Origin of the sequence: Bradyrhizobium sp. WD16, assembly GCF_024181725.1 — a bacterium.
Taxonomy (GTDB): Bacteria; Pseudomonadota; Alphaproteobacteria; order Rhizobiales; family Xanthobacteraceae; genus Bradyrhizobium_A.
Map to the genome: position 1 here is coordinate 3054898 of NZ_CP028908.1, position 56691 is coordinate 3111588.

Genomic DNA, 56691 nt, shown 5'->3' on the forward strand with positions numbered 1-56691 from the left:
GCGGATCGGCGTCGCCTGCGCAACGCCGCCGCTCGCGTCCAGGGTCAGCCGCTCGGCGCCGCAGCCGACGATGCCGCGCCAGATCACCCCCAGGGCCGGGGCGCCGACGATGCCGAGCAGGGGGCGGCCGGCGCGGATCAGGGCCAGATTGACCGTGTATTCGTCCCTCCCGGCGACGAATTCCTTGGTGCCGTCGAGCGGATCGACCAGGACATGACACGCGGTGCCGGTGGCGCCAGCGGTGCAACGTTCCTCGGACACCACCGTGACCCCGGGGGCGAGGCGCGCCAACCCGTCCAGCAGCACCCGGTCGGCGGCGAGATCGGCGGCGGTCACCGGCGAGCCGTCGCTCTTGCCGGTCACCTCGAGCGCATCACGGGCGATGGCGAGGATTGCGAGCCCGGCCTCGGCCACGAGCTCCGTGAATGCCGGCAGCAGCCGTAAGGCTTCGTCGCACTCGATGATTCGTCCTGTCACGGCTGATCGGCCTCCCTAGTGTCCCGTCTCCGAATGACCGCTTCGTTTGCCTCACCCTAGCACGGTCATTCGGAGACATCGGGACACTAGCAAAATCAAAAAGCTAGTGTGGCTTATGTCTCGCAATTGCCTACAGGGGCTTGCCGCGAAGGGCATAGGCAATTGCGAGACGCCACACTAGTGCGGTGGATCTGACGCTCGTATCAGTATTGCAGCGAACTCTTCATACGAGCGTCAGATCCAAAACCGCACTAGAATCATCGTGATGCTAGTGTCCCTTTGGTTCTAACGTTCGTAGAAGTGCGCGCTGCGAGGGAATACGAACGTTAGAACCGGGACACTGGCTGAAACTGTGTAGTATAGCGCCCGGCGCCGCTCTACCCCATTTGGCGCCTTTTGCGCAGGCCGGGGCGGTGGCCGCCGGCGGGGGTCTTCGTGTATCAAGCCGTCCAGCGACCTGATTCGGTCACCGCCTGCCGCCGCGGCGCAAGCTTGCGGGCAACGAAATCCGAGGAACGACATCCATGTCCGGCACCCCCGCCAGCGGTCCTGCTCCCGACGCCCTCGAACTTGCCGCGCTGCTGTGTTCGCGGGTGTGTCACGACCTCATCAGCCCCGTGGGTGCGATCGTCAACGGCCTCGAAGTGCTGGATGACAATCCCAAGGAAGACGACCGCGAGTTCGCTCTCGACTTGATCCGCAAGAGCGCGCGCACCGCCTCGGCGAGGCTGCAGTTCTGCCGGCTCGCCTTCGGCGCGGCCGGCTCGGCCGGCGCGCAGATCGACCTCGGCGATGCCCAGAACATGGCCCGCGGCCACATGGAAGACGACAAGACCAAGCTGACCTGGAATCTGCCGCGGCTGCTGCTGCCGAAGAATCGGGTGAAGCTCCTGCTCAACATGCTGGTGATCGCCCAGCACACCATTCCGCGCGGCGGCATGATCACCGTCGAGCCTGTGGGCGAGGGCGAGACCATGAGCTTTGTGCTCCGGTCCACCGGATTGAACGCGCGTGTCCCGCAGAACATCGCCGACATTCTCGCCGCCGAGACGCCGGGGACCGTCGACGCCCACGCGGTGCAGCCCTATTACACCCGCCTTCTGGCGCAGGCCTGCGGGCTCAAGGTGACGCTGGCGCTCGAGGGCGACGGCGTGACCGTAACGGCAGCCTGACACCTTTCGCGCCGGCAGCTCGTTAATGAAGGGTTGAAACCGGTTTGCGCGCCTGCGCGCACACCGGTTCGCCGGTCGTTTGTTGCCGGTGTTTCCCTTTCACTCAACCAAAATTAAACGCTTTGCCGCCAAGCTGCGCCAAGTTGGGAGGCGCGCCAGTCGTCGTGCGCCCCGTGTGAGGCGTATTTCATGGACGATCTTCTTCGTGAATTTCTGACGGAGACCAACGAGAGTCTCGATGTCGTCGACAATCAGCTGGTGAAATTCGAGCAGGAGCCGAACAACGCCAAGATCCTCGACAACATTTTCCGCCTCGTTCACACCATCAAGGGCACCTGCGGCTTCCTCGGCCTGCCGCGCCTGGAAGCGCTGGCCCACGCCGCCGAGACCCTGATGGGCAAGTTTCGCGACGGCCTGCCGGTAACCGGCGAGGCTGTGACGCTGATCCTCACCACCATCGACCGCATCAAGGATATTCTCGCCCAGCTCGAAGCCACCGAGGCCGAGCCCGACGGCGACGACCACGATCTGATCGACGAACTGCATCGCATGGCTGAAAGCGGCGCCGCCGCTGCCGCGGCCGAAGTCGCCGAGATGGCGTCGCCGCCGACCGCGCCGGAAGCCGCCACCAGCGGCGCGATGCCCTACCAGATCCTGGAGCGGCCGCTGCGTCCCGGCGAGGTCTCGCTCGATGAACTCGAGCGGGCGTTCCGCGAGACCGCGGTCGAGGCGCCGGTCCCGGCGCCGGCCGCCACACCCGCCGCGCCGGCGGCTGAAGCGGCGAAGGCGAAAGAGGCCGCCAAGGATGGCGTCAAGCCGGCCAAGCCCGCCGTCAAGCGCGGTGCCGGCGAGGAGGTCGCCGCCGAAGGCGACAAGGTTTCCAACCAGTCGATCCGCGTCAACGTCGACACCCTCGAGCACCTGATGACCATGGTCTCCGAGCTGGTGCTGACCCGCAACCAGCTGCTCGAGATCAGCCGGCGCAACGAAGACAGCGAATTCAAGGTGCCGCTGCAGCGGCTCTCCAGCGTCACCGCCGAACTGCAGGAAGGCGTCATGAAGACGCGGATGCAGCCGATCGGCAACGCCTGGCAGAAGCTGCCGCGCATCGTCCGCGACCTCTCGGGCGAACTCGGCAAGCATATCGAGCTCGAGATGCACGGCGCCGATACCGAACTCGATCGCCAGGTGCTCGACCTGATCAAGGATCCGCTCACCCACATGGTGCGCAACTCCGCCGACCATGGCCTCGAGACGACCGCCGAGCGCATCAAGGCCGGCAAGCCCGAGCAGGGCACCATTCGCCTGTCCGCCTATCACGAGGGCGGCCACATCATCATCTGCATCGCCGACAACGGCCGCGGCCTCAACACCGAGAAGATCAAGGCCAAGGCGCTCGCCAACGGCATCGTCTCCGAGGCCGATCTCGAGAAGATGTCCGAGGCGCAGATCCACAAATACATCTTCGCGCCTGGCTTCTCGACCGCCGCCCAGGTCACCAGCGTGTCCGGCCGCGGCGTCGGCATGGACGTGGTGCGCACCAATATCGATCAGATCGGCGGCACCATCGACATCAAGTCGGTGTGGGGCGAGGGCACCAGCATCACCATCAAGATCCCGCTGACGCTCGCCATCGTCTCGGCATTGATCGTCGAGGCGGCCGGCGACCGTTTCGCGATCCCGCAGCTCGCGGTGGTCGAACTGGTGCGTGCCCGCGCCAATTCGGAACATCGCATCGAGCGCATCAAGAATACGCCGGTGCTGCGTCTGCGCAACAAGCTGTTGCCGCTGATCCACCTCAAGCGCCTGCTCAAGCTCGACAACAGCGAGGCGGTCGACGAGGAGAACGGCTTCATCGTCGTCACCCAGGTCGGCGGCCAGACTTTCGGTATCGTCGTCGACGGTGTGTTCCACACCGAGGAAATCGTGGTCAAGCCGATGTCGACCATGCTGCGTCACATCGGCATGTTCTCCGGCAACACCATTCTCGGTGACGGCGCGGTGATCATGATCGTCGATCCCAATGGCATCGCCCAGGCATTCGGCACCGCGATCGACGCCCATCACCAGATCGCCGAGGAGCACGCGGCGTCGCGGGCCTCGGCCGCCGAACCGCTGACATCGATGCTGGTGTTCCGCGCCGGCACCGAGCAGCACAAGGCGGTTCCGCTCGCGCTGGTCACCCGTCTCGAGGAACTGCCGACCGACAAGATCGAGCTGTCCAACGGCCGCTACATGGTCCAGTACCGCGATCAGCTGATGCCGCTGGTGCAGATCGAGGGAGTCGAGATCCGCACCTCCGGGGTGCAGCCGATCCTGGTGTTCGCCGACGACGGGCGCGCGATGGGTCTCGTGGTCGACGAGATCATCGACATCGTCGAGGAGCGTCTCGTCATCGAGGTGGCGAGCGGCCGCGACGGCGTGCTCGGTTCGGCGGTGATCAAGGGGCAGGCGACCGAGGTGATCGACGTCGGCTATTACCTGCCGATGGCCTTCGCCGACTGGTTCACCCGCAAGGAGATGAGGGCTTCGACTTCGGCGCAGGCAGTGCTGCTGGTCGACGACTCCGCCTTCTTCCGCAACATGCTGGCGCCGGTGCTCAAGGCCGCCGGCTACAGGGTCTCGCTGGCGACCAACGGCCAGGAAGGGCTCGGCGTGCTGCGCGCCGGCCAGAGGTTCGATGCCATCCTGACCGACATCGAGATGCCGGACATGAACGGGTTCGAATTCGCCGAGGCGATCCGGGCCGACCGCAAGCTCAGCACCACGCCGATCATCGGGCTGTCTTCGCTGATTTCGCCGGCGGCGATCGAGCGCGGCCGCCAGGCCGGTTTCCACGACTACGTCGCCAAGTTCGACCGGCCCGGCCTGATCGCCGCGCTGAAGGAACAGACTTCGGCGGCGGAACTGCATCAGGCGGCGTGAGAGTATGTCGATGACGACCAAGAGCGACGAAGTCCAGAGCGGCCTCACCGAATACGTGACCACAATGATCGGCGGCCAGCTGTTCGGCTTGCCGATCTCGCGCGTCCAGGATGTCTTCATGCCCGAGCGATTGACCCGTGTGCCGCTGGCCTCGGCCGACGTCGCCGGCGTGCTCAACCTGCGCGGCCGCATCGTCACGGCGATCGACATGCGCTCGCGTCTCGGTCTGCCGAAGAAGGAAGACGGCCGGCCGGCCATGGCTGTGGGTGTCGAATTCCGCGGCGAATCCTACGGTCTGCTCATCGACACGATCGGCGAGGTGCTCAAGCTGGCCAACGATACCCGCGAGGTCAACCCGGTCAATCTCGACCCCCGGATGGCCAAGCTGGCGGGCGGCGTCCACCGGCTGGATGGCCAGCTCATGGTGGTGCTCGACGTCGACCGCGTGCTGGAGATTTCCGCCGAGAAGCTGGCAGCCTAATAAACGCCCCGAAGGGGCTCAAAGGACCGAGGTCGCTATGAAAACGTGTCTGGTGGTCGATGACTCCAGCGTCATTCGCAAGGTGGCGCGGCGTATTCTCGAAGGTCTGGATTTCCAGATCACCGAGGCGGAGGACGGCGAAAAGGCGCTCGACATCTGCAAGCGCGGTCTGCCCGATGCCGTTCTGCTCGACTGGAACATGCCGATCATGGACGGCTACGAGTTCCTGCGGAATCTGCGGATAATGCCGGGCGGCGACCGTCCCAAAGTGGTGTTCTGCACCACCGAGAACGACGTCGCGCATATCGCCCGCGCCCTCCATGCTGGCGCCAACGAATACATCATGAAGCCGTTCGACAAGGATATCGTCACGGCCAAGTTTCATGAAGTCGGGCTGATCTGAACAGCCGGGCTGCGGCGTTCTGTTTTTGAGTTGTGTCCAGTTTGGTGAGTGATGAGTTTTGCCGCAGCGACTGCCCGTGCGTCAGTGGCGACGCCTTCGGGTCCGATCCGTGTCATGGTTGTCGACGACTCCGTCGTCATTCGCGGCATGATCTCGCGCTGGATCGACGCCGAGCCTGATCTCAGGGTCGCTGCTTCGGTGCGCACCGGCCTCGAGGCGGTGCAGACGCTCGAGCGCGCCAATCCCGATGTGGTGGTGCTGGACATCGAGATGCCCGATCTCGACGGCATCTCGGCATTGCCGCAACTGCTCGCCAAGAAGCGCGACCTCGTCGTCATCATGGCCTCGACGCTGACGCGGCGCAACGCGGAGATCAGCTTCAAGGCGCTGTCGCTCGGTGCGGCCGATTACGTGCCCAAGCCCGAGAGCACCCGCGAGGCCGGCGCCGCCGACACCTTCAAGCGCGATCTTTTGTTCAAGATCCGGCAGTTCGGCGCCCGGCTGCGCCGGCCGGTCCATGCGCCGTCGATCGTGCCTGCGCCGGCGCCGGAGAAGGCGCGGGTGGTGCCGCCGCCGGCGGCTCACGCGCCGATCTCGCTGCGGCCCTTCGGCCTCACGGCGCCGCGCGTCCTGCTGATCGGCTCGTCGACCGGCGGCCCGCAGGCGCTGCTGACGCTCGTCGCCGAAATCGGACCGGTGATCGACCGCGTCCCGGTGCTGATCACGCAACACATGCCGCCGACCTTCACCACCATCCTCGCCGAGCACCTGGGCCGCGCCAGCGGGCGGCCGGCGCATGAAGGGGTCGACGGCGAGGCGATCGTGCCCGGCCGCATCTACCTCGCTCCCGGCGGCCGGCACATGCGCATCATGCGCAAGGGCGCCGGCGCGGCGATCGCGCTCGACGACGGTCCGCAGATCAATTTCTGCAAGCCGGCGGTCGACCCTATGTTCGCGTCGGCGATCGAGGTCTGGCAGAGCGGTGTACTCGCGGTCGTGCTGACAGGCATGGGATCCGACGGCATGCGCGGCGGCAAGGCGATCGTGGAGGCCGGCGGCAGCGTCATCGCCCAGGATGAGGCCACAAGCGTGGTCTGGGGCATGCCCGGTGCGGCGGCCCAGGCCGGTATTTGCGCCGCGGTGCTGCCGCTCGACCAGATCGGACCGAAAGTCGTCCGCATGTTCTCCGGGGGCCGCGCATGACGCCGCACGATTACGAGTATCTGCGCAAGCTCCTCAAGGACCGGTCCGGCCTCGTGCTGTCGTCGGACAAGCAGTATCTGGTCGAAAGCCGGTTGTTACCGCTCGCCCGCAAGGCGGGCCTGCCGGGCATCTCCGAACTCGTGCAGAAGATCAAGGCGGGGTCCGAGCGGGTGACGGTGGATGTCGTCGAGGCGATGACCACCAACGAGACGTTCTTCTTCCGCGACAAGGTGCCTTTCGACCACTTCCGCAACACCGTGATTCCCAAGCTCCTGCAGGCGCGCGTTGCCCGCAAGGCGCTGCGGATCTGGTGCGCGGCGGGTTCGACCGGCCAGGAGCCCTATTCGCTGGCGATGTCGATCAAGGAGATGGGCTCGCAACTCGCCGGATGGCGCATCGAGATCATCGCGACCGATCTGTCGCAGGAGGTGCTGGAGAAATCGAAGGCCGGCATCTACAGCCAGTTCGAGGTCCAGCGTGGCCTGCCGATCCAGCTCCTCGTGAAGTATTTCAAGCAGGTCGGCGACATGTGGCAGGTCAACGCCGACATTCGCGCGATGGTGCAGCAGCGTCAGCTCAATCTGCTGCACGACTTCTCCGCTCTCGGCACCTTCGATGTGATCTTCTGCCGAAACGTGCTGATCTATTTCGATCAGGAGACCAAGATCGCGATCTTCAACCGGCTTGCCCGCGTGCTCGAGCCGGACGGCTTCCTGGCGCTGGGCGCGGCGGAAACGGTGGTCGGCCTCACCGATGCCTTCAAGCCCTATCCCGACTGCCGCGGCCTGTATCATCCGAACCCGCAGCGCGCCGCCCAGGTGACTTCACCGACGCTGGCGCCGGCGATGACGGCGCCGCGCGCCGCGCTCAGGGTCAGCTGATGGCCGCCCGCCCGCGACATCAGAGAAGAAAAATGCCGGCGCCGGCGTTTTCCGTCGGGCGACGGCCGTTCCTTCGCCCAAACAAAAACCCCGCCATTGGCGGCGGGGTCAGTCGGGAGGAAGGGCTTTGACGGGCCCTCGGCTCGCCGTATCCGTCAGGCGGGGATCCGCTCGTCTTCCTCGTGCGGCTCGCGCAGCACGTAGCCGCGGCCCCACACCGTCTCGATGAAGTTGCGGCCGTCGGAGGCGTTCGCTAGCTTCTTGCGCAGCTTGCAGATGAAGACGTCGATGATCTTCAGCTCCGGCTCGTCCATGCCGCCATAGAGGTGATTGAGGAACATTTCCTTGGTGAGGGTGGTGCCCTTGCGGAGCGAAAGCAGCTCCAGCATCTGGTACTCCTTGCCGGTCAGGTGGACGCGCTGGCCGCCGACTTCCACCGTCTTGGTATCGAGATTGACCACCAGGTCGCCGGTCTGGATGACCGACTGGGCATGCCCCTTGGAGCGGCGGACGATGGCGTGGATGCGGGCGATCAGCTCGTCCTTGTGGAACGGCTTGGTCATGTAGTCGTCGGCGCCGACGCCGAGGCCCTTGACCTTGTCTTCAATGCCGGCGAGTCCGGACAGGATCAGGATTGGCGTCTTGATCTTGGAGACGCGCAGCTGCTTGAGAACGTCGTAACCGGACATGTCCGGGAGGTTCAGATCAAGCAGGATGATGTCGTAGTCATAAAGCTTGCCGAGGTCGACGCCCTCTTCGCCGAGATCCGTCGTGTAGACGTTGAAGCTCTCGGACTTCAGCATGAGTTCGATCGACTGCGCGACGGCGCTGTCATCTTCTATCAGCAATACGCGCATGCCAGTCCCCTATAATCGCCGCTCCGGGCGTCAGGTCGAGCCGCCAATCGGGCGACACTGGAAAACGCCTTTGAACAACTGATTCGGTCCCTGACCAGATATCGTTAACAAAACCTGATTCCAGTGCGCAAGCTCTCTCGGTGCAAATTTTGCCGAATCGCCGTAAGATATTGCGCAAAGCCAGTTTTTTGTTTTCGTTCTCGCTCAAGTACCACTTTAAGAGACGGCGTTAACCGACTCTCGTGACTCAGACCTTCATCCTGACGGTCGAGCGCACCAGTCCCAAAGACAGTGACGCAATGATTAACGATGCGGGTAAACACGAAGTTAAGGGGCTGGCAGAGCCCTCCGGAAACTTAAGGTTTTCGCAATGAAAGCGCTGGCCGAACAGATCGCCGACATCGACGGCGTCAATATTTATGGCCGTGTTGTGGGCGTGCGTGGCCTGATGGTCGAGATCGCCGGGCCGATCCACGTGATGTCGGTGGGCGCGCGAATTGTCGTCGAGACCGGACAGGATCGGACCATCCCCTGCGAAGTGATCGGTTTTTCCGGCAGCAATGCGGTGGTCATGCCTTTCGCCGGGCTGGAGGGGGTGCGCCGGGGCTGCCGCGCCGTCATCGCCACGTCGGCCGGCCAGGTCCGACCGTCGCCGGCCTGGCTCGGCCGCGTCATCAATGCCATGGCGGAGCCGATCGACGGCAAGGGGCCGCTGCAGCTCGGCCCCTCGCCGGTCCCTTATCGCAATGCGCCGCCGCCGGCCCATTCGCGCCGGCGGGTGGGGGCGCCGCTCGATCTCGGGGTCCGGGCCCTCAACACCTTCCTGACCTGCTGCCGTGGCCAGCGCATGGGCATTTTCGCCGGCTCCGGTGTCGGCAAGTCGGTGCTGCTGTCGATGCTGGCGCGCAACGTCGATGCCGACATCTCGGTGATCGGCCTGATCGGCGAACGCGGCCGCGAGGTGCAGGAGTTCCTCCAGGACGATCTCGGCGACGAGGGCCTGGCGCGCTCCGTCGTGGTGGTGGCGACCTCGGACGAACCGGCGCTGATGCGCCGCCAGGCCGCCTATCTGACGCTGGCGATCGCCGAGCACTTCCGCGACGAGAACAAGGATGTGCTGTGCCTGATGGATTCGGTGACTCGCTTTGCCATGGCGCAGCGCGAGATCGGACTGTCCGCCGGCGAGCCGCCGACCGCCAAGGGCTATACGCCCACCGTCTTCACCGAACTGCCCAAGCTGCTGGAACGCGCCGGCCCCGGCACCGGCGATGGCACCATCACCGGGATCTTCACCGTGCTGGTCGACGGTGACGATCACAACGAACCGGTCGCCGATGCCGTGCGCGGCATTCTCGACGGCCACATCGTCATGGAACGCGCGATCGCCGAGCGCGGGCGCTATCCGGCCATCAACGTCCTCAAGTCGGTGTCGCGCACCATGCCGCGATCGGCCGACCCGGAGTTCCTGCCGGTGATCAAGCGAGGCCGCCAGGTGATGGCGACTTACGCCGATATGGAGGAACTGATCCGGCTGGGCGCCTACCGGGCAGGATCCAGCGAGGAGGTCGACGAGGCCATCCGCCTGCACGGGCCGCTGGAGGATTTCCTGCGTCAGGCCAAGGAGGAGTCCACCCACATCCTGGACGGGTACCAGAGGCTCGCTCAAATTGTCGGACGGTCGGAAACGGAACGCTAACTTTGTCCAGTCATCATGCCCTCCGCTTTGACATCAATGCCGGCGAGGCCCTTGACGGGAGCCGGCAGCGTCCCTCGTGCAGGAAGGGACTTCTGGGGAGTACGAGTCGATGAAGTCACGAGAAACGCTGATCCGCCTGAAGAAATTCCAGGTTGACGAGAAGCGCCGTCGAGTCGCCCAGATTGAGGGCATGATCGCTGATTTCCAGCGGATGGCGGCTGAACTCGAGCGGGAAATCCAGCATGAGCAGGAGCGCGCCGGCATCAACGACCCGACGCATTTCGCCTATCCGACCTATGCCAAGGCGGCGATCCAGCGCCGCGAGAACCTGACACGCTCCACCGACGAACTGCGCGCCCAGCTCGAAGACGCCAAGACCGCGCTCGGCGAAGCCTTCGAGGAGCTCAAGAAGGTCGAATTGCTCGATGAGCGCGACCAGGCCCGGGAACGGGCCGAGGAAAGCGCCCGCGAGCAGGCGGATATGGACAGCATCGGCCTGATGCGCGCCCGTCTCGGCGCGCTCGCCTGACAAATTCTGCGATACGGCAGAGCCCCGGAGCTGCGCTCCGGGGCTTTTGCGTTCGCGACCGGCCGATAACCCCTTGCCAGTGGCCGCCTGCGGCGCATAACTCCGCGGCAAGGATGGCCTCGACGGCCTCGTCGAGGGCTCGGCCGCGACCGGCCGTGGCCTCAACTCTTCACTTTACCGGAGCACCCCTCATGCTGCGCGACGATATCAATACCGCGGTCAAGGAGGCCATGAAGGCCAAGGACGAGCGCAAGCTGTCGACGCTGCGCATGGTCAACTCCACGATCAAGAATGCCGACATCGAGGCGCGCGGCCAGGGCAAGCCGCCGCTCGCCGACGAAGACCTGCTCGGTCTCCTGCAGAAGATGATCAAGCAGCGCCAGGAAGCGGTGGAGCTCTACGAGAAGGGCGGCCGCGCCGAACTCGCCGCCCAGGAGCGCGCCGAGATCGTCGTGATCAGCGCCTATCTGCCCCAGCAGTTGTCCGAGGACGAGGTCAAGGCGGCGATCGCGGCGCTGATCGCAGAGACCGGCGCCGCCGGCATCAAGGACATGGGCAAGGTGATCGGCGGCCTCAAGGCGAAATATGCCGGCAAGATGGACTTCGCCAAGGCGAGTGCGCTGGTCAAGGCCGCGCTCGCCGGCTGAGCCTGCGGTGGGTGAGGGTGAAGGCGGGTGAGGATGAAGATTGCCCCTCACCCGGATCGCTGACGCGATCCGACCTCTCCCCGCCTTGCGGCTATCGTATTCACACATCACACATCTGGTCCGCAGCCGAGAAGGCGGCCATTCTTCAGCCTTTCCATCGTCATGCCCGGCCTTGTGCCGGGCATCCACGACTTCACGACGCTGCAGCAAGCAAGTCGTGGATGGCATAGCGATCCGGCTCCTGCCGGATCGCGTTCATTTCTCATGCCGGAAGTCGGAAACATCCGACTTCCGGCGACAAGTCCGGCCATGACGAAAATGAGTTGCTGTCAGGGCGCCTCTGTCGCCACCCGAATGTGTGAATCTGAGAGCCGCCTTGCGGGGAGAGGTCGGCGCGAAGCGCCGGGTGAGGGGTGTTCAGTGCCGTTGCGGCGATCGCGCCGGCGGGTCTACTCTTGCGGTCTGACGAAGCTGCGGCCCGGGACGCCATGCTGACGCCAACCGACGATTACGAGCGTCTCTATGCCGAGTTTCGCTGGGAAATTCCGGCGCGCTTCAACATCGCGCAGGTGTGCTGCGATCGCCATGTCGGCGCGGGCCGCCTCGCGCTGATCGACGTCGACGAGCGAGGCGCGGCGCGGCATGTCGGTTTCGACGAGATCGCCGACTTCTCGCGGCGCTTCGCCAATGTGCTCGGCGCGGCCGGTCTTGTCCGTGGCGACCGTGTCGCGGTGTTCCTGTCGCAGTCGCTCGAGCTGCCGGTGGCGCATCTCGCCGCCTTTCGTGCCGGCCTCGTTTCGGTGCCGCTGTTCACGCTGTTCGGCGAGGACGCGCTGGCCTTCCGCCTCGACAACAGCGGCGCGCGCGCGGTGGTCACCGACGCTGCCGGCTTCGCCAAGCTCGCGCCGTTGTTGCCGGGCCTGCCGCAGCTCGAACATGTCTATGTGATCGGCGACGGCGCGCCGCCTGCCGGCGCTTCGTCCTTCTGGCTGGCGATCGGCGAGGCTTCGCCCGGCTACCTCAATGCCGACACCGGTCCTGACGATCCGGCCATCATCATCTTCACCTCGGGCACCACCGGCAATCCCAAGGGCGCGCTGCACGGCCATCGCGTGTTGCTCGGCCATCTGCCCTGCGTCGAAATGGTGCACGACTTCTTCCCCAAGCCCGCAGACGTCTACTGGACGCCGGCGGACTGGGCCTGGATCGGCGGGCTGTTCGACGCGCTGTTTCCCGCCTGGTATCACGGCGTGCCGATCGTCGCGCACCGGGCCCGCAAATTCGAGCCGCAGGCGGCGATGCAGCTGATGGCCGATCACGGCGTCCGCAACGTCTTCCTGCCGCCGACCGCGCTCAAGCTGATGCGCCAGGCCGATGTTCGTCATGACGGCGTCAAGCTGCGCAGCATCCTGACCGGCGGGGAATCGCTCGGCGCCGAACTGCTCGGCTGGGTGCGGGCGACCTTCGGCATCGACGCCCACGAGATCTACGGCCAGACCGAATGCAATCTCGTCGTCGGCAACAATGCCCGGCTGTTTCCGATCCGCCCCGGGTCGATGGGCAGGCCGATTCCCGGCTTCGACGTCCGCATCGTCGACGAGGCTGGCCGCGAACTGCCGCAAGGCGAGCGTGGCGTCATCGCGGTGCGGGCACCGAACCCGTGCATGATGCTTGAATACTGGCGCAATCCGGAAGCGACCGCGAAGAAATATGCCGGCGGTTTCCTGCTTACCGGCGATCTCGGGGTCTGCGATGCCGACGGCTACTTCTGGTATGTGAGCCGCGAGGACGACGTCATCACCAGCGCCGGTTATCGGATCGGCCCGTCGGAGATCGAGAACACGCTGCTCAAGCACCCTGCGGTCGCGCTGGCCGCCGTCGTCGGGGTGCCCGACCCGATCCGCACCGAAGCGATCAAGGCCTGGATCGTGCTGCGGCCCGGCTTCGCCCCGAGCGAGCAGCTTGCCCGGGACATCCAGGAGTTCGTCAAGGTCCAGCTCTCCGCCCACGAATATCCACGTCACGTCGCCTTTACCGACACCCTGCCGATGACCGCGACCGGCAAGGTGCTGCGGCGCGAATTGCGCAACCGCGGCTGAACCATTCAGCGCTGACAGGAGCCCGCTTATGTCCCTCGAGGTCTATCTCGCCTATGTCGCCGCCTGCATCGCGCTCGCACTGCTGCCGGGCCCGGTGGTGACGCTGGTCATCGCCACCGGCCTGCGCCACGGCACCCGCGCCGCGCTGGTGAATGTCGCCGGCGCCCAGGTCGGGCTCGCCGCGGTGATCGCGATCGTCGCGGTCGGCCTGACTTCGCTGATGGCGACCATGGGCCTATGGTTCGAATGGGTGCGGCTGCTCGGCGCCGCCTATTTGATCTGGCTCGGCATCGGCCTGATCCGCTCGCCAAGCCTTTTGCCCGCGGTCGAGGCGCCGCCGCCGCCGCGCGGCGGCTTCTTCCTGCAGGGACTGGTGGTGCTGCTCAGCAATCCCAAGGTGCTGGTGTTCTTCGGCGCCTTCATTCCGCAGTTCATCGATCCGGCGCGGCCGCAGCTGCCTCAGGTCGTCATCCTCGGCCTGACCTTCATGGTCGCGGCGGCGTGCTCCGACGGCGTCTATGCGCTGCTCGCCGGCCGCGCCCGCTCGATCCTCTCGGCGCGGCGCGCGCGGCTGCTGTCGCGCGTCTCCGGCGGTTTCATGATCGGCGGCGGCATCTGGCTGGCGCTGTCGCGGGCACGATGAGCCAACCTCGGCTCAAACGGTGATGGTGCCGGCGATGCCGACGACGACATCGCCGCCGACCCAGATGTCGTCGCCGGCCTTCGCCACATGGACGCGTCCGGCACGGCCGAGCGCGGCGCCCTGGGCGGCGACATAGCTCGGCGGCGCGAGACCGGCGCCGATCAACCATTGCGCCAGTCCGGCATTGAGGCTGCCGGTGACCGGATCCTCGATGCCACGGCGGCCGACGAAGGCGCGCACCTCGAACTGGGCCTCATCGCCGTCGCGGGCCTTGTCCCACGGCGCCACCAGGCCGAGCTTTGTATCGGGCAGAAGCGAGGGATCGAAGCGGACAGCGAGGAGTTCGGTGCGCGAGCCGAGCATCGCCGCCACCCAGCCGGGGCCGTTGTCGGTCCATTGCGCCGCCTTGACGGCATCGGCGCCGAGGCCGATCGAACGGGCGATCTGCGCCACCAGATCCGGCGCCACCTCGCCGCTCCGCCGCAGCGGCGGTGCGGCGAAGGCGAGCCGGGTGCCGTCGCGCCTGACCCGCACCAGGCCGACGCCGCATTCCTGGATCACTTCCGCGCCCTTCGGCCGATGGCCGAGCGCCAGCCAGACATGACACGAGCCGAGGGTCGGGTGACCGGCGAACGGCAGTTCGCTCTCGGGGGTGAAGATGCGCACCCGGTAATCGGCCGCCGGATCGGCCGGCCGCGACAGGAACGTCGTCTCGCTCAAGTTCGTCCAGTTGGCGATCGCCTGCATTTGCGCGTCCGACAGGCCGTCGGCATCGGCGACCACCGCGAGCGGGTTGCCCTTGTAGGGCACTGCGGAGAAGACATCGACCTGGTGGAAGGGGAGCTGGGGCATCGGATGTTCTCTGTCGTTGCTGAAAATCATGCCCGCCAGAACGGCTTGCCGCTCTCGCGCCGGACGAGTTCGGCATCGAGCCCGACGTCGTGCATCTGCCGGGCGTCGAGTTCGGCGAGGTTGCGGCGAGTGCTCATCCGCTGCAGCCAGGTCCGCGGCCAGTGCAGCAGGGCGCTGACGATCGTGCCGGCCGGCGTCGCGGCGCGGCGTGGCGCAAGGGACTGGGGTAGGGATGGGGCGAGGGGCTTTGCCATGACGGGAGCCTCGGTTTCGGACAGCCTCTTGGTGGCTTGTTCAGGGGCGCTTTCGGCAGCATCGGCCGTTGCGCTCCCAGCATTGTCTCAGTACAAGTTGCGGAGCAATCGAAACATTGCACCCGGTGCAATCATGGCCGCTCCTCATTACACCGTCCTGGTCGACGAACTCGCCGCCGATATCGCCGCCGGCCGGCGCCGGCCTGGCGAGCGGCTGCCGCCGCAGCGCGTCTTCGCCTATGAGAAAGGGATCGCGGCCTCGACCGCCGCGCGGGTCTATGCCGAGCTCTTGCGCCGTGGCCTCGTGGTCGGCGAGGTCGGCCGCGGCACTTTCATCGCGGGTCACCGCCCTCCCGGGCTGCCGCTGCGGCTCCACACCGAGTCCCACGACGAACGGGTCGACCTCGAGTTCAATTTTCCCACCGTCCCGACCCAGTCGGCTTTGATCGCCGAGTCGCTCGCGGCCTGGCAGCATCCGGAGGAGCTCGGCGCCGTGCTGGCGCCGATCACCGCGCGCCGCCTGCATGCGGGAGCGAGCGTCGCGGCCGAATTCATGACCACGGCCGGCTGGCGACCGCGACCGGAGGCTTTCGTCTTCGCCGGCAGCGGCCGGCAATCGCTGGCGGCGGCGGTCTCCACCCTGGTGCCGCTCGGCGGCCGCCTCGCCGTGGAGGCGGTGACCTATCCCATGATCAAGGGCATTGCCGCGCGGCTCGGCATCACCCTGGTGCCGATCGCGCTGGATGGCGAAGGGCTGCGCCCGGATGCCATCGTCAAGGCGCATCGCGCCGGCGAGCTGTCGGCGGTCTATCTGCAGCCGGTGATGCAGAACCCCCTCGGCATCACCATGACCGCGGCGCGGCGTACCGAGATCATCCGTATCGCGCGCAAGCTCGATCTCATCATCATCGAGGACCTGGTCTATGGATTCTTGACCGATGTGCCGCCGCTGGCGGCGGAGGCCGAGGAGCGCTCGATCGTCATCGACAGCCTGTCGAAACGTCTCGCCCCCGGCATCGCCGTCGGCTTTCTCCACGCGCCGCCCGCGCTGCGCGAGCGCGTCGCCACGGTCGTTCGCACCGGTGCCTGGTCGGTGACGCCGCTGGCGCTTGCCGGCGGCCTGCGCCTGATGGCGGACGGCACCGCGGCGGAGATCACCCGGCGCAAGCGCGCGGATGCACAGGCGCGTCAGGCCATCGTCGCCGAATGTCTCGCCGGCCTCACCATCGAGGCGGATCCGCGGTCCTACCATGCCTGGCTGCATCTGCCCGACGGCTGGCGTGCGGAAACGGCCGCGGCGGCGGCCGCGCGCGCCGGCATCGCCGTCACCCCGGCGAGCGCCTTCGCGGTCTCGCCGGGCCATTCGCCCAACGCCGTGCGGCTGGCGCTCGGCCTTCCGACCCACGATCAATTGCGCTGGGCGTTGACGTGGCTGGCGGCGCTGCTCGCGGCCGGGCCGCATGATGCCGATGTGACGGAGTAGGCTGCGGCGAAGCGCGTCTCAGGTCTTCTCGACGTGCGGCAGATGCAGGCCGAGCTCCGGTTCGATCTCGGCGAGAATGCGCGCCAGCCGCTCCGCCCATTGCCGCTGGCCGCAGTCGTCCTCGATCAGATCGTGGCGGATCTCGATGCCGCAATTGACGAGCTCTTCGGCTTCGCCATGCACGGGAATGGTGTAGTCGCTGGTGTCGCTCACCGCGTAGGGCTCGTTGTCGCCGACAACGAGATCGCCTTCGGCCCGCAGATGCCGCAACAGCAGCGGCGGCAGCCGGCGATCGCGATGATAGAGCGCGCCGACATGCCAGGGCCGGCTGATGCCGGCATAGACCGGCGTGAAAGAATGCAGGGCGATCAGAACGGTCGGCCGCCGGGCGCTGCGCCGTTGTTCGATCACCTGGCCGATGCGGCCGTGATAGGGCGTAAAGACCAGGCGGCGGCGGTCCTCGGCATCCTGCCGCGTCAGGCCCTCGTTGCCCGGCACCAGGGTGGCTTCGCTGATCATCGGAATTGAAGAAGGCGATCCGGGCGGGCGATTGCAGTCGATCACCAGGCGCGAATAGGCCTGGGCAATGAGATGGGCGCCGAGCAGGTCCGACAGCCTGTCGGCGACCGCCGCGACACCGATGTCCCAGGCGATATGGCGCTCCAGCTCGATCTCGGGCAGGCCGAGGCCGCGAAGACTGCGCGGAAGCCGCCGGCCGTAATGATCTGCGACGAGCAGAAAGGGGGAGGCACCATCGGCGTTGAGCTCGACCACCGGGGCGGGCTCGTCGGCGGCGAGGCTCATGCGAATGGCGAGGGGCGGATCGGTTATGGTCATGGTTTTCTGGGCGCGGCGCGCCATCCCGGAATCATTCGGGATGATTGCGCAAAATCGCGTCTTTTTCGAGTGCGGGCTCGCCGAGAACCGGACCGTCCCAGGGGCCTGGGACGGGCGAGCTGTGCATGACAGGGGACAAGTCGGCCCGTGGTGGCGGTTCCTCCGCCGGCCCTATATGGATGGTTGACTGCCCGATCCTCGAGCCGGTCCCTTCACCCGATGCGCTTTACGCCCCAGTTTCTCGATGAGCTGCGCGCCCGGCTTCCGGTCTCGGAAGTCGTCGGCCGTCGCGTCAAGCTCAAGCGCGCGGGGCGGGAATGGAAGGGTCTGTCGCCTTTCCAGCAGGAGAAGACGCCGTCCTTCACGGTCAATGACCAGAAGGGCTTCTATCACGACTTCTCGTCGGGCCGGCACGGCGACATCTTCGGCTTCGTCATGGAGACCGAGGGGGTGAACTTCGCCGAGGCGGTCGAGCGGCTCGCCTCGATGGCCGGGGTTCCGTTGCCGGCGGCCTCGCCCGAGGCGGTGCGGACCGAGCAGCGCCGGCGCACCCTGCACGACGTGATGGAAATGGCGACCGAGTTCTTCATCGCGACGCTGGCGTCGCGTGCCGGGGCCCGGGCGCGCGGCTATCTTGCCGATCGCGGCATCTCGCCCGCCACCCAGCTCCAGTTCCGGCTCGGCTATGCCCTGGGAGAGCGCTTCGCGCTCAAGGAACATCTCGGCAAGGCCGGCGTGTCGGTGAACGACATGGTCGAGGCGGGGCTCCTGATCGCCGGCGACGACATTCCGGTGCCTTACGACCGGTTCCGCGATCGCGTGATCTTTCCGATCACCGATCTGCGGCGACGCGTCATCGCCTTGGGCGGCCGCGCGCTCGAAAAGGATGTCCCGGCGAAATACCTGAATTCGCCCGAGACGCCGCTCTTCCACAAGGGGGACAACCTCTACAATTTCGCTTCGGCCCGGCAGGCGGTGCATGATGGCGCTGCGCTGATCGTGGTCGAAGGCTATGTCGACGTCATCGCCATGGTCACCGCCGGCTTTGCCGGCGCGGTGGCGCCGCTCGGTACCGCGCTGACTGAAAACCAGCTCGCCCATCTCTGGCGCATGAGCGACGAGCCGATCATGTGCTTCGACGGCGACAAGGCCGGCCAGCGCGCCGCCTATCGCGCGGCCGATCTGGCGTTACCCTCGCTCGCGCCCGGCAAGAGCCTGCGCATCGCCTTCATGCCCGAAGGCCAGGACCCCGACGATCTGGTCCGCAGCGGCGGACGGGCGGCGATCGAGGAGGTGCTGGCCGCGGCGCGGCCGCTCGCCGAGGTGGTCTGGGCGCGCGAGGTCGAGGGCGGCCGTTTCGACACGCCTGAACGCCGTGCCGCCCTGGAGTCTCGCATCGGCGAGCTCACCGCGGTGATCCGCGACGAGGTGGTGCGGCGGTACTATCGTCAGGATCTCGGCGAACGGCTGCAGCGGGCCTTTGCGCCGGAGGGCGGCCGCCGCGGAGGCGGCGGCTTCGGCGGCCAGGGCCGCCGATTCGGTCCGCGCGCCGGTGGATTTGGCGGCGCCAGCGCCGGCAGCGGGCCGGGCCGGGGCGGTCGTCAACAGTTTTCTACCCCGGTCCTCGGCCATGGTCCCTACCAGGTGACGAGCCCCCAGCTCGCCACCAGCCCGCTGCTGCGCGGCCAGCGCTCGGCGCTGTCGCGGCGCGAGGCATTGATCCTGCAGTCCCTGATCAACCATCCCTGGCTGTTGCATGACCACCTCGAGGAGGTGGCGGCGCTGGAATTGGCTCATCCCGAGGCCCATCGGCTGCGGGCTGGAATCATCGGCGCTTTCGCCCACGACCATCACCTTAGCCCGGAGCCCGACGAACAAAGTGAACAGCTCCGCGCGGACCTTGCAAAGGCCGGATTATCTGAGTTGCTTCAAAGGGTTGAGAGGTCCATCACGACGTCGGCGGTGTGGGGCGCGCAGCCCGGGGCGGCGAGGGACGATGTTCTTGCGACATGGAATCAACTGGTTGCCTTGCATCGCCAGTGGCACTCCCTACTTAGGGAATTGAAGGATGCCGAGCTTGCCCTGGGCGAGGTGGCCAACGAGGCGAATTATGCCTGGCTGCGCGACGTCAAGGCGAGGCTGTCCGAAGTCGATGGGACCGAGGCCCTGATCGAGGGCTTTGGTGAATCCTCCGGACGCGTCCAGCGATCGGTCTGACAGCCTCACAGGCACGGCGAGAGGGGGTCCGGAACCGGCCAGGGCCTTAAAAAGACTCGCAAAATGGACGGTTTGGACGCAAAAACAGGGCTAACAGGGTTAAGCGGTGCTTAACGGCGCTGCGCTAGTGTCCCGGCTCTAACGTTCGTATGCCGTTGCAGCGAGCGTTAGAACCAAGGATCACTGGCAGAATATAATTTTAGTGCGGTTTTGGATCTGACGCGCGTACGACGAATTCGCTGCAATGCAGATACGAGCGTCAGATCCACCGCACTAGAGTGGCGAGATCGATCGACAGTGATTCGGGGTGGCGTTGCGAAAGCGCCACCCTTTCCGCGTCAAAGGCGGAGTGACGAACGGCGGTGCGGGCGGTGACGCCACGCGCGGCGAGGCGCGTTGAGGAGCAGTGAATGGCCAGCAAGGCGAAGATGGCGCAGATCAAGGAAAAGGAAAAGGACGACAAGGTCGTCGACGCGCCCGAGAAGGACAGCGCGGAGGCTCCCGGGCCGTTGCTCGACCTGTCCGATGCCGCTGTCAAGAAGATGATCAAGCAGGCCAAGAAGCGCGGCTATGTCACCTATGAACAGCTGAACGCGGTCCTGCCGTCCGAGGAGGTCACCTCCGAGGCGATCGAGGACACCCTGGCGCTGCTCTCCGACATGGGCATCAACGTCATCGAGTCCGAGGACAGCGACACCGACGACGAGGAAGCCAAGGAAGAGGCCGAGGACGAACCCGATAACGAACTCGTCGAGGTCACCCAGAAGGCCGTCACCGAAACCAAGAAATCCGAGCCGGGCGAGCGCACCGACGATCCGGTGCGGATGTATCTGCGCGAGATGGGCACGGTCGAGCTGTTGTCGCGCGAAGGCGAAATCGCCATCGCCAAGCGCATCGAGGCCGGCCGCGAGGCGATGATCGCCGGTCTCTGCGAAAGCCCGCTGACCTTCCAGGCCATCATCATCTGGCGTGACGAGCTCAACGAAGGCAAGATCTTCCTGCGCGACATCATCGATCTCGAGGCCACCTATGCCGGCCCCGATTCGAAGAACGGCGCCGCGGCCAACGGCGAGGCGACGGCCGAGGGCGCATCCGCCGAAGGAGGCGAACCGCTCGCGCCGTCGATGGTCGCGCCGCCGGCGGCTCCGCCCGCGGCGACGCCGTTCCGTCCCGCGCCCCAGCGCAACGGCGCCGAGGGCGGCGAGGAGAAGGACCCCGGCGAGGCCGCGGCCGAAGCCGACATGGACGACGACGAGTTCGAGAACCAGATGTCGCTCGCCGCCATCGAGGCCGAACTCAAGCCGAAGGTGGTCGAGACCTTCGACAAGATCGCCAGCGAGTACAAGAAGCTGCGGCGCCTGCAGGAGCAGGACATCCAGAACCAGCTCCAGAACGAGACGCTGTCGCCGGCCCAGGAGCGCAAGTACAAGAAGCTCAAGGACGAGATCATCGCCGAGGTGAAGTCGCTGCGCCTCAACCAGGCCCGCATCGATTCCCTGGTCGAGCAGCTCTACGACATCAACAAGAAGCTGGTGTCCTATGAGAGCCGCCTGTTCCGTCTCGGCGAGAGCCACGGCGTCTCGCGCGAGGACTTTCTGCGCAACTACCAGGGCTCGGAGCTCGATCCGCGCTGGCTCAACCGCGTCTCGAAGCTGTCCGCCAAGGGCTGGAAGAACTTCGTCGCCCACGACAAGGACCGCATCCGCGAGCTGCGTCACGACGTGCATCAGCTCGCCGCGCTGACCGGGCTCGAGATCGGCGAATTCCGCCGCATCGTGCTCAGCGTCCAGAAGGGCGAGCGCGAGGCCCGTCAGGCCAAGAAGGAGATGGTCGAGGCCAATCTGCGGCTGGTGATCTCGATCGCCAAGAAATACACCAACCGCGGCCTGCAGTTCCTCGACCTGATCCAGGAAGGCAATATCGGCCTGATGAAGGCGGTGGACAAATTCGAGTACCGCCGCGGCTACAAGTTCTCGACCTACGCCACCTGGTGGATCCGGCAGGCGATTACCCGTTCGATCGCCGACCAGGCCCGCACCATCCGCATCCCGGTGCACATGATCGAGACGATCAACAAGATCGTGCGCACCTCGCGTCAGATGCTCAACGAGATCGGCCGCGAGCCGACCCCGGAAGAGCTCGCCGAAAAGCTCGGCATGCCGCTGGAGAAGGTGCGCAAGGTCCTCAAGATCGCCAAGGAGCCGTTGTCGCTGGAGACCCCGGTGGGCGACGAGGAGGATTCGCACCTTGGCGATTTCATCGAGGACAAGAATGCCATCCTGCCGATCGACGCCGCGATCCAGTCCAACCTGCGCGAGACCACGACACGGGTTCTCGCCTCGCTGACCCCGCGCGAGGAGCGCGTGCTGCGCATGCGCTTCGGTATCGGCATGAACACCGACCACACCCTCGAAGAGGTCGGCCAGCAGTTCTCGGTGACGCGCGAACGCATCCGCCAGATCGAAGCCAAGGCGCTGCGCAAGCTCAAGCATCCGAGCCGCTCGCGCAAGCTGCGCAGCTTCCTCGACAACTGACATCCGGCGGATCCGCCAGCCGTTTCATCGCCGGCCCGAAAGGGCCGGCGATGTGCTTTTCGGGTACCGCCTCGGCGTCCTCTGCGCCCCGGGACGCGGCTCTCCGAAAATGCTAGAAGCCCTATCCGGAAACCATCACTCGGAAAGGGATTGCCGCTCCATGACCAGGTTCAACCGAACAATGCTGGCGCTTGCGCTCGGCCTGACCGTGTTCGTGTTCGTGTTCGCTGCGCCGGCGCGCGCAGTCCAATGCGGCGGCGATTTCCAGGGCTTCATCGCCGCGTTCTCGCGCGAGGCCGCCGCCGACGGGATTTCGCCCAGCGTGATCTCGCAGGCGCTCGGCGGCGTCGCCCAGGACGCCGGGGTCCTCGCCTTCGACCGCCGCCAGCGCGGCACCTTCAACAAGAGCTTCGAGCAGTATGTCGCGACCCGGGTCGGCGCCGGCCGCATCAAGACCGGCCGGGCGATGCTGCAACGTCACGCCTCGCTGCTGGCGCGGATCGAGCGCCAGTACGGCGTGCCGCCGCAGGTCCTGGTGGCGATCTGGGGCCTGGAGAGCGATTTCGGCGTCGGCGACATGGGCAAGCTGCCGGTGTTTCGGGTGCTCGCGACCATGGCCCATGACTGCCGCCGCACCGAGCTGTTCCAGCGCGAACTGCTCGCCGCCCTGCAGATCGTCCAGCGCGGCGACCTCGGGCTGCGCGACATGATCGGCGCCTATGCCGGCGAGATCGGCCAGACCCAGTTCCTGCCGTCGTCCTACATCAAATATGGCGTCGACTACGACGGCAACGGTCATGTCGACCTGCGTCACAGCGTGCCCGACGTGCTCGCCTCCACCGCCAACCTGCTCAAGACCAACGGCTGGCAGGCGGGCGGCTCCTATGAGGAAGGCTCGGCGAATTTCGACGCCATGCGCGAGTGGAACAGGGCCACGGTCTATCGCAAGACCATCGCTTATTTCGCCGATCGGCTGGTCGACGGGCGGTGACAGGAATGACGCTATCGTTCCTGCTGACGTCGGTGATCGTCGTGGCCTCGCCCGGCACCGGCGTGCTCTACACCCTGGCGGCGGCGCTGTCGCGCGGCAGCCGGGCCAGCGTCGCGGCGGCCTTCGGTTCGACGCTGGGCATCGTGCCGCATCTCGCCGCCGCCATGCTCGGGCTTGCCGCGGTGCTGCACACTAGTGTCCCGGTTCTAACGTTCGTATCCCTTTGCTGCGAGCACTCATACGAACGTTAGAACCAAAGGGACACTAGTATAGCTATGATTCTAGTGCGGTCTTGGATCTGACGCTCGTACGATGAGTTCGCTGCAATGCTGATACGAGCGTCAGATCCACCGCACTAGCGCGCTCGCGTTTCAAACGCTGAAATGGCTGGGCGTGATCTATCTTCTCTACATGGCCTGGCAGGCGCTTCGCCAGGGCGGGGTGCTGAGTGTCGACGAGGCGGCTGCGCCGCCCGCCTTGCGTCAGACCATCATCACCGGAATCCTGATCAACATCCTCAATCCGAAGCTGTCGATTTTCTTCTTCGCCTTTCTGCCGCAGTTCGTGGCGACCGACGAGCCGTATCCGCTGCTGCGCATGCTGCTGCTTGGCGGCGTCTTCATGGCGATAACGCTGACGGTCTTCGTTGCCTATGGCCTCTCCGCGGCGCGGGTGCGTGACCGCGTCTTGCGCCGCCCTGCCGTCATGGCCTGGCTGCGGCGCGCCTTCGCCGGCGGTTTTGTCGCGCTCGGCGCGAAGCTAGTGTCCCGTTTCCAACGTTCGTATCCCATTGCAGCGGGCGCTCATACGAACGTTGGAAACAAGGGGACACTAGCATCATTATGATTCTAGTGTGGTTTTGGATCTGACGCTCGTTTGAAGAACTCGCTCCAATGCTGAAACGAGCGTCAGATCCACCACACTAGCGTTCGCCGAGCGCTGAACCATCCGCGGAGCCCCCGTGAGGCGCTCGAACGGGTTGCGAGGATATTGACCTATATCAAGCCAATTCTCATTGGACGCGTCAATTTCCTTCGCTTCCCTCGAGGCATCGCAAGGCGCGATGCCATTTCGGCGAGTTGAAGATCATGCGCAACCAGATGGCGAACCTGGCGATGGCGGTCGGAGCAGTGATGCTGGCGAGCGCAGAAACGGCGGCGGCCGATCAGGCCTTCAGGCTTGCGGTCGGTCAGGAGGCCTTCGTCGCGCTCACGGAGAATCCGTCGACCGGTTACCGCTGGGCCATCGACGAAAAAGCCAGTTCGAACCTCTCGATCCTGCAGATCAACGATCGCGGATTTTCACAGGACGGGGGCGGCAAGCGCCTTGTCGGTGCACCCGGTATTCATCGCTGGAGCATTCAGGCATCGAAGAGTGGACATGCGAGCGTGACCTTCGCCTACCGGAGATCCTGGGAAGCGGCGTCCATCCGTACGCATCGCGTGGCCGTCGAGGTGTCGGCCCGCTGAAGGGGCCGTCGTCCGCCAGCCGCGCAGAATTCGATCCGATTGATGTGGATCGACGCGTTCGACCTGCCTTCGACCTGCAGATAGGCCGAGCCTCAGCAGAAACGGAGTCATGACAATGTGCAGTGCAAGGCAGGCAGCCGTCATCGCGGCCACATTCGCGGTTCTTGCGACGGCGCAACCGGCGGCGGCGGAAACCTGCTTGCGCATGGTGGTGTCGGCTAGTGGTTCGACAAGCATGTGGAACAAGGAGGAGCTGGCGCGCACGTCTGCCATCGCCGCGTGGCCCGCCGCAGCGAGTGAAACGGCCGGTGCCGATTATGCGTCATGGGGGGCCGCGCGCGGCAAGACCGTAGCGTGCGCCCTGGCAACCAAGAGCACCGTCCGATGTACTGCGAAGGCGACGCCGTGCAAGCCGTAGATTTGATTTGCCGCTTTCCGAAGCGTTGAAGACGCGTTCCCGTTGAAAGGTCAATGGACATGGTTCCGCCGGCACGATTGGTTCTTGCGATGCTTGCCGGCGTGTTTCTCCTCGTCGCGGAGGCGTTGACCGCCGGGGCGCAGGTGCCGAAAGCAAAAGACAAGAATGTGATCGCCCCGGGCTGCATGATGGTGTGCCCACGGGGTAAGTGGCTCGACGTCGATACCTGTTCCTGCATAGACAGAGAAGTGCCATGCGGCCTGGTCTGTCCGCACGGTACGCGGCAGACGCGGAGCTGCAGCTGCGAGCCTGACCTGATTCGAGAAAAGCTGAAGCAGCGATAACAGCTATTTACCCGTTCCGGGTGCAACTGACGCCCAAGCGTCCGCCTTCCGAAGTTCGTGTCCGGAAGATGCCGCTAGTGTCCTGTCTCCGAATTACCGCTTCATTTGCCTCACCCTCGCACGGTAATTCGGAGACATAAGGACACTAGCAAAATCAAAGCGCTAGTGTGGCTTATGTCTCGCAATTGCCTACGAGAGACTGGCCGCAAAGGCGGTAGGCAATTGCGAGACGCCACACTAGGCCTGCGATGCCGGTTCGGGTACGCGGTTGAGCGCATAGAACTGCACCTTGCCGGTGCGGCCCTTGACCACGGTCTCGTGCAGTGTCTCCCCGCTCAGCGTCAGGCCGGCCGCTTCGGCCACCTGGCGCGACAGGATCAGCGAACAATCATAGTCCTTGGTCAGGCTCTCGAGACGCGCGCAGGTATTGACGGTGTCGCCGATGGCGCTGATCACCTGCGCCTTCGGCGGCCCCATGGCGCCGACGATGGCCTCGCTGAAATGCATGCCGATGCCGATCCGCAGCGGCTGCGGCAGTGCCGCCGCAAGGCGGCGGTTGAGCTGGTCGAGCCGGGCCAGCATGTCGCGGGCGCCGCGCAGCGCGTCCGCGGCGCCGCGGGCGGGGTCGCCGTCGAGCCCATAGAGCGCCATCAAGCCGTCGCCGGTGAACTGCGAATAGTGGCCGTTGCTGGCGTCCAGCGCATCCGTCATCTCCTTGAAGAAGTGATTGAGCACGAACAGCACGTCGTAAGGCAGGCGGCTTTCGCCGAACGCGGTCGAGCCGCGCAGGTCGACGAAGACCACAGTGACGAACCGCTCCCGGCCCTCGAGGCCGCCACGGACAAAACCGTCCCGCGCCGTGGCGTCGGCGGACAGCAGCGGCATCAGCGTGAGATCTGCGGTCGGATGGATCTGGCAGGCGAGGCGGGTGCCCGGCGCGGCGTGAATCCGGGCGAGCGCCCGCGCCTCGTCAGGTCCCGGCTCAGGCAGGCTGTCGAGCCCGGAGGTCACCAGTACCCGGCAGGTGGTGCAGCGCGCCCGTCCGCCGCAGACGGCGGCATGGGGCACGGCATGGTCGCGCAGGGCTTCCAGCACGCTGGCGCCGGGGTGGACCGGCAGTCTCAGTCCGCCGGTCAGCGTCAGCATCGGCGGTCGCCGCCGGCGCTGGATCGTGCTGCGGACAAGGCGGGCACCGAACGGCAGCATGGTCAGGCACAGATGCGCACCAATGGCGCCGATCATGATCGCGGTGACCGCAGCCTTGCTGGCCTCGGTGATGTTGGCGTCATCACGCACCAGTTGGACGAGGGCCGGATTGCGCGCCGCCTCGCGGCGGGTCTCGTTGCCGGCGCTGACGAAGCCGGCGAGCGCCAGTGTCGGCAGCAGCAGCGCCGCCGGCGCCAGCCATGGTCGCGCCGCACCGTACCACGGCTTCATCTCCAGCCAATGGGCGAGGCCGATGCAGCCATGGATCCAGACGACGATCACGGTGACGAATTGCAGGACACCGAACAGCGGATGCTGCGTCCACCATTCCACCATGGCCGAGGCATAAGTCGGGCTCAGGTCGAGCGCCAGTTCGCCGATGCGGGTCGCGGCGAGGTGCGGCATCAGCAGGACGGGGATGCACAGGCCGAGGGCGAGCTGCCAGACTTCCCATCGCACCATGCGCAGCGAGCGGCGGCGCCAGATGCTCCACAGCGCGCCGAGGTAATGGACGGCGAGTGCGGTGCCGAGAAGGACGGTGCCGGGCAGCGTGCCCCAGGGCGCCATCAGCCAGCCAAGCACCTTCTGGGCGAAGGTGAGCGAAATCAGCAGCGTGGCATGGGCCGCGAGATGACAGATGACGAAGGCGAACAGGATGAGGCCGGTGACGAGTCGTAACGGGCCGCGGACTGCGGCGAGCGGCCATCCCGGCGGGGCGGGGCGAAGCACATCGGTTGACATGGCCGCACCCTAATCAAACGCCGGGAGCGAGGGAACCGGTGCCGGTTGCCGCCACTGCGGGCCGGCGCCGCGGCCTTCTGATGCGCGTCCTTGCCGATCTTCACCGGCCGCATCATATAGGGCCGATGAGAGCGATGCGTAGCACCGGACTGGTCATTGACGAGGAGGGACGGGAGATCCGTCCCGAAACCCTGCGTCCCGAAACCCTGCGTGGCTCCGGCAACCGGCACGCCGGCGCGGCACGCGCCGCCGGCTTCCAGGGGCCGCTGCACGGCGAGGCGCTGGAAGGGCTTCATGCCTTCGGTTTCGGCCTGGGGCCGCTGACCCGCGAGCAGCGGATCGCGCGTCTCGAGGCGCTGGCCACCCTGCTCGACGTCGCCTTCGTGATGCCGGGCACCGGGATTCGTTACGGCATCGATGGCCTGATCGGCCTGATCCCGATTGTCGGCGACCTCATCACCACCGCCATCTCGCTGTGGATCGTGCGTGAGGCGCGCGCCCTCGGCGCGCCCTGGCACGTCACCGCGCGAATGCTCGGCAACGTGGCGCTCGATGGCGCGGTCGGTCTCGTGCCGCTGGCGGGCGATGCCTTCGACGTCATGTTCCGGGCCAACATCCGCAACATCCGACTGCTGCGGCGCTGGCTCGATCGCCAGCGCTGAGCGCGAGGATTGTCGTCGGATTGATCTTCAGCCGGAAATTGACGAAGCCCGCAGAAGCGGAGACTCAGGCGACGTTCTGCTCGGATTCGTAGACGCGGCGCTGCAGCGGATAGGACGCGCTGTCGTAGAGGCCACGGATGCCGTTCTTGTCGAAGCGGGCTTCGCCGACCTGCAGATAGGCACCGTTCAGCGAATCCGCCGGCAGCTCCTCGATCGCGAAGCGCACCGCATCAGCGGCGGTGTCGAAGCGACGATAAGCAAAGGCGCGACGCTTGTTGCGGACGGCGGCCGGAAACAGCTCGGCCGAGCGGGAAAAGTTGAAGTTACGCATCATCACTCTTTCGGGACGTAGCAGATGGAGACCACTACCCCTTAATATAGGCATCAATATGAGAATTGCGACCCGTCGGCGTTAACCGCGCGGGTCGGCGTCGCGACGAAAAGTCGAGAAATCACAAAGGCTTGTAACCATGCAAAAGGCCGGACGAGCTATGCGGGACTTTTGCTGGAGCGCGGGACGAGGCGCGGCTCGGCGCCATGAACTAAAATGCCGGCTGTCGTCGCCTGTCGTCACCGAGTCTCGTCGACCGGAACGACCTTGACCGGCGAGGTGTAGGGCTCGACGCGCAAGGCGTCGGCGGCGATCAGGCCGATCCGACCGACCGGCGCCTGCTCAAGATCGCCGGTGCTGGCGTGGCGGATGTTGTAGCGCCACACCGACAGCGTGCCTTCGGTCTTCAACGCCTTGGCGATGCCTGCGGCGTTACGCCCTTCGAACCGGGCAAGTTCATCGTCGGTCAGTCCGATCACGATTTCGTCACGGCTGGTCACGACCTTGAAAAGCGAAATCTTGTCGGTCGCGATCGCCGGGTGGGAGAGAATGGTCTCGATCACGAGAATGGCAAGACCGAAGCCGAGAACTCGGCTGCGGGACCTCTCAGACATCTTGAATTCCTTGCGTCTTCGTCAGGCGCGCGCGTTTACCTGCAAGAGATAAACAATTCGACACGCCACCGATCGCTGCCATTCGGGCGAGCGGCGCATGCGATCGTGGGACGGCCTATCTGGTTATTTTGGATTTAGTTTCAAGGCCGCGGAGTTGATGCAATAACGCAGTCCTGTCGGGCCCGGCCCATCCGGAAAGACATGGCCGAGATGGCCTTGGCAGTTCGTGCACAGCACCTCGGTGCGAATCATGCCGTGGCTGACGTCGCGCTCCTCGTCGATGTGGGTATCGTCGAGAGGGGCGGTGAAACTCGGCCAGCCGCAGCCGGAATCAAATTTGGTATCGGAGGCGAACAGCGGCGCGCCGCAGCCGGCGCAGACGTAAGTGCCCGGCGAGGCCGTGTGCTCGTATTCGCCGGAGAATGGCCGTTCGGTGGCCTTCTGGCGCAGCACGGCGTATTGCATCGGCGTCAGTTCGGAGCGCCATTGGGCGTCGGTCTTCTGCACCCGCGGCGTTTTGGTCTTGTTGTCGGTCATGGGGCTCTCTTGATCGTAGTCTGGCCGATTACAGCGGTTCGATCCGGTTGGGAATCCCGTTTTGCTGAATTCAGCTCTACCAAAAACGCGTTCGACGGATCGGGTCAGCGGATTGCCTTGGCCGGGTCGTTAGCTGCCTTGCCACCGTCTGACACCAGTACCGGTTGATCGCGATACCGGTCGGCGAACAGCGCCTTCAGCGCCGAGATCTTCGGCAGATCGTTGTAGACGATATAAGGCTGGTTCGGGTGCAGCGTCAGATAGTCCTGGTGATAGCCTTCGGCGGGATAGAAGGTCTTGCCGCTTTCGATCGTGGTGGCGATCTTCGTGCCAAACACCTTGGCGGCATCGAGCTGGGCGATGTAGCGCTCGGCGACCGTCTTCTGCGCATCGTTCTGGGCGAACACCGTCGAGCGATATTGGGTGCCGACATCCGGGCCCTGGCGATCGCGCTGGGTCGGGTCGTGCACCACCGAGAAATAGATCTGCAGCAGCCTGCCGTAGCTGATTACGGCGGGATCGTAGGTGATCTGGACGGATTCGGCGTGGCCGGTCCGGCCGGTACCGGAGGCGGAATAGTTGGCCGTGGCCCTGGCTCCGCCGGCATAGCCGGAGACTGCATTGAGCACGCCCCTGGTATGCTGGAACACACCCTGCACGCCCCAGAAGCAACCGCCGGCGAGCACCGCGACCTGCTGGCCGGTGGCGGGCGGCAGGTCGACCGCCGGCGGCGGAACGGCGACGGTCTCCTCGGCGGCGACCGCGGGCAGCGCCGTGGCGCCGGCCCAGATGGCAATGCCCGCCACCGCGGACACAAGCCCGCGCGGCAATGCGCTGCAGAACTGGCGTAGCAATGACGAAGCCAATAACAAGGCCATGGGTAAACCTCGCAGGTTTTGCGGACGCGCCGGTCGCGTCCCTGGCCGGATCAACGGCACGGCCGGTTATCGGTGCGCGTTCCTGATACGATATCCGCGGGCCGGCGTTACGACCCCGCCTCACACGAGTTCGTGAGCCAGACTGGCGATGCGAGAAAAAGGCGGGTCCGGTTTTCAGGGCGTCGCCGGGGCCGGCGGCCGCCTCAGGCCGCGGCGATCCTTGACGTAGCCGATCGGCACGCCCATGCGCTGGATGGTGACGATCACCTTGCCGTCGAGAATGCGGTCGCAGTTCATGTGGGTCGGCGCGATGAAGAAATCGGCCTGTTCCCAGCGCTGCATCCGGATCCATTGCAATAGACGCGACTTGGCCCGGTGCTCGAAGGCGATGCGTTCGCCGCAGACCGCGACCGTGTAGCGGTGCGGCGCGCGGCTGACCGCGCCGGTGTGCTCGGTGCGGGTGAGATAGGATTCCAGGCCCTCGACCGCGGCCGGCATGATGTTGACCCAGTAATCGGTGTCGTAGCGCCGCGACGCGCCCTCGAGGCCGCCGACCATCGAGTTGTAGAAGAGATATTCGTAAGGATGCAGGCGCACCAGCGTGGTCGCGTCCCAGAGCAGGGCGGCGCCGAACACCGCGAGCGCGGCGCTCGCCAACAGGCCGCTGCGCGCGGCGAGCGCGCCGGCACCGAGATCGAGACCTGCCCCGGCCAGAACGGCGAGCAGCGGCACGACGAACAGGAAATGACGTAGACCCGTGAAGGCGGGGCCGTGGCAGATCACCTGCATCGCGAGCGGGAAGATCACCATGGTGCCCACCAGGGCGATGTCCCTGCGCCGCACCGGTCCCGCCGCAAGCCGGGGCAGGGCCGCAAAAGCCAGCGCCAGGGCTGCGCCGCACAAGGTCAGCAGCGGCACGCGCACCAGGATGTAGATCGGCACATAGAGCCGCGGCACGCTGGCCATCTCGTAGACCTGCCCGGCCAGGATGGTGCGGATGTGATATTGAAACTCCGAAAAGGCGAACAGGCCGCGGATTGGATTGAGCGGCGCCAGCGCCGCCCAGGGCCAGGCCAGGATCATCAGCGCATAGGCGATCAGCGCCGCCGGCAGCAGCGCCCGCACGGACGCCAGCGCGAATTGGAAGTTGTCCCGCCAGTCGTCGCGGCTTCCTCCGCGCAGCGGCTTCGGCAGCGCCATGACGATGGCGAGCGCGGCATAGAAGAACAGCAACAGGCCGAGGACCCGCATGCCGAGCGCGGCCCCGGTGAGCAGCCCGAGCATGGCGACATCCGCCGGACGCGGGGTCGGCAACCGACGGGCGCAGCGGATCAGGAAGAAGGTTGCGCCGGCCATCGCCGCGGCGAGCGGGATGTCCTTGGTGTGGTTGAACATCGCGCCATACCAGGGACCGCAGACCGCGAGCGACAGCGCCGCGAGCAGGCCGGCCCTTTGGCCGGCGACCTGGCGGGCAACGCCGGCTGCGGCGGCGATGCCGCTGACGCCGGTCAAGGCGCAGAGAATATGGCGCAGATCGTAGGGGTCGATCGGCAGCAGCTGGCCGAGCAGCACGGCGACGATGTCGAACAGGCCGCCATAGAGATAGAGATTCTCGAAGGAGAAGACGCTGCGGTCGACCAGCCCGCTGCGGTAATAGGCAATGATCAGTTCGCCGTAATGGTGCTGGACGCCCTCATCGTTGGAAATGGCGTAGGCGCGAAAGGTGAAGAGCGCAATCACCACCAGCGCGGCGATCAGCGCCCAACTGGCGAGATCGAACGGGTCGCAGGCGGCGAGCCGCCGCAGCACGGCGCCGCGGACGGACAGCCGGGCCGTGTCTCGCGGGGCGGACCCCGCGAGCGGTCGAGTGGAGACGAATTCCGTCATGGCCCCCCGGCACCGGCATCGCCCCAGGCTGGGCTGCCGGCAATCGACCGCCCTAGTTAGGCTGGCAGCGGCCTCGCCGCCAAGTGGCCAAAAGGCGACAATTCATGCTGCAGCTGCGAGGGCTGCGGTCACACCACGACGCTGAGGCGTTTGGCGGCGCGGGTGATCCCGGTATAGAGCCAGCGGGCGCGGGTTTCGGCAAAGGCGAAGCTTTCGTCGAACAGCACGATGTCGTCCCACTGCGAGCCCTGGGACTTGTGCACGGTGAGGACGTAGCCGAAATCGAACTCGTCGTAGGGCTTGCGCTGTTCCCAGGGAATATCCTCCATCCCGCCGGCGAAGCAGTCGGCGCGCACCGACACCTTCGTCACCTTGCCGCCGAAATCCTCGTCCGGCGACAGCCGCATGGTGACGATGCGCGACTTGGATTGCGCCCGCGCCTTGACCCGCCACAGCCCGCCGTTGAACAGCGCCTTCTTGCGGTTGTTGCGCAGACAGACGAGCTTGTCGCCGGCCACGGGCAGCGGATCCTCGATGCCGAGGCGCTGGCGGACGCGCATATTGTAGGCCCGGCGTGTCGCATTGCGTCCGACCAGGATCTGGTCGGCGCCCATCACCCGCGCCGGGTCGAGCCGGTCGCGCGGCACCACCTCGCTGTCGCCATAGCTGCCGATCTCCAGCTCCTCGCCGGCGCGGACCGCCATGGACATGCGCACGATCGGGTCGTCCTTGGCCTGGCGGTGCACTTCGGTCAGCATGGCGTCGGGCTCGGCGGAGGTGAAGAAGCCGCCGCCCTGGATCGGTGGCAGCTGCGCCGGATCGCCCAGCACCAGCAGCGGTGCACTGAAGGACAACAGATCGCGGCCGAGCTCGGCGTCGACCATCGAGCATTCGTCGATGATGATCAGCTTGGCTTTCGAGGCGGGGGCATCGTCCCACAATTCGAAATTCGGCTGTTCCTCGCCGGTCTCCCGGGCGCGGTAGATCAGCGAGTGGATGGTCGAGGCGCCTTCGCAGCCCTTGTTGCGCATCACCAGCGCCGCCTTGCCGGTGAAGGCGGCGTATTTGACCGCGCCGTCGACGCCTTCGGCGATATGCCGGGCGAGGGTGGTCTTGCCGGTGCCGGCGAAGCCGAACAGCCGGAAGACCAGCGGCGTGCCGTTCCGCCCGGGCTTGGCCTTGAGCCAGTCGGCGACGGCGCGAAGGGCGGCGTCCTGGTGGGGCGTGAAAGTGGTCATCGGTGGCTGGTTACAGGCTTTCTGGGGCGGGACAAAGATCGAACGGGTCGTGTACATACCGCAGCCTGGCACCTTGGCGTCAAGCCCGGCAGCCGGGCGGCAGCTATGATATGCACCCTCAGGCGACAAGGTGGGGAAGGAACCGATGCACCAGCGCAGCAGCAAGTCCGGGTCCAGATCCGCGCCGCCCCGGCGCGTGCGCCGGCGCCTCCTCGCCGCTGCGGTGACGGTCCTTGCCCTCCTGGTCCTCGCCGTCGCCGGCTATATCGTGGTCAAGCGCCTGACCCGGCCGGACCCGCTGAAGCCCTTCCAGATCTACCGCTCGCCGGACGCGCCGGAATATTCGTGAATAGGGGCGGCGCCGCGCGCGTGCTGATTGATGATGGGGCTGGCGCGGAGCCTGCTCAAAATTCTGCTGTCGCCCTCCACGCAAGTGGAGGGCCCAGTAAATGGTGAGGTGGCTGTGGTGCACCGCGGCTGACGTGTGCAAGCCAGCGATCCCCTGTACTGGGTCGCCCGGTCAAGTCGGGCGGTGACGGCGGAGAGAGGGGCGTCGTCGCCAGCAAACGAAGCGCAGCCGCAATCGGCCGTCATGGCCGGGCTCCGTTGTTCAGCCCGGGGACATAGCGGACGCCTGTTTGGAGACATGACCGACACTTTTACGTTTGGTCACGTCGATGGTTGCGATTTGGTGGGAGGGCAAGCAGATGGCGTATTGGCCGTCCTTGGCGCGCAGTTAAATTCTCTCCGTCACGGCCGGGCTTGTCCCGGCCGTCGACGTCTTCCTTTGCCGAGATGCTCAAAGTCGTGGATGGCCGGGACAAGCCCGGCCATGACGAGAATAAAGCTCAAGCAGCATCTTTTCGCCCGCTTTGCGAGCATGCACCGCGTCCTGCATCGCATCGCATCGCATCGCGCAGAGCGGCGCTCAATGCGCGGCCGATTTCGAGAACAGGTTGATGACCGCCACGCCGACGATGATGAAGCCGATGCCGATCATCGCTGGGACGTCGAGGCGCTGGCCGAGAAACAGCCAGCCGATGATCGAGATCAGCACGATGCCGATGCCTGACCACAGCGCGTAGGAAATTCCGACCGGGATCTTGTCGAGCGTCAGCGAGAGAAAATAGAACGCGATGCCGTAGCCGATGACGACGATCAGCGAGGGGGCGAGCCTGCTGAAGCCTTCCGACGATTTCAGCGCCGTCGTCCCCAACACCTCGCCGCAGACGGCGACCACCAGATAGACCCATTTCATCGACGCACTCTCCTTCAGCGTTTCTCCGCGGGCTATTCGTGCCTGACCTGGCCGTTCATCACGGTCATCACCACCCTCGTCTTGTGGATGTCGTGCGGCGCGACTTCGAACAGGTTCTTCTCCAGCACGACCAGATCGGCCAGTTTTCCGACCTCGATCGAGCCGATCATCCGGTCCAGTCCGAGCTGGTAGGCCGAACCCCTCGTGTTGGCCCGCAGCGCCTCGTCCAGGCTGACCCGCTCGTCGACGGGCGGCAGCGGCGGCTGGTCCGGCTTGTTGAGCTCGCGCCGCGTGGTCGCGATCTCGATCGCCTCCAGCGGCCGATAGGTGCTGTAGTAGCCGGCCGCGGGCCAGTCCGTGCCGAACGACAGATTGTCGCCGTGGCGACGGATGGAATTCATCTGCATCAGCGACTGCGAGCGTTCCGGCCCCAGGCGCTGCCGCGTCACTCCCGTGTTGGTCTGGTCCGGCACCGGCCACTGGGCCTGAAATTGCGCCGTGACGCCGAGCCGGCCGAAACGCGGAATATCCTGCGGCGAGACGACCAGCAGATGCGCCAAGGCGTGGCGGCGGTCGTGCGGCGGATTGGCCTTGATGGCGGCTTCGATCGCGTCGAGAGATAGACGTGTGGCCCGATCGCCATAGGAGTGCACGTGGATGTCGATGCCGTCCCGATCCGCCCGGCGGACGGTGTCCTTGAACAGGTCGGGGGGCAGCAGGGTGTCGCCGCTCGTGACGGGATCGTCGCTGTAGGGCGCGAGCATCGCCGCGGTGCGCTGCGGATCGCCGCCGTCGATGTTCAGCTTGAGGATGGAGGCCTGGACGAGTTCGGAACGGAATCGCCGCCGCAACGCCTTGATCCGCGGGACGGGATCGATCGCGGGATCGTTGTGGTAGGTCGAGCCGACGACCCGGAAGGGCAGCTTCCCCTCGCGCTCCAGGCTCATGTAGATCCCGAAACCGACCTGTTCGGGCAGGAGGATCATTCCGGCGTCATACACCGCCGTGATTCCCGCTGCGGAAGCCTTCGGCAGCCACTCCTCGAGCGATCGGGTGATGTAGTCCGGCGTGAAGGGGGAGACCGCCTTGACGACGTGAAAGACCGCGGGCGGCTCGACCAGATAGCCGGTGGCTTCTCCGCTGGCCGGGTCGCGCTGGAAATAACTGAAGCCGGGGAGCGGGTCCTTCGTCGCCTTCGTCACCTTGGCCATTGCCAGGGCTTTGGAATTGACCCAGGCGGAATGGCCGTCGATCGCAATCAGAATCATCGGAGTGTCGGGCCAGAGCTGGTCGAGATCCGCCTTGCGCGGCCCGCTTGCCGGGAAGGCGTTGTAGCGCCAGCCGAAGCCGCGCACGACGTCGACTTTCCCGATCCTAGTGTCCTGTCTCCGAATTACCGCTTCATTTGCCTCACCCTCGCACGGTAATTCGGAGACATCAGGACACTAGCAAAATCAAAAAGCTAGTGTGGCTTATGTCTCGCAATTGCCTACAGGGGCTTGCCGCAAAGGACATAGGCAATTGCGAGACGCCACACTAGCGCGATAGGCTTTGAGCGCCTCGATGGTCTCGTCGCGCGTATCGAACTGAAGGTCAACGCCTCTGGTGACCACGGATCCGACCATGGGGTGGATGTGAGCTTCGACGAAGCCCGGCAGCAGCATCCTTCCCGCCAGATCGATGACCCGCGTGCCCGGCCCGACGAAGGCTTGAACGCCGGCGTCGTCGCCGACGTAGACGATGCGCTTGCGCCGGACGGCCACCGCCCGCGCCCATTCCCGACCGCCGCTGACGGTGTAGACGGCGCCATTGCGGAAGACGATGTCCGCCTTCATGCCGGCGGACCGGGCTTCAGCGGGCGTCGGCAGCGAAGCCGGCACGATGCCGGCGGCCGCGAGCACCGCCCCTGCCTGCAGAACGCGTCGCCGCGACGGCGCCCCGGACGATGACGGCGCACCGTCGAACTTGAGAAGGTTGCGAAACCTGGACCAGTCACACGCGATGCACATGATTGCCCCTCCTGCTGCACGGATCGTCGCAGATCACCGAACGCGACGGTTGAGACACGTCAAAAGCACCAGCCGATGGCGACGACGGAGGGAGGGCGCGCACAGCACCAACGCACCTTCCGCTGCCGCCCCTCATTCGGGAAGAGAAGCGACAGGTTGAAGCGGAATTGCCATCGCGACGCGAGTTCGGGCTTCCTCAGATTGTAGTAGACGCCGAACTGCACATCGACCGGTTGGTTCTGCACCATGAAGAGTCTGCCGATGCCGCCGCCCACCGGAACGGTCCACCGCTCGCCGCCCTTGGCGAGCCAGTTCGCCGTGATGATCGGGCTCGAGCTGATGTAAGATCCGTCCGGAAAGTTGTAGTTGATGAAATATTGCGCCATCAACTGATTGACCGGGGCGCGGTCGCTGGGGCCGGCGAACGACCAGATGTTGTTGGCGAGGATGCCGAGCACCCAGGGCCCGGGCATGGTGAGCGCGACCACCGTCGGGCCGGCGCTCCATTTGCCGGATCCCAGGGCCGGATCGCTCGCACTTGGATAGGAGATGGTCGGGCCGACGCCCCAGATCAGGCTGCCCGCATGGGAGGGTGACAGGGCGAAGATCTGATTGATGTCGCCGATCCCGCCGATTCGCCCCTGATCGGGCGACAGGCGGACCTGGGCCATCCCCGGGACCGTGGTTCGCGTGACCAAATTCCAGTCGGCGTTGAGTTGAAATGGTATGACTGGCTCAATCTTGAAACCATGAGCGGTCTGCCGGTACGGGCCCGTGTTCAGTGCGGCGATACTCTCCAGGCCGACGCTGATCGTATCAGCAAGACCGGAAATGCCAGGACCGCTACCACTCGACGATGGAGCCCTCGCACGAGCACCATTATCCATTCTGCGAAATCTCTGGCCGTTATCCGAATTTTGCAGCCCGTGAGATGCAATGGTTGAGATACGTCAAGACAACCAGCCGATTTTCCATTTACCAGACCCTAACGCAAATCGATCCTGGTTCGACCGGTAGGCTCGCGGCTCCGTCACGATGCGCTGAAGCAACCGATGTGATCAAAGCCGGCGGGCGAGCTGCACGCAGTTCTGCTTCGGGAAACGGGCGCCGCTGCTCTATCTCGATCCGCACGATGCCAAGGTCGGCGCCGACGCGCGGGCCCATCCGAAGCGCTGGACGAAAGGCTGAGACACGATGTGCATGGTTTGTGGCGGACGAGGTCTCGGATCACTCTTCTCGGGATCGAATGCGAGCAGCGAAACCGCCAGGGCAAGCGGGCTCACCCGCCGCGAGGTGATTGCCACGGCGGTGGCGACGGCCTCGGTCGCCAGCGCGCCATCGGTCGACGCGTGGGCCGCGCCCGATCGCACCACCGTCTTCCGTGGCGGCCGCGTCTACACCGTCGACGACGCGCAGCCCTGGGCGCAAGCCGTCGTGGTGAAGGGCAACCGGATCGTCCATGTCGGCGATGATGCCGGCACAGCCAAATTTATCCGCCGCGGCGCCGAGGTCGTCGATCTCGGCGGCCGCATGATGCTTCCGGGCTTCGTCGAATCTCACTGGCATCTCTCGACCGCGACCTTCGCCCGCGGCGCCTGGGTGAATTACGAACGGCTCGACGATGTCTATGACGCGCTGCGCCGACACGCCGACTCTCATCCCAACGACAGGATCATCCAGGGCTTCGGCTGGATGGTCACGAGTTTCCCCGAAACGGGACCACGAAAGGAGCCGTTGGACGCGATCGTTCCCGATCGCCCGGTACTGCTCGTCTCGAACGACTTTCACAACTATTGGGTCAACTCCAAATTCCTCGAAATGGCGGGTATCACCAAGGATACCCCGCGCGACGTCGTGCCTGGCGCATCGTGGTTCGAGAAGGACCCGAAAACGGGCGAGCCGACCGGCTTCATCTGCGAGCCGCCTGCGTTCTTCGTCGCGCTGGAAGCGCTGGAAAAACACGGCATCCGGCCGTACGGCATTGATACCGCCGTCGTCGCAATGGAGGAATGGCAACGTAAGCTGGCGGCCGCCGGTGTCACCACCGTCTTCGATGCGGGCTTTGCGATCTGGCCGGATCAGCAGCACAACGGCTTCGACATCCTCATGGGCCTCGAACGTCGCGGCAAGCTGCTGCAGCGTGTCGTCGGCTCATATTATTACAACGATCCGAAGATCGATCCGCTGCCAATCATCAGGGGCTATAAGAAGAAATACAGGAGCGGGCTGGTCGAGGCCAACGTCCTCAAGCTGGTCGCCGATGGCACCGAGGCGGCTCACACGGCCTACTATCTTGAGCCTTATGCCGATCGGCCGGATTGGCGCGGCGAAATGCTGCTCCCTCCCGATGTGCTCGATCGCGTCGTGCGCGCCGCCGACGCCGAGGGGCTCGATATGCATGTGCATGCCGTCGGAGATGGAGCGGTTCGCCTGACGCTCGATGCGTTCGAGGCCGCGATCAAGGCCAACGGCGCGCGCAACCGACGTCATACGATCTGCCACGCCTTCGTGACGGCCCCTTCGGACATTTCGCGGTTTCGTCAGCTCGGCGTCGTGGCCAACACGCAGATCCAATGGGGCGTGCCGGATCCCTATCTGGCGCGAGTTCAGAAGTATCTCGGCGGCGAGCGAGGCAACCGGCAGTACACCTTCAAGTCCTTCATCGATCAGGGCGTCACCGTATCGTTCGGCACGGACGCGCTCGCCACCGGATACAAGGTCGTCTACAAGCCGCTCGAAGCGATCCAGGCTGGCCACACGCGGCAGGAGCCCGGCAAGCCGGACGGCCCGGTGCTGGCGCCGGCGAGCGAGCGGCTCTCCGTTGCGGAATTGATCCGCGGTTACACGATCAACGGCGCCTATCAGCTGCGCAAGGAGAACGAGATCGGATCGATCAGGACCGGCAAGCTCGCCGATCTCGTCGTGCTGGAGAAGAACCTGTTCGATGTCGCGCCCCACGACATCGGCAAGGTCGATGTACAGCTCACCATGATGAACGGCCGGATCACGCATCGGGCCGGCCTATGACGTTCACCCGGCCGGGCGATCCGGTCGATGGCGGGCCAAGACGCGACGAGCGCTCGTTTGGGACGGACGGATAGCTACTTGCTCTTCAAGCTTCCGGATCTCAACCGTTCGGATCGCGCGGTTTCGGACGGCAGGACGCCGAAGGCGGCTCGATAGAGAGCGGCAAAGCGCCCCAGATGGACAAAGCCCCATTTTTCGGCGACGTCGGCGACGGATAGTCTGTTCGCGGGCGCCGATAATTCCGAATGGACGGCTTGGAGAGGAATCTCGCGCAGATAGGCCAGCGGGGTCGTCTTGTGAAACTGGCGGAAGCCGACCTGCAGCGACCGCTCGCTGACTCCGACGGCCTCTGCGACGTACCCCATGGTCAGCGGTTCGTGCATGTTGGCGTGCATGAAATCGATCGCCATCCGGATATGGCGGGGCGAGCGAAGCGATCGGCCGCGGGTCGTCGTGGCGATCGTCTGCGCAAGCCGGACCACCGTTGCCCCCGCGGAGGAGGACAGGTCGAAGCATGGCGCAAGCTCGAGTTGGCCGAGCGTCGCCCCCTCGTAGAGGGGCGACACCAGCCCGGTCACATGGCCGATATCGAACTTGAGCGTCAGGCACCGGTAGCGGCCGCGGCTATGGCAGACGACCTTCGGCGTCTCGGGCACGGCCATCACCAGTGCGCTGCCGGGAGCCGCGACGAACGTCCTGTTCCGGATCCGCGTTTCGGTCGCCCCCGAAAGCGGGATGGAGACGGCGAACTTCTCCTCTTCGACGAGGTCGAGCGCAACGTCCGAATCGAGATCGACCTGCCACCACGACAGGCCGCGTCTTGCGCCGTATTCGGCGCGCCAATCGATCTCGCTGGCCGGCTTCTCGAGCTCCAGCCATGCGTGAGGCATCGGATCGCCGACGAACTGCTCGAGGGTCCCATGGCGGCTGTCGAGCTCGACATGTCGGGTTTCGGCGGTGGGGTGTTTCGACGGCGTCGAGATCGGCGGCAAGCAGGATCGGCCGGCGATCATTTGCCCGAATCAGGCAGCAGCGCCGATCATCGCCGGTGTATTGCCGGCGTTTCCGTCTCAGCGGGCGGGCTCCGGTTGTCCACAGCCGAATCGACGGCGACGCGGCATGACGACGGAGCGTGCGGTGTGCGCGCGGAGACGACGCCCATTCCGCTGTCGCCCTCCGCGAACGCGGAGGGCCCAGTACGCCGTGCCGTCGCTGTGACGCACGGCGGCTGACGCAATGCGCTGCATCAGCGTCGCGGCGTACGCGGTCGCCCGGTCGAGCCGGTCGACGACGGAGGAGAGCGGGGCGCGGTCAAGCGAACGCAGGCGAGCGCGGCCTGACCATTCGATGGTGGCGAGCGTCGTGCCGTTATGAGTTCGGTTGCGCAGTTGCGAGCGCCCCCTCACCCGGCGCTTCGCGCCGACCTCTCCCCGCAAGCGGGGCGAGGTGAAGAAGATGCCGCGATGCTGATGCTCACCTCTCCCCGCTCTTTGCAGGGAGAGGTCGGATCGCGTTAGCGATCCGGGCGAGGGGCGAGCGCAATCAGGGTGCGGCGAATGTAGCGTGGCTTGCTCGTCATGGCCGGCCGTCCACGTCTTTCTTTGCTGAGGCGTCTTTCCGGACCGCGAAACGCTCCGCTCACGCCACCGGGCTGCGCAATTCGCCGGCGTCGGCCAGGGTGATCGGCAGGCCGCCGTCGGCATATTCGTTGAGCTTGTTGCGCAGGGTGCGGATCGAGATGCCGAGGATGTTGGCGGCATGGGTGCGGTTGCCGAGGCAGTGCTTGAGCGTTTCCAGGATCAGGTCGCGCTCGACATCGGCCACGGTGCGGCCGGAGCCGCGCCGACGCCGCGCGACAGCCGTTTTCCCGATTCATGGTCGCGATTGCGTCGGGCCTGCTCGACGTAAGGTTATTGCAAGGTCCAGCTGTTCTTAGGCTCGCCATTGACCAATCGCGTCCCTTCGGCGGCGCGCAGGCCGGCGCGTTGAGATCGAGGGAGTGGGGGGCTGATGGCTACCGATGCGACTGCGCCGAACTCAACCGTCGTCACGCGACCATCGACATCGCAGATGCAGGACGCGGGCGCCAGGTCGGCGGCCCAGTCACCGGTCGGACTGGCCGACAATTTCCAGACGTTCCTGACGATGCTGACCACACAGCTGAAGAATCAAAATCCGCTCGACCCGTTAGGGGTCAACCAGTTCACGCAGCAGCTCGTCCAGTTTGCCCAGGTCGAACAGCAACTCAAGGGCAACAACTTGCTTGCGACGCTCGTGAGCACACAACGAGCTTTGCAATCCACCCAGGCTCTGGCCTTCGTCGGCACGACGGCGGTCGTCGAAGGCAGCTCCGCAATGCTGGCCAGGGGCTCGGCGCTCTGGACTATGCGCGCCCCAAAAGGCGTTGAGGCTGCTGTCGCGATCACAAACGCCGCCGGTCAGACCGTGTACTCCGGTAATCTCGGACTCAAGGCGGGTGAAAACAGCTTCGTGTGGGATGGCAGGAGCAACGACGGCGGTAGAGCGCCGGATGGCAGGTACAGGCTGACCGTGAGCGCGAAAGACGGCAGCGGGCAGGGCGTGGCGATATCGATAGAGACGCAGGGCACCGTCGATTCGGTCGACCTGAGCGCAAGTCCTGTTCTGTTGTCGATCGGGGGCGAGAGCTACACCGTGGACAAGATCAAGCGAGTGGTGAGGTCGTCTTCGGCCGGTGTGCGCAATTCGCCTTGACCATTAAACGCGATCAATTCACATGCGACGGAAGCCCCGATCGCGTCAATTGCGTGGCTTCGCCGAGCTTGACGCAAGCGGCTCATCGTCCTCTGCTCGTCGCCTTCCTGGTGATGCTGATGGTGCCTGCAGGCGGCTGCTCGGCGGTCAATCGCCTGTCCATGATCGGCGAAAGACCGGCGATGTCGTCGATCGACGATCCGACCGCAGCGCATGGCTGAAAGCCGGTGCAGATGCCAATGCCGGTTCCGCAGCCGGTGTCCTATAATCCGAACGCGCCGTATCCGATAAGCCGGTCGTGCGCGATTACGTGCAGACGCGCCACAAGGCCAGATCATGGAACCGCGAGCGGCGTGCCGTCGCCCGCATCGAGGCGACGAAGCTCGGCCTCGACATCCGCTTCGTCGTCACCAATTTCGAGCACGGCCTGTTGTCCGGAAGCCGATTTGTTCCGCGGATCGCCCGCCGCGCTGATGCCTCGCGGCCCGTAATAGGCGGGGCGTGAGCCCCAACGATCCCCCCGTTTCCTCCAGCGCGTTCGCCAAGGCAAGGTTCGTCAGACGGTGAAATATCCGAATGACGGCGCGCGCTTGAAATCCGAAATACGCCGAAACGACCCACAGACGTTGGTCGTGGTGAATAGACCGGGCTAGCTAACGGCGTCGAACCGATACCGAGCTGACAAAGAACGCGCCTGCCCGAGAAGCTGACTCCGTCGAACCGCGGAGCTCATGTCGCGGGGCCGCGTCGGCAGGCCGCGACCAGAGAACGGTGCGCATCACGCGCCGTCCGACCCGATGCGGATCGACGGCCTGGAGCAGGCCGAAAGCGGATCTCCTACCAGCACCCAGCCTCCCGATCTGCGCACTGGCGCAGTCGGTTTCGTTTGAGCGTGGAGTTGCGACGGTGGGTTTTGTCCGACGCGACGAGATCGAGTTTTCAAGTATTCGACGGACGGCAAGAGGAAGAAATCCGTCATAAACAAGTAGATGTAAGTAAAAAGTACAAAAAGTACCTTATTTAGGACGACAAGTACCGTATTCGCTTTCGCGCTAATCTCGTTTTTACATCCTCGTAAATTGTCGGACGGTCAGTGTTCTGCGCGTCGCACTAGGAGGCGACGAGAGACAGAAGGATCTCAGCCATGCCGTCCGAAATCACCCTATCCGCAGCCACGCGCCAGAACCTGCTCTCCCTGCAGGACACGGCTTCCTTGCTGGCGACAACGCAATCGCGCCTCTCGACCCAGAAGAAGGTCAACTCCGCGCTGGACAACCCGGTCAACTATTTTGCCGCGCAGGCCCTGACGGCCCGCTCGGCTGATCTGCTCTCGCTGCTCGACGGGATCTCCAACGGCGTCCAGACCATCCAGGCCGCCAACCAGGGGATCACCCGTATTCAAGGACTCGTTGATTCCGCCAAGAGCACCGCCCAGCAGGCGCTCGCCATTCAGAATACGGCGTCCGGATCGACGGCGACGGGAGCGGTTGTGGCTGCTGCGAGCGGAAAGTCGCTCCTTGGCAGCGGCACGGGAGCCGCCGCCGACGGCACGCACGACTATAGCGGGACATCGGCCGCGTCGATCTTCACGGTGACCGACAATTTCGGAAACGCCGCGACAGTGACGCTGGATCGGTCTCGTCTGAACTCCAGCGTGAAAGATATCACGAAGGTCACCTCGACGGAGATTCTTACGCAGATCAACCAGCAGCTCAGCCAGGCGGGCGGATTCGCTACGGCTTCGTTGACCAACGACGGCCGTCTCACCTTCACCTCGACTGCCACCGGTACCGATGCGAAGCTGACGATCTCCGGCGGCAGCGCCGCCAACACGGTCGACGTCGGCTTCGGCGCCGGCGCCCTCACCGCGGCGACCGCGGCCGGCATTGACGCCACGGACGGTTCGGCCAAGGCGAACGTGACGGGCGCTGCCGTCACCGCGCTCGCCACGGCGAGCAATTTCGATCTGACGAGCGGCGACGCCTCCATCACGGTGCAGCTCGGTAACGGACTTACCAAGACGATCAACCTCAACAGGGCCGCCGACGCGACGCTCGGATCGGCAACGCTGAAGGCGCAGGACATTGCGAACGCCATCAACAAGCAGCTCAATGCCGACACGGGAATCTCGGGGAAGGTCATCGCGACCTACGACAACAGTGCCGGGACGGTTTCGCTGCGCACGACGCTGGCAGGTGGCGACCAGAAGCTGACAGTGACCTCGGCGTCCTCGAGCACCAAGGACGTCGGTTTCGGCGTCGGCGGCGACGTCGCCAAGGCGAGGACCGGAGCCGGCGCCGGCGCGACGTCGGCAAACGGAACCAACCAGCGCGCCGCGCTCGCGCAGCAGTTCAATGATCTGATGACGCAGATCACCATGGCTGCGCAAGATGCGCGCTTCCAGGGAGTCAATCTGCTCCATCGCTCGGGCAGCGATCCGAGGGAGAACACGCTGCATCTCACCTTCAACGAGAAAGACACGAGCTTTCTCGACATCAAGGGCGTGAAGTTCGATGCGGTCGGGCTCGGCATCACGCAGGTCACCGGCAGCTTCGCGACCAACGACGAAGTCAAGACCGCGCTGAGCCAGTTGACGAATGCCTCGTCGACCCTGCGCAGCCAGGCGTCGACGTTCGGCTCGAACTTGACCGTGGTGCAGAACCGCCAGGCCCTCACCAAGGGCATCATCAACATTCTCGATGTCGGTGCGAACAATCTAACCATCGCCGACCTGAACGAAGAGACGGCAAACCAGAAAGCGCTCGAGTTGCGCAACTCGCTCGCGATCTCGGCGCTGTCGCTCGCCAACCAGTCGCAACAGGGCGTTCTGCAGCTCCTGCGCTAACGACGGCGGGTCTGGTGCGGGCTCGGCGTCTCACCTTCCGGGTTGAAGCGCCGGTAGTCCCACCAGACCCCCTCCGTCCAGCTGCTCCGGTCGCGGACGGAGTTCATCGACGCGGCGACAAGCGCGTCATCCATCGATTCCGGATGGCGCCGTGAAGCATTCCAACACTGCACAATGGATCAACAATGAGCATCTCCACCGCGTTGCAGACTGCGTTCAGTGGCATGAGGGCGCAATCCTATGCCATGGGCAACATCTCGGGAAACATCTCGAACTCGCAAACGCCGGGTTACAAGTCCGTCGACACGAGCTTCGCCGATTTGATCACGGCGCAGTCGTCCAAACAGGCCGTGGCGGGCAGCGTCGTCGCCGAAGCGCGGTTCACCACCTCGCTCCAGGGCGCGCTTCGGGCCACCGGCATCGCCACGAACATGGCGATCAACGGGCAGGGGTTCTTCACCGTCCGGCAGATGACGGGCGAGGCGAAGTTCTCGGGCGTGCCCCTGTACACTCGCCGTGGCGATTTCACCCTCAACAAGGACGGCTATTTGGTGAATGGCGCCGATGGCTACTTGTTCGGGAGCAATCTGGATCCCGCGACGGGGAGCCTCATGTCCTCCGGTCCGATCAAGATTGCAAACTCGAGCCTGCCGGGGCGGCAAACCACCCGCATCGACTACAGCGCCAACCTGCCGAAGACGCCGGGTACGGCGGCCTCCGCCAGTGGCGATCGGACGCCTTATGGGCTGGCAAGCGCGGTTGTGACAGATCCGGCGCTGGCTGCTCCGGACGTCGGCAAGAAGGTCCCGGCCGGGCAAGCGCCATCATTCCTCGATAAATCCATCATGGGGCCGACCCTGACGCTCTATGGAGCGGGAGGAGCACCGGTCTCATTTTCGACGCGATGGGCAAAGGTGCAGGACGCAGCGCCTTCGGCGACGCCGCCAAAGAACGCGATCTGGAATCTGTTCTATGCGTCGAGTGCGGCGGCAGCTAAATCCAGCGACTGGATCAATGTCGGATCCGCCTTCTCCTTCGATTCCTCCGGCAAGTTGGTTCCTCCTGCCAGTGCGACCGTGTCCGCCGATGGCCGCGTCTCGCTGAAGATACCGCAGGTCGTCGTCGATGGTTCGTCTGTCGGGGACATCACCATGAATCTCGCCGCGGGGGGGCTGACGCAATACGCAACCTCCGCGACTGCCGTGACGACCAATACCCTCACGCAGGATGGTTCGGCCGCCGGGACTCTGAAGAGCCTTTCCGTCACCGCCGAAGGGACGGTCGTCGGCACCTTCTCGAACGACATGACGGCCCCGCTCGCGACCGTCGCCATCGCCAGTTTCGCCAATCCCAACGGTCTCAGAGCGGCCTCCGGCGGCAGTTACGAGCAGACCCGGGAATCCGGTCCGCCGATCGACGGCCTGAATGCGGCGACGCTCGTCGGCGGCAACGTCGAAGCCTCCAACAGCGACGTGGCGGGCGAATTCTCGAAATTGATCGCGACGCAGCAGGCGTACTCCGCAAACGTGAAGGTCATGACCAGCGCTCAGCAGATGATGTCGGATCTGCTCAACGCAATCCGCTGATCTGGTTGAGGAGCACGCGACCCGGAGGACGTATCATGCTGACGAGTGCCTTCAATACCGCGGCGGCCGGTCTACAGGCGACACAAATCGCCATCGGGATCGTTTCGCAGAACGTCGCGAATGCCGGGGCAGCCGGCTATGTGAAGCGTGCCGTCACAATGCTCCCGCCGGGTCCCGGCAACTCGGGAGTGGCCGTCGGGACCATTGAACGCGTATTCGAGGATGCCGCACTCAAGCAATTGCGCCTGGAGACCTCCCGCGCCTCCTTCGCTTCGACCAAGGCGGACATCCTGTCGCAAGTCGACAAGCTCTACGGCAAGCCTGGCGACCCGACGGCTCTCGACGGTCGCCTCAATGCCTTTACGCAGGCGCTTCAGGGGCTTGCTTCCAATCCCGGATCGGTCGCCGTCCGAAGCACGGTGTTGAATGCCGCCTCAAGCCTGACCGAGCGGATCCGCGCGCTCGCGACCAACGTGCAGGATCTGCGCACCGGCCTCGAGAGCCGTCTCGGCAAAGAAGTCGCGGCCGCAAACGACCTGCTGCAGTCGATCGCGAGCCTGAACGTCAAAGCGGCCGCCACCTCCGACGACGCGGCGCGTGCTGGGTTCCTCGATCAGCGCGATCACCAGATTACGCAGCTTTCGTCCTATCTCGAGGTGAGACGGATGGCGCAGCGCGACGGCACGGTGACCCTGACGACGACCTCGGGCATGGTGCTGGTCGATCGGGGGGCGGCAACCGCGTTGGCTTTCGACGGCCGTGGCGTTCTGGGCCCGGCGTCGAGCCTTTCTCCGGACGCGTCGAAACGCGGTGTCGGCACGGTCAGCGCGACAACACCGGGTGGAAGTACGATCGATCTGAGCCCACGCGATGGCCTTGGGTCGGGATCGATTGCAGCCGCCCTCGAATTGCGCGACATCGTTCTGCCGAAAGCGCAGCGAAGGCTCGACGATCTTGCGTTCGCGGTGGCCCAGTCGCTCACCGACAAGAGCGCCGTTGGTGTTCAGAACGGGGGCGGCTTCGAGCTGAGACTGAATGAACTCGCCACAATCAAACCCGGAAACACGATCACGGTCTCCGTAGGCTCCGGGGCATCGGCTCGCAGCGTGATTCTGGTGGCATCGAGCTTCGCTTCGCGAGAGCTGGACGCAAGCCAGACCGTCGATTCCAATGCGCAGGCCCGGACATTCAAGATTCCGGCGGCACCGGCAACGGCGCTCGACTACGCTAACGCGATTTCGGCCGCGCTCGCCGCCGCTTCACCGGGTTTGACGGCAACGAGCACCGCCGCCGGTGTGACCGTCGCCGGCACCGCAGTTCAGAGCGTCGTCGCCACGTTTACCGTGCCGAATTCGGTCAGAGATGTCTCCGGCGCATATCCGCAAATACCGCTATTCGTGGATGGCGGCGACAACACCCTGATTACGGGCTCGTTCGACGGAGCGCCCCAGCGTATCGGCCTGGCCCAGCGCCTATCGGTCAACGCAGTCCTGATTCGAGACGCCTCGCCGATTGCCGCGGCCGGCGCGGGAACTGCCGCATCCGGCCCGTCGCGCGCGAACTTCCTCTATGACGCACTGACGAGCAGAAAGCAGACGTTTTCGTCGGCTAGCGGCATCGGCGATGGCGAGACCTCGCACAGCGCGACCGTCGTTTCGTTCACCCGGACCGTGATCGCGGCCGAAGGAGATGCGGCGGCGACGGCAAGGACAATGGATGAGCAGCAGCGTGTTGCCCTGACCACGGCACAGACGTGGTTCGCGAAGGGCGCAAGCGTGAATGTGGACGAGGAGATGTCACGCCTCATCGCTCTGCAGACCGCGTACGCTGCCAATGCCCGCGTGCTGACGGTCGCGCGGGAAATGCTCGACATCCTGCTCCGGGCGTGAGGTCGGCATGAGCTCCATTCCAGCCTTCTCGACGGCCGGCTATCCGTTCAGTCGCAACGTCTCTGACCTTCTGGCACTCGGGAGCCAGTTCAAAGCGCTATCGACTCAGGTAAGCACCGGACGCGTCGCGGACACATACGGCGAACTCGGCATTCGTCGATCTGATAGTCTCAGCGCACGTGCAAGTCTCAGCGCGTTGAGCGGCTACGATGCTGCTATTGCAAGTGCTCGACCGCGGGTGGAATTGACCTCGGTCAGCCTGACGCAGATCTCGAAATCGGCTGCGACGCTTCGCAGCGGCCTCACAAACAGCTCCACCGACCGCCTCACCAATGTCGGGCTCGCCCGGGCCGGCCTCGACAGGGCGCTTGATGCCTTGAATCAGCAATTCGGCGGCCAGTATCTGTTCGGCGGTCGGAAGAGCGATACTCCGCCAGTCGTATCGGCGGATGTCCTTTTTGGCGGCGATGCGACCGATTCGGCAAAGCCGCTGGCGGGTCTCAGGACTATGGTGGCGGAGCAGGTCAAGGCGGACCAAGGCACCGGCACCGGTCGCTTGACAATATCGTCCCCCACATCGACCAGCATCCTGGTGCGGGAGGACGCCGACGCCGGTACCAGGGCGAACTTTGGATTCAGGCTGGCGGCCGCGCCTGTGGCATCGAGCGCCTTCGCCACGATCCGCTATACTCCCGGCATTCTGGAAGCCGCAATCCCCCGCTTCGCCCAGGCTCCGACCTCGGATGATCACTTCCGGGTCGTCGTCAACAAAGCGGGCGGCGGCCAGCAAATCTACGATCTGAGCGGCGCGGACCTCGCCGACATAAGCTCCGCAGCGGCCGCCGCTTCGTCCCTGCAGGCACTTGTCGGCGACGGGAAGATCGCGACCGTGCAGAGCGGCGCGCCGCCTGGCCTGACGGCATCGTTCGCAAACCTTAACGCGCCGGGCTCCTTCACGGTCGATGTCGCCTCGCAACCGGCCCGTGGGGATCGGCTGTCAATCAAGCTTGTCATGCACGATGGCACGACGACGACGCTGAATCTCCAGGCGCAATCGAGTGCGGATCCGGATTCGACCACAGACTTCGCGATCGGTGCAACGCCGGCGGCGACGGCCCGGAATCTCTCGGCGACGCTCGAGCGTGCCCTGAAGCACGCGTCCGAGACCACGCTTGCAGCCAGTTCGACGATACGCGCCACGCAGGATCTTTTTGCCGGGTCGGCGACGCCGGGTCTCGCACCGCGACGAATCGACTTCTCTGGCTCAACGCCGACGTATGTTCAGACGCCCTCCCCATCGACGGTGATCTGGTACAGGGGAGAAGCATCAACCACCGATCCTCGTTCATCCGTCGTGGTCCGAGCCGGCGCGACAAGAACGGTCGCAATTGGGGCGCGGGCTAACGAGGAGCCGATTCGAGCCGCGTTGTCCGGTTTTGCGGCTCTCGCGGTTAGCGATAGGTCCGCGCCGACAACGACCTCGGAAGAGCGCTGGAAGGCGCTTGCAGCGCGGTTGAGCGCACTCCTTCCGCCAAAAGACGCGATCGAGGCGGTGTCCAACGAATTTGAGCTTGCCTCGAGCGCGCTCTCGGAGGCGCAAGCGCAGGACAGGTCCGCACGAGCAATCCTTCAGTCGCATCTGGACCGTCTGGAGAATGCGCCGATGGAGGAGCTCATGGTCAAGCTCGTCGAGGTCCAGAATAGATTACAGGCAAGTTACCAGGTGACTTCGATGCTCTCTAAATTGTCCCTGGTGAACTATCTCCGGTAGTTTGCATGTTGTCGCCAGACCACAAGTCGCAGAGAACGAAAAAACCTCCGTTGAGTTATCGAGGAGTGCCGTCTTGTAATTCGACGGTAATGCGTCGGCGAAAACATAGCCACGGTTGGGGACGTGGCTGAACGGTCTATGACGCTCAAATTGATAGACCCGAAATTCTCGCAAATTGAGGATAATCGGGTGAGGCTGCAGGCATGGCAGGAGCTGACATCAAGCCTGTTCGTGGCGAATGAGACCGGTACGACGCCCCTTCATCGCGACCTTGTGTTTCGTTGCTACAATCTGGACCGGATGCTGTTCGTTGACCACAGCGCCTGGGCCCACAGCGCTGAACGCACCCTTTCGCAGATCGTAGCTCAGGGAGTCGATCACGTCTTTATCGGTCTGCAGTTGTCGGGAGCAACCCGGTTGACCTCGTCAAACAGAGCTGCCGTCGCGCGGCCGGGGGATTTCCTGCTCTTGGATCTGGCTCAGAGCGTTCAGTTGGCAACCGATGGGATGTCGGCGATTCAGATCTGCATTCCGAGAAGGCGATTTGCAACGGGAAAGATCGACCTGCAAAATATGCAGGTTCTTCCTTCGCACAGCAGTCCGCTTCTCAAATTGATGGCCGACCATCTCTTGAATATGCGCGCATGCCTGCGGCGCGCCGACGCCGACCAGAGGGAATTGCTGACGTCGGCAGCGCTCTCGATCTGCAATGCAGCGTTGACGGCGGCAGGGGGAAGCAACTCGTCAAATGAACCGGTCCTTGCGGCGATCGAGATCCGGCAATTCATCGAGAATAACATTCAGCGCCCCGATCTTGGGATCGAGCTGCTCTGTGCACGCTTTCGCCTCTCCCGCACCCCGCTCTACAGGCTGTTCGAGGGCGATGGCGGGATCGCAAGCTATATTCGCAACCGACGCCTTGTCCGCGGGATGCGGATCCTGGCCGGAATGGAAGGCGGGCCGCGCCAACGCGTCTCCTCGGTCGCCTATGCATGCGGCTACCAGTCAGAAAAAATGTTCAGTCGCGCCTTCCGGCGGCGATACGGCGTCAACCCGCGCGACGTCCATAAGAGCTTTCGCAGCGTTGCCGTTCAAGAAAGGGCGGTTCTGCTGGCCTCCTGGATACAGAATCTGTGATGCCGCGTCCCATCTCGAAAGTTCCGGACTGCTCCCGGCATAGGGTCGGACGGGAGAATCCAACGAGGTCGAGGCCGTTTCGGACCATGCCGCAGGAGAAGCAAGGTGCTGCCGGAATTCGTAAGCATGCCGTAACGCGATCAGGCTTTCGTCCGTGCAGGCGGGGCGCCATCACACGGGTTCAAGGATAACGTCATGACGGTCAGACTGATTTGCCTTGGCATCGCGATGTTGAGTGCAGTCGGCGCGCTCATCTTCGGACAGGCCTCATCCTCAATCCAAGATCGAATGCAGCCCTCGCCGTCGAAGGCGGCGCCCAGCCAGCGTGGCAGGCTCAATCTCAACACCGCGGCGGCCGCTGAATTGCGCGGCCTTCCGCGCCTGAGCGCCGGCAGTGCGAATGCGATTGTCGAAGCCAGGTCCAAGGCGAGCTTCAAGGATTGGGACGACTTCGCCGCCCGCAGAGTCGTGCCATCGTTCGCGATGGATGAGATTAAGGACCGCGTGTCCTTCTGAGCGCTGTTGCCAGGAGCCGCTCTGTCGGCGTATCCAGCGCGCTTGTGGATTCATCAAGCAATGCGGGCCTGCAGGAAGGCGACGTCGGCCGACACGTAGGCGTATCGCCGTGCCGACAGATCGCGCTTCTGCCAGGGCTCGTACTCGCCCTGCCGCTCGGCCGGCAGTCGGGAAGTCAGCGCCGGCGACAGCTTCGGCGCGTCCTTACCCAGCAAGGCCGTCAGCGCCTTCTGGAAATCGCCGGTCGAAATGCCTTGGCGCGAAACGCTGATCATCCAATAGTGAAGTGGATCGACTTCGACATCGGGCTGGTGCTTGGGGGAAAAGTCATGTCGAGCGTCAATTTGTCACCTGACACGGTGTCGCGCTTGGCGCTCCGCCGCATCGGAATAACGGTCTCGGCATACGGATCCTGAGCTTCGGCTTGTCTCAGGACAGCCCGGAGGCTCGGCAGAGAAGCGGCGCGGCCGCAGACGCGCCGCCGAGGACTAGTGTGGCGTCTCGCAATTGCCTACCGCCTTTGCGGCCAGTCTCTCGTAGGCAATTGCGAGACATAAGCCACACTAGCGCTTTGATTTTGCTAGTGTCCTTATGTCTCCGAATTACCGTGCGAGGGTGAGGCAAATGAAGCGGTAATTCGGAGACAGGACACTAGGTGAACGAATTGGCCGGACCGGCTGATCAGGCCGCCGGGCTGCGCAATTCGCCGGCGCCGGCCGGGGTGATCGGCAGGCCGCCGTCGGCATATTCGTTGAGCTTGTTGCGCAAGGTCCGGATCGAGATCCCGAGGATGTTGGCGGCATGGGTGCGGTTGCCGAGGCAATGCTTGAGCGTCTCCAGGATCAGGTCGCGCTCGACATCGGCCACGGTGCGACCGACCAGCGCCCGCGTCACCTGCTCGGCCGCCAGCGTCGCATGGGCCACCGCCGCCGTGGTCTTGGCGTGATCGAGCCGCTCGCCGTCGGGGGTGATGATGGCGTCGACGCCGATCTCGTCGCCGTCGGCCATCAGCACCGCGCGGTGGATGGTGTTCTCCAGTTCGCGGACATTGCCCGGCCAGCGGTTGGTGGTCAGGACGCGGCGCGCCTCCATCGACAGCGGCCGCACCGGCAGGCCGTTGGCGTCGGCGTATTTCCTGGCGAAATGCTGGGTGAGTTCGTGGATGTCGGCGGGGCGGTCGCGCAGCGCCGGGATCTTGAGATTGACGACGTTGAGGCGGAACAGCAGGTCCTCGCGGAAGGTGCCCTCACGCACCGCTTCGGCGAGATTGCGGTTGGAGGTCGCGATGATGCGGATGTCGACCGGCACCGGGCGGGTGCCGCCGACCCGGTCGATGACGCGCTCCTGAATGGCGCGCAGCAGCTTGGTCTGCAGCCGCACGTCCATTTCGGAAATCTCGTCGAGCAGCAGCGTGCCGCCGTTGGCTTCCTCGAATTTGCCGATGCGCCGGGCGACGGCGCCGGTGAAGGCGCCCTTCTCGTGGCCGAACAGCTCCGATTCCAGCAGATGCTCGGGAATGGCGGCGCAGTTGACCGAAATGAACGGGCGCTTGGCGCGGTTCGAGCGGTTGTGGACGAAGCGCGCCAGCACCTCCTTGCCGGTGCCGGATTCGCCGGTGATCATCACCGAGGCGTCGGAGCCGGCGATCTGCTGGGCGAGCTTGATCACCTTGCCCATGGCCTCGTCGCGCCAGATCAGGTCGCGGCTGTCGTTGGCGACGGCGGCCAGCACGGCGGCGATCAATTCCGGATCGGGCGGCAGCGGAATGTATTCCTTGGCGCCGGCATGGATCGCGGCGACGGCGGCGCGGGCATCGTTGGTGATGCCGCAGGCGACGATCGGCACATGGATGTGTTCGGCCTCGAGCCGCATCACCATGTCGCGGATGTCGAGGGTGACATCGACCAGGAGGAGGTCGGCGCCCTTGCCGCCGCGCAGGACCTTGAGCGCCTGCTCGATGTCCTCCGCATGGGTGACGGTGGCGCCGTTGTCCATCGCGATCTTGGTTGCGGCCGTGAGCTGGCCCTTCAATGTGCCGACGATGAGAAGCCGCATGGTCTGCTCCTGGTTCCTGTCGTTTCAGTGTCGCCGCGCGCTCAGCGGTCGGCCTTGATGATTTCGGTCATGGTGACGCCGAGCTTGTCTTCGACGAGCACGACCTCGCCGCGCGCCACCAGGCGGTTGTTGACGTAGATGTCGATGGCTTCGCCGACCCGGCGATCGAGTTCGAGCACGGCGCCGGGGCCAAGCTTGAGCAGGTCGCCGACGTCCATCTTGGAGCGGCCGAGCACTGCCGAGACCTGCACCGGCACGTCGAACACCGCCTCGAGATCGGCGGCGACACGGGACACCTGGTCCTGTTCCTCGCTGTAGGCGACGTCGTCGAGCGGGCCGGTGGAATTGAGGTCCGTCAGCGGAACCGGGGAATCGATGTCGGCCATGGCTTACGCTCCGGTGGCGGCCTGCGCCGCCTGTTTGCGGGACGCCATGTAGCGCCCCACCAGTTCGTCGATCTTGGTTTCGGTCGCCGCGCGGTCGAGCACAACTCCGCCGTCCGCCCATTCGATGCGGCAGTCGCCGGTCGCAATGTCGGGCTCGGCGAGAATCACCAGCCGGCCCTCGAAGCCATTCTGCTTGGCAAGTCGTTCGATATCATGGCGGGCGGCGTCGTAGAGCTGCTCGTTGATGCGGACGACGATGTGGGGCGTCGAGGTCAGGTGGCGGAAGCAGTCGCGGACCAGCGCCATGGCCTCGTTCAGCGGCTCGGTGGCGACCAGCGCGGCGCAAAGCTTGCGGGCCACCGCGACCGCGACCTCCACCGCCTCGGTCTCCATGCGCATCTCGGCGGTGCCGATCTGGCCGGCGATGGTGGCGATGGCGCGGCTGATGTCGTCGAGCGCCATCGCGACGCGGCGGCCGTTTTCGACATTGGCCTCGTTGCGCCCGGCCTCAAAGCCGGAACGATAGCCGCGTGCCTCCGCCTCGGCGAGCTGCGCCGCGATCTCGGCCGAGTTCAGCCCGCGCTCGCGCGCCGAAGTCGGAGCCGAGAAGTCGGTGTCGAACAGGAATTTCGCCGGAGCCGCCATGTCAATACACCAGTTCGTCGTCGGCACGGTTCTTGGACAGCATGATCTCGCCCTTGGCGGCGAGGTCCTTGGCGAGGTTGACCAGCAGCGCCTGGGCTTCGTCGACGTCGCGCAGCCGCACCGGGCCGCTCGCGGCCATGTCGTCGGTGAGCATCTTGGCGGCGCGGCTCGACATGTTGCTGAAGAAGAACTGGCGGACCGCCTCGTTGGCCCCCTTGAGGGAGATGGCGAGCTTGTCCTTGTCGATGTGGCGCATCAGCGTCTGCGCGGAGCCGGCATCGAGTTTGACGAGGTCGTCGAAGGTGAACATCAGGGCCTTGATGCGCTCGGCGGCCTCGCGGTTGTCCTCCTCGAGCGAGGTGATGAAGCGGGTCTCGGTCTGGCGGTCGAAATTGTTGAAGATCTCGGCCATGACCTCGTGGGCGTCGCGGCGACGGGTCTGCGACAGGTTGGACATGAATTCGACCCGGAGCGTCTGCTCGACCCGCTCGATGACTTCCTTCTGCACCGCCTCCATCCGCAGCATGCGGCCGACGACGTCGAGCGCCATCTCCTCGGGAAGGATCGACAGCACGCGGGCGGCATGCTCCGGCTTGAGCTTGGAGAGCACCACCGCGATGGTCTGCGGATATTCGTTCTTGAGGTAGTTGCCGAGAACTTCTTCCGGCACGTTGGAGAGCTTTTCCCACATGTTGCGGCCGGCGGGACCGCGAATCTCGTCCATGATGCCGTTGACCCGTTCCGCCGGCAGATATTGCTGCAGCAGCCGTTCGGTGGCTTCGAAGGTGCCCATCAGCGCGCCCGAGGCCGACATGCGCGAGACGAATTCGAGCATGGTGTCCTCGACGACGTGCGGCTCGATGGTGCCGAGCGTCGACATCGCCAGCGACAGCTCCCGCAATTCGTCGTCGTCGAGCAGCGCCCAGACCTTGCCGCCGTATTTCTCGCCCAGCGCCAGCATCAGCATGGCGGCGCGCCTGGGGCCCGACACCCGTTCGGACGGCGGCCGATTGGCCTGCCGCGCCGCGAGCGCGGCGACGGTGCCGGCGATGTCGTTGGTGTTTGCGAGCTGGTTTCCGGTCATGATGGGTTAGGCCGGTTGTTCCTGGAGCCACTGGCGGATGATCGCGACGGTCTCGTGCGGGTTGCGCTCGGCGAGCTCGCCGACGCGATGCATCGACTGGGCGTGGACCTGACCCTGGACCTGGGCGACGTCGATCGCCTGGTTCATGGGGTCGTGTGGCAGGAGGGCCGGGACATGAGCCTCCGGCGCCGGCAGCGTCGGCTGCGGCGCGCCGGTCAGCAGGTTGACCTCGGGAGTGAGGATG

50 protein-coding genes and 5 pseudogenes (2 of these 55 cut by a window edge) are annotated in these 56691 nt (G+C 65.2%); 31 read left to right on the forward strand and 24 right to left on the reverse strand.

What is annotated here, in order from left to right; all coding sequences use genetic code 11:
* Window positions 1-477, reverse strand: the 5' portion of a protein-coding gene (locus DB459_RS14175) for a 3'(2'),5'-bisphosphate nucleotidase CysQ (protein ID WP_253705855.1). Its footprint begins 348 nt before the window's first position; only the first 477 of its 825 coding nucleotides appear in the window; its start codon is at window positions 475-477; the stop codon falls past the left edge of the window.
* 524 nt (window positions 478-1001) lie between these two features.
* Between DB459_RS14175 and chpT the strand changes: the two genes are divergently transcribed.
* The 6 genes from chpT (at window position 1002) to DB459_RS14205 (ending at window position 7542) form a co-directional block, all read left to right on the forward strand.
* Window positions 1002-1649 carry a histidine phosphotransferase ChpT gene (gene chpT, locus DB459_RS14180; protein ID WP_253705857.1) on the forward strand — a complete coding sequence of 216 codons (648 nt, stop codon included), beginning with the start codon at window positions 1002-1004 and terminating at the stop codon, window positions 1647-1649.
* 189 nt (window positions 1650-1838) lie between these two features.
* On the forward strand, window positions 1839-4574 hold the full coding sequence (locus DB459_RS14185; protein ID WP_253705859.1) for a chemotaxis protein CheW: 2736 nt from the start codon (window positions 1839-1841) through the stop codon (window positions 4572-4574).
* Between the two features lie 10 nt (window positions 4575-4584).
* Window positions 4585-5055, forward strand: coding sequence for a chemotaxis protein CheW (locus tag DB459_RS14190; RefSeq protein ID WP_253705861.1), 471 nt, complete (start codon window positions 4585-4587; stop codon window positions 5053-5055).
* Between the two features lie 37 nt (window positions 5056-5092).
* The gene (locus DB459_RS14195) at window positions 5093-5458 is read left to right on the forward strand and encodes a PleD family two-component system response regulator (RefSeq protein ID WP_253705862.1); all 366 of its coding nucleotides are present in this window, start codon (window positions 5093-5095) and stop codon (window positions 5456-5458) included.
* A gap of 51 nt (window positions 5459-5509) precedes the next feature.
* Window positions 5510-6661: a chemotaxis response regulator protein-glutamate methylesterase gene (locus DB459_RS14200; RefSeq protein ID WP_253705864.1), complete on the forward strand. Its 1152-nt coding sequence runs from the start codon at window positions 5510-5512 to the stop codon at window positions 6659-6661.
* Window positions 6658-7542 (forward strand): protein-glutamate O-methyltransferase CheR, encoded by an 885-nt coding sequence (locus DB459_RS14205; protein WP_253705866.1) that lies wholly within the window; start codon window positions 6658-6660, stop codon window positions 7540-7542. Before DB459_RS14200 ends, DB459_RS14205 begins: the two co-directional genes overlap by 4 nt.
* Window positions 7543-7697: 155 nt before the next feature.
* On the opposite strand, the gene ctrA is transcribed toward DB459_RS14205, so the two are convergent.
* On the reverse strand, window positions 7698-8399 hold the full coding sequence (gene ctrA, locus DB459_RS14210; protein ID WP_253705868.1) for a response regulator transcription factor CtrA: 702 nt from the start codon (window positions 8397-8399) through the stop codon (window positions 7698-7700).
* 370 nt (window positions 8400-8769) lie between these two features.
* On the opposite strand from ctrA, the gene fliI reads away from it, so the two are divergent.
* The 5 genes from fliI to DB459_RS14235 all read left to right on the forward strand — a co-directional run bounded on the left by fliI (window position 8770) and on the right by DB459_RS14235 (window position 14013).
* The gene (fliI, locus tag DB459_RS14215) at window positions 8770-10095 is read left to right on the forward strand and encodes a flagellar protein export ATPase FliI (RefSeq protein WP_253705870.1); all 1326 of its coding nucleotides are present in this window, start codon (window positions 8770-8772) and stop codon (window positions 10093-10095) included.
* A 109-nt stretch (window positions 10096-10204) separates the two neighbouring features.
* Window positions 10205-10624, forward strand: coding sequence for a flagellar export protein FliJ (gene fliJ / locus DB459_RS14220; RefSeq protein WP_253705872.1), 420 nt, complete (start codon window positions 10205-10207; stop codon window positions 10622-10624).
* Window positions 10625-10815: 191 nt separating this feature from the next.
* Window positions 10816-11271 carry a GatB/YqeY domain-containing protein gene (locus tag DB459_RS14225; protein WP_253705874.1) on the forward strand — a complete coding sequence of 152 codons (456 nt, stop codon included), beginning with the start codon at window positions 10816-10818 and terminating at the stop codon, window positions 11269-11271.
* Between the two features lie 488 nt (window positions 11272-11759).
* Window positions 11760-13370, forward strand: coding sequence for an acyl-CoA synthetase (locus DB459_RS14230; protein WP_253705876.1), 1611 nt, complete (start codon window positions 11760-11762; stop codon window positions 13368-13370).
* Between the two features lie 28 nt (window positions 13371-13398).
* Window positions 13399-14013: a LysE family translocator gene (locus DB459_RS14235; protein WP_253705878.1), complete on the forward strand. Its 615-nt coding sequence runs from the start codon at window positions 13399-13401 to the stop codon at window positions 14011-14013.
* Window positions 14014-14025: 12 nt separating this feature from the next.
* Here DB459_RS14235 and DB459_RS14240 read toward each other — a convergent pair whose 3' ends face one another.
* Both DB459_RS14240 and DB459_RS14245 read right to left on the reverse strand, forming a co-directional pair.
* Window positions 14026-14865 carry a PhzF family phenazine biosynthesis protein gene (locus DB459_RS14240; protein ID WP_253705880.1) on the reverse strand — a complete coding sequence of 280 codons (840 nt, stop codon included), beginning with the start codon at window positions 14863-14865 and terminating at the stop codon, window positions 14026-14028.
* A gap of 26 nt (window positions 14866-14891) precedes the next feature.
* Window positions 14892-15119: a DUF1127 domain-containing protein gene (locus DB459_RS14245; protein WP_253705882.1), complete on the reverse strand. Its 228-nt coding sequence runs from the start codon at window positions 15117-15119 to the stop codon at window positions 14892-14894.
* 133 nt (window positions 15120-15252) lie between these two features.
* On the opposite strand from DB459_RS14245, the gene DB459_RS14250 reads away from it, so the two are divergent.
* On the forward strand, window positions 15253-16602 hold the full coding sequence (locus tag DB459_RS14250; RefSeq protein WP_371926743.1) for a PLP-dependent aminotransferase family protein: 1350 nt from the start codon (window positions 15253-15255) through the stop codon (window positions 16600-16602).
* Window positions 16603-16620: 18 nt separating this feature from the next.
* Here DB459_RS14250 and DB459_RS14255 read toward each other — a convergent pair whose 3' ends face one another.
* Complete coding sequence (locus DB459_RS14255) at window positions 16621-17439, reverse strand: N-formylglutamate amidohydrolase (RefSeq protein ID WP_371926985.1); 819 nt, start codon at window positions 17437-17439, stop codon at window positions 16621-16623.
* 219 nt (window positions 17440-17658) lie between these two features.
* On the opposite strand from DB459_RS14255, the gene dnaG reads away from it, so the two are divergent.
* From dnaG to DB459_RS14290, 7 genes and pseudogenes are all read left to right on the forward strand, one after another.
* Window positions 17659-19656 carry a DNA primase gene (gene dnaG, locus DB459_RS14260; RefSeq protein ID WP_253705884.1) on the forward strand — a complete coding sequence of 666 codons (1998 nt, stop codon included), beginning with the start codon at window positions 17659-17661 and terminating at the stop codon, window positions 19654-19656.
* 410 nt (window positions 19657-20066) lie between these two features.
* Window positions 20067-22190 carry an RNA polymerase sigma factor RpoD gene (gene rpoD / locus DB459_RS14265; RefSeq protein WP_253705886.1) on the forward strand — a complete coding sequence of 708 codons (2124 nt, stop codon included), beginning with the start codon at window positions 20067-20069 and terminating at the stop codon, window positions 22188-22190.
* 181 nt (window positions 22191-22371) lie between these two features.
* Window positions 22372-23181 carry a lytic transglycosylase domain-containing protein gene (locus tag DB459_RS14270; RefSeq protein WP_253713568.1) on the forward strand — a complete coding sequence of 270 codons (810 nt, stop codon included), beginning with the start codon at window positions 22372-22374 and terminating at the stop codon, window positions 23179-23181.
* 5 nt (window positions 23182-23186) lie between these two features.
* Window positions 23187-23372: pseudogene (locus tag DB459_RS14275) on the forward strand (LysE family transporter); the annotation flags it as partial.
* A gap of 163 nt (window positions 23373-23535) precedes the next feature.
* Window positions 23536-23943: pseudogene (locus tag DB459_RS14280) on the forward strand (LysE family translocator); the annotation flags it as partial.
* A 326-nt stretch (window positions 23944-24269) separates the two neighbouring features.
* Window positions 24270-24650, forward strand: coding sequence for a protease inhibitor I42 family protein (locus DB459_RS14285; protein ID WP_253705888.1), 381 nt, complete (start codon window positions 24270-24272; stop codon window positions 24648-24650).
* A gap of 471 nt (window positions 24651-25121) precedes the next feature.
* Window positions 25122-25412 carry a hypothetical protein gene (locus DB459_RS14290; protein WP_253705890.1) on the forward strand — a complete coding sequence of 97 codons (291 nt, stop codon included), beginning with the start codon at window positions 25122-25124 and terminating at the stop codon, window positions 25410-25412.
* Between the two features lie 237 nt (window positions 25413-25649).
* Here the strand turns inward: DB459_RS14290 and DB459_RS14295 are convergent, their stop codons facing one another.
* A complete protein-coding gene (locus DB459_RS14295; RefSeq protein WP_253705892.1) occupies window positions 25650-27359 on the reverse strand; it encodes an adenylate/guanylate cyclase domain-containing protein in 1710 nt (569 codons plus the stop codon).
* Window positions 27360-27493: 134 nt separating this feature from the next.
* Here DB459_RS14295 and DB459_RS14300 point away from each other — a divergent pair, with 134 nt between their 5' ends.
* Entirely contained in the window at window positions 27494-28021 is a 528-nt protein-coding gene (locus tag DB459_RS14300) for a DUF4112 domain-containing protein (RefSeq protein WP_253705894.1), read from the forward strand.
* Between the two features lie 64 nt (window positions 28022-28085).
* Here the strand turns inward: DB459_RS14300 and DB459_RS14305 are convergent, their stop codons facing one another.
* The 6 genes from DB459_RS14305 to DB459_RS14330 form a co-directional block, all read right to left on the reverse strand.
* Window positions 28086-28352, reverse strand: coding sequence for a hypothetical protein (locus DB459_RS14305; protein WP_253705896.1), 267 nt, complete (start codon window positions 28350-28352; stop codon window positions 28086-28088).
* A gap of 239 nt (window positions 28353-28591) precedes the next feature.
* Window positions 28592-28966: a hypothetical protein gene (locus DB459_RS14310; protein ID WP_253705898.1), complete on the reverse strand. Its 375-nt coding sequence runs from the start codon at window positions 28964-28966 to the stop codon at window positions 28592-28594.
* 123 nt (window positions 28967-29089) lie between these two features.
* Entirely contained in the window at window positions 29090-29503 is a 414-nt protein-coding gene (gene msrB / locus DB459_RS14315; protein ID WP_253705900.1) for a peptide-methionine (R)-S-oxide reductase MsrB, read from the reverse strand.
* A gap of 104 nt (window positions 29504-29607) precedes the next feature.
* On the reverse strand, window positions 29608-30381 hold the full coding sequence (gene msrA, locus DB459_RS14320) for a peptide-methionine (S)-S-oxide reductase MsrA (RefSeq protein ID WP_253705903.1): 774 nt from the start codon (window positions 30379-30381) through the stop codon (window positions 29608-29610).
* 174 nt (window positions 30382-30555) lie between these two features.
* A complete protein-coding gene (locus DB459_RS14325) occupies window positions 30556-32268 on the reverse strand; it encodes a glycosyltransferase family 39 protein (RefSeq protein WP_253705906.1) in 1713 nt (570 codons plus the stop codon).
* 128 nt (window positions 32269-32396) lie between these two features.
* Window positions 32397-33506 (reverse strand): ATP-dependent RecD-like DNA helicase, encoded by a 1110-nt coding sequence (locus tag DB459_RS14330; protein WP_253705909.1) that lies wholly within the window; start codon window positions 33504-33506, stop codon window positions 32397-32399.
* 130 nt (window positions 33507-33636) lie between these two features.
* Between DB459_RS14330 and DB459_RS14335 the strand changes: the two genes are divergently transcribed.
* Entirely contained in the window at window positions 33637-33855 is a 219-nt protein-coding gene (locus DB459_RS14335) for a hypothetical protein (RefSeq protein WP_253705912.1), read from the forward strand.
* Between the two features lie 579 nt (window positions 33856-34434).
* On the opposite strand, the gene DB459_RS14340 is transcribed toward DB459_RS14335, so the two are convergent.
* The 4 genes from DB459_RS14340 to DB459_RS14355 form a co-directional block, all read right to left on the reverse strand.
* Window positions 34435-34764 carry an SMR family transporter gene (locus tag DB459_RS14340; RefSeq protein WP_253705915.1) on the reverse strand — a complete coding sequence of 110 codons (330 nt, stop codon included), beginning with the start codon at window positions 34762-34764 and terminating at the stop codon, window positions 34435-34437.
* 32 nt (window positions 34765-34796) lie between these two features.
* Window positions 34797-36158 (reverse strand): amidohydrolase, encoded by a 1362-nt coding sequence (locus DB459_RS14345; protein WP_256519396.1) that lies wholly within the window; start codon window positions 36156-36158, stop codon window positions 34797-34799.
* A gap of 78 nt (window positions 36159-36236) precedes the next feature.
* Complete coding sequence (locus tag DB459_RS14350) at window positions 36237-36773, reverse strand: amidohydrolase family protein (RefSeq protein ID WP_253705921.1); 537 nt, start codon at window positions 36771-36773, stop codon at window positions 36237-36239.
* Window positions 36774-36832: 59 nt separating this feature from the next.
* A complete protein-coding gene (locus DB459_RS14355) occupies window positions 36833-37660 on the reverse strand; it encodes a hypothetical protein (protein ID WP_253705923.1) in 828 nt (275 codons plus the stop codon).
* Window positions 37661-37967: 307 nt separating this feature from the next.
* Here DB459_RS14355 and DB459_RS14360 point away from each other — a divergent pair, with 307 nt between their 5' ends.
* A complete protein-coding gene (locus DB459_RS14360) occupies window positions 37968-39800 on the forward strand; it encodes an amidohydrolase (RefSeq protein WP_253705926.1) in 1833 nt (610 codons plus the stop codon).
* Window positions 39801-39874: 74 nt separating this feature from the next.
* Here the strand turns inward: DB459_RS14360 and DB459_RS14365 are convergent, their stop codons facing one another.
* Both DB459_RS14365 and DB459_RS14370 read right to left on the reverse strand, forming a co-directional pair.
* Complete coding sequence (locus tag DB459_RS14365; protein WP_253705928.1) at window positions 39875-40813, reverse strand: AraC family transcriptional regulator; 939 nt, start codon at window positions 40811-40813, stop codon at window positions 39875-39877.
* Between the two features lie 625 nt (window positions 40814-41438).
* Window positions 41439-41633 (reverse strand): annotated as a pseudogene (locus tag DB459_RS14370) (helix-turn-helix domain-containing protein); the annotation flags it as partial.
* A gap of 177 nt (window positions 41634-41810) precedes the next feature.
* On the opposite strand from DB459_RS14370, the gene DB459_RS14375 reads away from it, so the two are divergent.
* The 9 genes and pseudogenes from DB459_RS14375 to DB459_RS14415 all read left to right on the forward strand — a co-directional run bounded on the left by DB459_RS14375 (window position 41811) and on the right by DB459_RS14415 (window position 52277).
* The gene (locus tag DB459_RS14375) at window positions 41811-42533 is read left to right on the forward strand and encodes a flagellar hook assembly protein FlgD (RefSeq protein ID WP_253705930.1); all 723 of its coding nucleotides are present in this window, start codon (window positions 41811-41813) and stop codon (window positions 42531-42533) included.
* A 68-nt stretch (window positions 42534-42601) separates the two neighbouring features.
* A complete protein-coding gene (locus tag DB459_RS14380; protein ID WP_253713751.1) occupies window positions 42602-42754 on the forward strand; it encodes a hypothetical protein in 153 nt (50 codons plus the stop codon).
* Window positions 42755-42828: 74 nt separating this feature from the next.
* Window positions 42829-42960, forward strand: a pseudogene (locus DB459_RS14385) (transposase); the annotation flags it as partial.
* A gap of 717 nt (window positions 42961-43677) precedes the next feature.
* A complete protein-coding gene (locus DB459_RS14390) occupies window positions 43678-45378 on the forward strand; it encodes a hypothetical protein (RefSeq protein ID WP_253705933.1) in 1701 nt (566 codons plus the stop codon).
* Between the two features lie 185 nt (window positions 45379-45563).
* Entirely contained in the window at window positions 45564-46964 is a 1401-nt protein-coding gene (locus DB459_RS14395; RefSeq protein ID WP_253705935.1) for a flagellar hook protein FlgE, read from the forward strand.
* 35 nt (window positions 46965-46999) lie between these two features.
* Window positions 47000-48853, forward strand: a complete 1854-nt coding sequence (gene flgK / locus DB459_RS14400; RefSeq protein ID WP_253705937.1) for a flagellar hook-associated protein FlgK — start codon at window positions 47000-47002, stop codon at window positions 48851-48853.
* A gap of 7 nt (window positions 48854-48860) precedes the next feature.
* Window positions 48861-50624: a hypothetical protein gene (locus DB459_RS14405; RefSeq protein ID WP_253705939.1), complete on the forward strand. Its 1764-nt coding sequence runs from the start codon at window positions 48861-48863 to the stop codon at window positions 50622-50624.
* Window positions 50625-50762: 138 nt separating this feature from the next.
* Window positions 50763-51761: a helix-turn-helix domain-containing protein gene (locus DB459_RS14410; RefSeq protein WP_253705941.1), complete on the forward strand. Its 999-nt coding sequence runs from the start codon at window positions 50763-50765 to the stop codon at window positions 51759-51761.
* Window positions 51762-51956: 195 nt separating this feature from the next.
* Window positions 51957-52277: a helix-hairpin-helix domain-containing protein gene (locus tag DB459_RS14415; protein WP_253705943.1), complete on the forward strand. Its 321-nt coding sequence runs from the start codon at window positions 51957-51959 to the stop codon at window positions 52275-52277.
* 56 nt (window positions 52278-52333) lie between these two features.
* On the opposite strand, the pseudogene DB459_RS14420 reads toward DB459_RS14415, so the two are convergent.
* From DB459_RS14420 to fliF, 6 genes and pseudogenes are all read right to left on the reverse strand, one after another.
* Window positions 52334-52552, reverse strand: a pseudogene (locus DB459_RS14420) (transposase); the annotation flags it as partial.
* Between the two features lie 406 nt (window positions 52553-52958).
* Window positions 52959-54332, reverse strand: a complete 1374-nt coding sequence (locus tag DB459_RS14425) for a sigma-54-dependent Fis family transcriptional regulator (RefSeq protein ID WP_253705946.1) — start codon at window positions 54330-54332, stop codon at window positions 52959-52961.
* A 41-nt stretch (window positions 54333-54373) separates the two neighbouring features.
* Complete coding sequence (gene fliN / locus DB459_RS14430; protein WP_253705948.1) at window positions 54374-54718, reverse strand: flagellar motor switch protein FliN; 345 nt, start codon at window positions 54716-54718, stop codon at window positions 54374-54376.
* 3 nt (window positions 54719-54721) lie between these two features.
* Window positions 54722-55363 carry a FliH/SctL family protein gene (locus tag DB459_RS14435; protein WP_253705950.1) on the reverse strand — a complete coding sequence of 214 codons (642 nt, stop codon included), beginning with the start codon at window positions 55361-55363 and terminating at the stop codon, window positions 54722-54724.
* 1 nt (window position 55364) lies between these two features.
* Entirely contained in the window at window positions 55365-56447 is a 1083-nt protein-coding gene (fliG, locus tag DB459_RS14440; RefSeq protein WP_253705952.1) for a flagellar motor switch protein FliG, read from the reverse strand.
* A 6-nt stretch (window positions 56448-56453) separates the two neighbouring features.
* On the reverse strand, window positions 56454-56691 hold the 3' end of the coding sequence (gene fliF, locus DB459_RS14445; RefSeq protein WP_253705954.1) for a flagellar basal-body MS-ring/collar protein FliF. The gene runs 1373 nt beyond the window's last position; the window shows 238 of its 1611 coding nt (coding positions 1374-1611); its start codon lies beyond the right edge, outside the window — the gene reads right to left on this strand; it ends in the stop codon at window positions 56454-56456.

What these genes read in the sequence shown, in the direction of transcription:
- DB459_RS14295 (WP_253705892.1), bottom strand. Translation starts at nt 27,359, where the DNA reads ATGTCAACCGATGTGCTTCGCCCCGCCCCGCCGGGATGGCCGCTCGCC.
- DB459_RS14350 (WP_253705921.1), bottom strand. Translation starts at nt 36,773, where the DNA reads ATGTGCATCGCGTGTGACTGGTCCAGGTTTCGCAACCTTCTCAAGTTC.
- DB459_RS14395 (WP_253705935.1), top strand. Translation starts at nt 45,564, where the DNA reads ATGAGCATCTCCACCGCGTTGCAGACTGCGTTCAGTGGCATGAGGGCG.
- DB459_RS14240 (WP_253705880.1), bottom strand. Translation starts at nt 14,865, where the DNA reads ATGCCCCAGCTCCCCTTCCACCAGGTCGATGTCTTCTCCGCAGTGCCC.
- DB459_RS14390 (WP_253705933.1), top strand. Translation starts at nt 43,678, where the DNA reads ATGCCGTCCGAAATCACCCTATCCGCAGCCACGCGCCAGAACCTGCTC.
- DB459_RS14205 (WP_253705866.1), top strand. Translation starts at nt 6,658, where the DNA reads ATGACGCCGCACGATTACGAGTATCTGCGCAAGCTCCTCAAGGACCGG.
- DB459_RS14255 (WP_371926985.1), bottom strand. Translation starts at nt 17,439, where the DNA reads ATGACCATAACCGATCCGCCCCTCGCCATTCGCATGAGCCTCGCCGCC.
- DB459_RS14425 (WP_253705946.1), bottom strand. Translation starts at nt 54,332, where the DNA reads ATGCGGCTTCTCATCGTCGGCACATTGAAGGGCCAGCTCACGGCCGCA.
- DB459_RS14375 (WP_253705930.1), top strand. Translation starts at nt 41,811, where the DNA reads ATGGCTACCGATGCGACTGCGCCGAACTCAACCGTCGTCACGCGACCA.
- DB459_RS14270 (WP_253713568.1), top strand. Translation starts at nt 22,372, where the DNA reads ATGCTGGCGCTTGCGCTCGGCCTGACCGTGTTCGTGTTCGTGTTCGCT.
- fliJ (WP_253705872.1), top strand. Translation starts at nt 10,205, where the DNA reads ATGAAGTCACGAGAAACGCTGATCCGCCTGAAGAAATTCCAGGTTGAC.
- msrA (WP_253705903.1), bottom strand. Translation starts at nt 30,381, where the DNA reads ATGGCCTTGTTATTGGCTTCGTCATTGCTACGCCAGTTCTGCAGCGCA.
- DB459_RS14310 (WP_253705898.1), bottom strand. Translation starts at nt 28,966, where the DNA reads ATGTCTGAGAGGTCCCGCAGCCGAGTTCTCGGCTTCGGTCTTGCCATT.
- fliG (WP_253705952.1), bottom strand. Translation starts at nt 56,447, where the DNA reads ATGACCGGAAACCAGCTCGCAAACACCAACGACATCGCCGGCACCGTC.
- dnaG (WP_253705884.1), top strand. Translation starts at nt 17,659, where the DNA reads ATGCGCTTTACGCCCCAGTTTCTCGATGAGCTGCGCGCCCGGCTTCCG.
- flgK (WP_253705937.1), top strand. Translation starts at nt 47,000, where the DNA reads ATGCTGACGAGTGCCTTCAATACCGCGGCGGCCGGTCTACAGGCGACA.
- DB459_RS14325 (WP_253705906.1), bottom strand. Translation starts at nt 32,268, where the DNA reads ATGACGGAATTCGTCTCCACTCGACCGCTCGCGGGGTCCGCCCCGCGA.
- msrB (WP_253705900.1), bottom strand. Translation starts at nt 29,503, where the DNA reads ATGACCGACAACAAGACCAAAACGCCGCGGGTGCAGAAGACCGACGCC.
- DB459_RS14410 (WP_253705941.1), top strand. Translation starts at nt 50,763, where the DNA reads ATGACGCTCAAATTGATAGACCCGAAATTCTCGCAAATTGAGGATAAT.
- rpoD (WP_253705886.1), top strand. Translation starts at nt 20,067, where the DNA reads ATGGCCAGCAAGGCGAAGATGGCGCAGATCAAGGAAAAGGAAAAGGAC.
- DB459_RS14415 (WP_253705943.1), top strand. Translation starts at nt 51,957, where the DNA reads ATGACGGTCAGACTGATTTGCCTTGGCATCGCGATGTTGAGTGCAGTC.
- fliI (WP_253705870.1), top strand. Translation starts at nt 8,770, where the DNA reads ATGAAAGCGCTGGCCGAACAGATCGCCGACATCGACGGCGTCAATATT.
- DB459_RS14405 (WP_253705939.1), top strand. Translation starts at nt 48,861, where the DNA reads ATGAGCTCCATTCCAGCCTTCTCGACGGCCGGCTATCCGTTCAGTCGC.
- DB459_RS14290 (WP_253705890.1), top strand. Translation starts at nt 25,122, where the DNA reads ATGGACATGGTTCCGCCGGCACGATTGGTTCTTGCGATGCTTGCCGGC.
- DB459_RS14230 (WP_253705876.1), top strand. Translation starts at nt 11,760, where the DNA reads ATGCTGACGCCAACCGACGATTACGAGCGTCTCTATGCCGAGTTTCGC.
- DB459_RS14245 (WP_253705882.1), bottom strand. Translation starts at nt 15,119, where the DNA reads ATGGCAAAGCCCCTCGCCCCATCCCTACCCCAGTCCCTTGCGCCACGC.
- ctrA (WP_253705868.1), bottom strand. Translation starts at nt 8,399, where the DNA reads ATGCGCGTATTGCTGATAGAAGATGACAGCGCCGTCGCGCAGTCGATC.
- DB459_RS14190 (WP_253705861.1), top strand. Translation starts at nt 4,585, where the DNA reads ATGACGACCAAGAGCGACGAAGTCCAGAGCGGCCTCACCGAATACGTG.
- DB459_RS14360 (WP_253705926.1), top strand. Translation starts at nt 37,968, where the DNA reads ATGTGCATGGTTTGTGGCGGACGAGGTCTCGGATCACTCTTCTCGGGA.
- DB459_RS14435 (WP_253705950.1), bottom strand. Translation starts at nt 55,363, where the DNA reads ATGGCGGCTCCGGCGAAATTCCTGTTCGACACCGACTTCTCGGCTCCG.
- DB459_RS14340 (WP_253705915.1), bottom strand. Translation starts at nt 34,764, where the DNA reads ATGAAATGGGTCTATCTGGTGGTCGCCGTCTGCGGCGAGGTGTTGGGG.
- DB459_RS14365 (WP_253705928.1), bottom strand. Translation starts at nt 40,813, where the DNA reads ATGATCGCCGGCCGATCCTGCTTGCCGCCGATCTCGACGCCGTCGAAA.
- chpT (WP_253705857.1), top strand. Translation starts at nt 1,002, where the DNA reads ATGTCCGGCACCCCCGCCAGCGGTCCTGCTCCCGACGCCCTCGAACTT.
- DB459_RS14225 (WP_253705874.1), top strand. Translation starts at nt 10,816, where the DNA reads ATGCTGCGCGACGATATCAATACCGCGGTCAAGGAGGCCATGAAGGCC.
- DB459_RS14200 (WP_253705864.1), top strand. Translation starts at nt 5,510, where the DNA reads ATGAGTTTTGCCGCAGCGACTGCCCGTGCGTCAGTGGCGACGCCTTCG.
- DB459_RS14235 (WP_253705878.1), top strand. Translation starts at nt 13,399, where the DNA reads ATGTCCCTCGAGGTCTATCTCGCCTATGTCGCCGCCTGCATCGCGCTC.
- DB459_RS14250 (WP_371926743.1), top strand. Translation starts at nt 15,253, where the DNA reads ATGGCCGCTCCTCATTACACCGTCCTGGTCGACGAACTCGCCGCCGAT.
- DB459_RS14285 (WP_253705888.1), top strand. Translation starts at nt 24,270, where the DNA reads ATGCGCAACCAGATGGCGAACCTGGCGATGGCGGTCGGAGCAGTGATG.
- DB459_RS14300 (WP_253705894.1), top strand. Translation starts at nt 27,494, where the DNA reads ATGCGTAGCACCGGACTGGTCATTGACGAGGAGGGACGGGAGATCCGT.
- DB459_RS14195 (WP_253705862.1), top strand. Translation starts at nt 5,093, where the DNA reads ATGAAAACGTGTCTGGTGGTCGATGACTCCAGCGTCATTCGCAAGGTG.
- fliN (WP_253705948.1), bottom strand. Translation starts at nt 54,718, where the DNA reads ATGGCCGACATCGATTCCCCGGTTCCGCTGACGGACCTCAATTCCACC.
- DB459_RS14355 (WP_253705923.1), bottom strand. Translation starts at nt 37,660, where the DNA reads ATGGATAATGGTGCTCGTGCGAGGGCTCCATCGTCGAGTGGTAGCGGT.
- DB459_RS14185 (WP_253705859.1), top strand. Translation starts at nt 1,839, where the DNA reads ATGGACGATCTTCTTCGTGAATTTCTGACGGAGACCAACGAGAGTCTC.
- DB459_RS14330 (WP_253705909.1), bottom strand. Translation starts at nt 33,506, where the DNA reads ATGACCACTTTCACGCCCCACCAGGACGCCGCCCTTCGCGCCGTCGCC.
- DB459_RS14305 (WP_253705896.1), bottom strand. Translation starts at nt 28,352, where the DNA reads ATGCGTAACTTCAACTTTTCCCGCTCGGCCGAGCTGTTTCCGGCCGCC.